54 protein-coding genes and 1 tRNA gene (2 of these 55 only partly in view) are annotated in these 57,671 nt (G+C 40.2%); 32 read left to right on the plus strand and 23 right to left on the minus strand.

Translation table 11 applies throughout. The features are described 5' to 3' along the window. From CLV81_RS07725 to CLV81_RS07835, 23 genes are all read left to right on the plus strand, one after another. Positions 1–217, plus strand: partial view of a heme NO-binding domain-containing protein gene (locus tag CLV81_RS07725; protein ID WP_106144447.1) — the final stretch only. The gene continues 326 nt to the left of window position 1, outside the view; only the last 217 of its 543 coding nucleotides appear in the window; its start codon lies off the left edge, out of view; its stop codon occupies positions 215–217. Next, positions 210–2,594: a PAS domain-containing sensor histidine kinase gene (locus CLV81_RS07730; RefSeq protein WP_106144944.1), complete on the plus strand. Its 2,385-nt coding sequence runs from the start codon at positions 210–212 to the stop codon at positions 2,592–2,594. Before CLV81_RS07725 ends, CLV81_RS07730 begins: the two co-directional genes overlap by 8 nt. Continuing rightward, positions 2,591–3,718, plus strand: coding sequence for an FIST signal transduction protein (locus CLV81_RS07735; protein WP_106144448.1), 1,128 nt, complete (start codon positions 2,591–2,593; stop codon positions 3,716–3,718). Before CLV81_RS07730 ends, CLV81_RS07735 begins: the two co-directional genes overlap by 4 nt. Then, the gene (locus CLV81_RS07740) at positions 3,719–4,786 is read left to right on the plus strand and encodes a sensor histidine kinase (RefSeq protein WP_106144449.1); all 1,068 of its coding nucleotides are present in this window, start codon (positions 3,719–3,721) and stop codon (positions 4,784–4,786) included. Continuing rightward, positions 4,767–5,087, plus strand: coding sequence for an Hpt domain-containing protein (locus tag CLV81_RS07745; protein ID WP_106144450.1), 321 nt, complete (start codon positions 4,767–4,769; stop codon positions 5,085–5,087). Before CLV81_RS07740 ends, CLV81_RS07745 begins: the two co-directional genes overlap by 20 nt. Position 5,088: 1 nt before the next feature. Then, positions 5,089–5,790: a LytR/AlgR family response regulator transcription factor gene (locus tag CLV81_RS07750; protein ID WP_106144451.1), complete on the plus strand. Its 702-nt coding sequence runs from the start codon at positions 5,089–5,091 to the stop codon at positions 5,788–5,790. A gap of 106 nt (positions 5,791–5,896) precedes the next feature. Then, on the plus strand, positions 5,897–6,199 hold the full coding sequence (locus CLV81_RS07755) for an STAS domain-containing protein (protein ID WP_106144452.1): 303 nt from the start codon (positions 5,897–5,899) through the stop codon (positions 6,197–6,199). A 17-nt stretch (positions 6,200–6,216) separates the two neighbouring features. Next, on the plus strand, positions 6,217–7,062 hold the full coding sequence (locus CLV81_RS07760; RefSeq protein WP_106144453.1) for a glycosyltransferase family 2 protein: 846 nt from the start codon (positions 6,217–6,219) through the stop codon (positions 7,060–7,062). A gap of 254 nt (positions 7,063–7,316) precedes the next feature. Then, complete coding sequence (locus CLV81_RS07765; RefSeq protein ID WP_106144454.1) at positions 7,317–7,682, plus strand: response regulator transcription factor; 366 nt, start codon at positions 7,317–7,319, stop codon at positions 7,680–7,682. A 12-nt stretch (positions 7,683–7,694) separates the two neighbouring features. After that, complete coding sequence (locus CLV81_RS20850) at positions 7,695–8,891, plus strand: sugar transferase (protein ID WP_106144455.1); 1,197 nt, start codon at positions 7,695–7,697, stop codon at positions 8,889–8,891. After that, positions 8,891–9,628, plus strand: a complete 738-nt coding sequence (locus tag CLV81_RS07775) for a TolC family protein (protein ID WP_106144456.1) — start codon at positions 8,891–8,893, stop codon at positions 9,626–9,628. Before CLV81_RS20850 ends, CLV81_RS07775 begins: the two co-directional genes overlap by 1 nt. A 2-nt stretch (positions 9,629–9,630) precedes the next feature. Next, on the plus strand, positions 9,631–11,862 hold the full coding sequence (locus tag CLV81_RS07780; protein WP_106144457.1) for a GumC family protein: 2,232 nt from the start codon (positions 9,631–9,633) through the stop codon (positions 11,860–11,862). Beyond that, positions 11,862–13,205, plus strand: a complete 1,344-nt coding sequence (locus CLV81_RS07785; protein ID WP_106144458.1) for an oligosaccharide flippase family protein — start codon at positions 11,862–11,864, stop codon at positions 13,203–13,205. Before CLV81_RS07780 ends, CLV81_RS07785 begins: the two co-directional genes overlap by 1 nt. After that, positions 13,205–14,677: an O-antigen ligase domain-containing protein gene (locus CLV81_RS07790; protein WP_106144459.1), complete on the plus strand. Its 1,473-nt coding sequence runs from the start codon at positions 13,205–13,207 to the stop codon at positions 14,675–14,677. The genes CLV81_RS07785 and CLV81_RS07790 overlap by 1 nt, the downstream gene beginning before the upstream one ends. Before the next feature lie 10 nt (positions 14,678–14,687). Next, positions 14,688–15,575, plus strand: a complete 888-nt coding sequence (locus CLV81_RS07795) for a glycosyltransferase family 2 protein (RefSeq protein WP_106144460.1) — start codon at positions 14,688–14,690, stop codon at positions 15,573–15,575. Between the two features lie 171 nt (positions 15,576–15,746). Continuing rightward, positions 15,747–17,705, plus strand: a complete 1,959-nt coding sequence (locus tag CLV81_RS07800; protein WP_106144461.1) for an LruC domain-containing protein — start codon at positions 15,747–15,749, stop codon at positions 17,703–17,705. A 37-nt stretch (positions 17,706–17,742) separates the two neighbouring features. Beyond that, the gene (locus tag CLV81_RS07805; RefSeq protein ID WP_106144462.1) at positions 17,743–19,095 is read left to right on the plus strand and encodes a UDP-glucose dehydrogenase family protein; all 1,353 of its coding nucleotides are present in this window, start codon (positions 17,743–17,745) and stop codon (positions 19,093–19,095) included. Between the two features lie 9 nt (positions 19,096–19,104). After that, the gene (locus CLV81_RS07810; protein ID WP_106144463.1) at positions 19,105–20,073 is read left to right on the plus strand and encodes a UDP-glucuronic acid decarboxylase family protein; all 969 of its coding nucleotides are present in this window, start codon (positions 19,105–19,107) and stop codon (positions 20,071–20,073) included. 14 nt (positions 20,074–20,087) lie between these two features. After that, a complete protein-coding gene (locus tag CLV81_RS07815; RefSeq protein WP_106144464.1) occupies positions 20,088–21,296 on the plus strand; it encodes a glycosyltransferase family 2 protein in 1,209 nt (402 codons plus the stop codon). 1 nt (position 21,297) lies between these two features. After that, positions 21,298–22,461, plus strand: coding sequence for a glycosyltransferase family 4 protein (locus CLV81_RS07820; RefSeq protein WP_106144945.1), 1,164 nt, complete (start codon positions 21,298–21,300; stop codon positions 22,459–22,461). Then, entirely contained in the window at positions 22,458–23,651 is a 1,194-nt protein-coding gene (locus tag CLV81_RS07825) for a glycosyltransferase (RefSeq protein ID WP_106144465.1), read from the plus strand. Before CLV81_RS07820 ends, CLV81_RS07825 begins: the two co-directional genes overlap by 4 nt. Before the next feature lie 11 nt (positions 23,652–23,662). Continuing rightward, the gene (locus tag CLV81_RS07830; RefSeq protein ID WP_106144466.1) at positions 23,663–24,301 is read left to right on the plus strand and encodes an acyltransferase; all 639 of its coding nucleotides are present in this window, start codon (positions 23,663–23,665) and stop codon (positions 24,299–24,301) included. A gap of 15 nt (positions 24,302–24,316) precedes the next feature. Next, positions 24,317–25,528, plus strand: a complete 1,212-nt coding sequence (locus CLV81_RS07835) for a glycosyltransferase family 2 protein (RefSeq protein WP_106144467.1) — start codon at positions 24,317–24,319, stop codon at positions 25,526–25,528. Here the strand turns inward: CLV81_RS07835 and CLV81_RS07840 are convergent. Further along, positions 25,525–26,664, minus strand: a complete 1,140-nt coding sequence (locus tag CLV81_RS07840) for a hybrid sensor histidine kinase/response regulator (RefSeq protein ID WP_106144468.1) — start codon at positions 26,662–26,664, stop codon at positions 25,525–25,527. The genes CLV81_RS07835 and CLV81_RS07840 overlap by 4 nt on opposite strands. Before the next feature lie 220 nt (positions 26,665–26,884). On the opposite strand from CLV81_RS07840, the gene rfbB reads away from it, so the two are divergent. From rfbB to rfbD, 4 genes are read left to right on the plus strand one after another with little or no spacing between them, the layout of a single operon-like run. Then, complete coding sequence (gene rfbB, locus CLV81_RS07845) at positions 26,885–27,922, plus strand: dTDP-glucose 4,6-dehydratase (RefSeq protein WP_106144469.1); 1,038 nt, start codon at positions 26,885–26,887, stop codon at positions 27,920–27,922. 28 nt (positions 27,923–27,950) lie between these two features. Further along, positions 27,951–28,811 carry a glucose-1-phosphate thymidylyltransferase RfbA gene (gene rfbA, locus CLV81_RS07850; protein ID WP_106144946.1) on the plus strand — a complete coding sequence of 287 codons (861 nt, stop codon included), beginning with the start codon at positions 27,951–27,953 and terminating at the stop codon, positions 28,809–28,811. Between the two features lie 4 nt (positions 28,812–28,815). Further along, the gene (gene rfbC, locus CLV81_RS07855) at positions 28,816–29,364 is read left to right on the plus strand and encodes a dTDP-4-dehydrorhamnose 3,5-epimerase (RefSeq protein ID WP_106144470.1); all 549 of its coding nucleotides are present in this window, start codon (positions 28,816–28,818) and stop codon (positions 29,362–29,364) included. A gap of 17 nt (positions 29,365–29,381) precedes the next feature. Next, the gene (rfbD, locus tag CLV81_RS07860; RefSeq protein ID WP_106144471.1) at positions 29,382–30,251 is read left to right on the plus strand and encodes a dTDP-4-dehydrorhamnose reductase; all 870 of its coding nucleotides are present in this window, start codon (positions 29,382–29,384) and stop codon (positions 30,249–30,251) included. Positions 30,252–30,386: 135 nt separating this feature from the next. Here the strand turns inward: rfbD and CLV81_RS07865 are convergent, their stop codons facing one another. The 5 genes from CLV81_RS07865 to CLV81_RS07885 all read right to left on the minus strand — a co-directional run bounded on the left by CLV81_RS07865 (position 30,387) and on the right by CLV81_RS07885 (position 35,361). Further along, entirely contained in the window at positions 30,387–30,989 is a 603-nt protein-coding gene (locus tag CLV81_RS07865) for an SRPBCC family protein (RefSeq protein WP_106144472.1), read from the minus strand. A gap of 42 nt (positions 30,990–31,031) precedes the next feature. Beyond that, the gene (locus CLV81_RS07870; protein WP_106144473.1) at positions 31,032–31,529 is read right to left on the minus strand and encodes an SRPBCC family protein; all 498 of its coding nucleotides are present in this window, start codon (positions 31,527–31,529) and stop codon (positions 31,032–31,034) included. Between the two features lie 103 nt (positions 31,530–31,632). Next, entirely contained in the window at positions 31,633–32,487 is an 855-nt protein-coding gene (locus CLV81_RS07875) for a helix-turn-helix domain-containing protein (protein WP_106144474.1), read from the minus strand. Positions 32,488–32,782: 295 nt separating this feature from the next. Beyond that, entirely contained in the window at positions 32,783–33,883 is a 1,101-nt protein-coding gene (locus CLV81_RS07880) for a DUF4407 domain-containing protein (protein WP_106144475.1), read from the minus strand. Between the two features lie 89 nt (positions 33,884–33,972). Further along, positions 33,973–35,361 carry a dipeptidase gene (locus CLV81_RS07885; RefSeq protein ID WP_106144476.1) on the minus strand — a complete coding sequence of 463 codons (1,389 nt, stop codon included), beginning with the start codon at positions 35,359–35,361 and terminating at the stop codon, positions 33,973–33,975. Positions 35,362–35,457: 96 nt separating this feature from the next. Here CLV81_RS07885 and CLV81_RS07890 point away from each other — a divergent pair. Beyond that, positions 35,458–35,539: transfer RNA gene (locus CLV81_RS07890), tRNA-Leu, on the plus strand. 158 nt (positions 35,540–35,697) lie between these two features. Here the strand turns inward: CLV81_RS07890 and CLV81_RS07895 are convergent. The 5 genes from CLV81_RS07895 to CLV81_RS07915 form a co-directional block, all read right to left on the minus strand. After that, the gene (locus CLV81_RS07895; protein ID WP_106144477.1) at positions 35,698–36,441 is read right to left on the minus strand and encodes a GDSL-type esterase/lipase family protein; all 744 of its coding nucleotides are present in this window, start codon (positions 36,439–36,441) and stop codon (positions 35,698–35,700) included. 618 nt (positions 36,442–37,059) lie between these two features. Then, positions 37,060–37,827: an SDR family NAD(P)-dependent oxidoreductase gene (locus CLV81_RS07900; protein WP_106144478.1), complete on the minus strand. Its 768-nt coding sequence runs from the start codon at positions 37,825–37,827 to the stop codon at positions 37,060–37,062. An 85-nt stretch (positions 37,828–37,912) separates the two neighbouring features. Next, positions 37,913–38,818: a helix-turn-helix domain-containing protein gene (locus CLV81_RS07905; RefSeq protein WP_106144479.1), complete on the minus strand. Its 906-nt coding sequence runs from the start codon at positions 38,816–38,818 to the stop codon at positions 37,913–37,915. A gap of 101 nt (positions 38,819–38,919) precedes the next feature. After that, positions 38,920–39,177 carry a glutaredoxin family protein gene (locus tag CLV81_RS07910; protein ID WP_106144480.1) on the minus strand — a complete coding sequence of 86 codons (258 nt, stop codon included), beginning with the start codon at positions 39,175–39,177 and terminating at the stop codon, positions 38,920–38,922. After that, on the minus strand, positions 39,170–40,360 hold the full coding sequence (locus tag CLV81_RS07915; RefSeq protein ID WP_106144481.1) for a cation:proton antiporter: 1,191 nt from the start codon (positions 40,358–40,360) through the stop codon (positions 39,170–39,172). The genes CLV81_RS07910 and CLV81_RS07915 overlap by 8 nt, the downstream gene beginning before the upstream one ends. Before the next feature lie 178 nt (positions 40,361–40,538). Here CLV81_RS07915 and CLV81_RS07920 point away from each other — a divergent pair, with 178 nt between their 5' ends. Together CLV81_RS07920 and CLV81_RS07925 are read left to right on the plus strand one after the other, a co-directional pair. Beyond that, positions 40,539–41,945 carry an ATP-binding protein gene (locus CLV81_RS07920; RefSeq protein ID WP_106144482.1) on the plus strand — a complete coding sequence of 469 codons (1,407 nt, stop codon included), beginning with the start codon at positions 40,539–40,541 and terminating at the stop codon, positions 41,943–41,945. Further along, positions 41,945–43,606, plus strand: a complete 1,662-nt coding sequence (locus tag CLV81_RS07925) for an FAD-dependent oxidoreductase (RefSeq protein ID WP_106144483.1) — start codon at positions 41,945–41,947, stop codon at positions 43,604–43,606. The genes CLV81_RS07920 and CLV81_RS07925 overlap by 1 nt, the downstream gene beginning before the upstream one ends. Before the next feature lie 45 nt (positions 43,607–43,651). Here CLV81_RS07925 and CLV81_RS07930 read toward each other — a convergent pair whose 3' ends face one another. From CLV81_RS07930 to CLV81_RS07980, 11 genes are all read right to left on the minus strand, one after another. Beyond that, on the minus strand, positions 43,652–44,128 hold the full coding sequence (locus tag CLV81_RS07930; RefSeq protein WP_106144484.1) for a Dps family protein: 477 nt from the start codon (positions 44,126–44,128) through the stop codon (positions 43,652–43,654). Between the two features lie 69 nt (positions 44,129–44,197). Further along, positions 44,198–45,544 (minus strand): alginate export family protein, encoded by a 1,347-nt coding sequence (locus tag CLV81_RS07935; RefSeq protein WP_106144485.1) that lies wholly within the window; start codon positions 45,542–45,544, stop codon positions 44,198–44,200. Between the two features lie 33 nt (positions 45,545–45,577). Beyond that, the gene (locus CLV81_RS07940; RefSeq protein ID WP_106144486.1) at positions 45,578–46,282 is read right to left on the minus strand and encodes a hypothetical protein; all 705 of its coding nucleotides are present in this window, start codon (positions 46,280–46,282) and stop codon (positions 45,578–45,580) included. A gap of 42 nt (positions 46,283–46,324) precedes the next feature. Continuing rightward, a complete protein-coding gene (locus tag CLV81_RS07945; RefSeq protein WP_106144487.1) occupies positions 46,325–46,774 on the minus strand; it encodes a DMT family transporter in 450 nt (149 codons plus the stop codon). Beyond that, positions 46,774–47,205, minus strand: a complete 432-nt coding sequence (locus tag CLV81_RS07950; protein WP_106144488.1) for a DoxX family protein — start codon at positions 47,203–47,205, stop codon at positions 46,774–46,776. The genes CLV81_RS07945 and CLV81_RS07950 overlap by 1 nt, the downstream gene beginning before the upstream one ends. 1 nt (position 47,206) lies before the next feature. Continuing rightward, positions 47,207–47,836 carry an SCO family protein gene (locus tag CLV81_RS07955; protein WP_106144489.1) on the minus strand — a complete coding sequence of 210 codons (630 nt, stop codon included), beginning with the start codon at positions 47,834–47,836 and terminating at the stop codon, positions 47,207–47,209. Beyond that, positions 47,823–49,220: a tyrosinase family protein gene (locus CLV81_RS07960; protein WP_106144490.1), complete on the minus strand. Its 1,398-nt coding sequence runs from the start codon at positions 49,218–49,220 to the stop codon at positions 47,823–47,825. The genes CLV81_RS07955 and CLV81_RS07960 overlap by 14 nt, the downstream gene beginning before the upstream one ends. Positions 49,221–49,274: 54 nt before the next feature. Further along, positions 49,275–49,799 carry a YceI family protein gene (locus tag CLV81_RS07965; RefSeq protein ID WP_106144491.1) on the minus strand — a complete coding sequence of 175 codons (525 nt, stop codon included), beginning with the start codon at positions 49,797–49,799 and terminating at the stop codon, positions 49,275–49,277. Positions 49,800–49,838: 39 nt separating this feature from the next. Beyond that, positions 49,839–51,674 (minus strand): amidohydrolase family protein, encoded by a 1,836-nt coding sequence (locus CLV81_RS07970; protein ID WP_106144492.1) that lies wholly within the window; start codon positions 51,672–51,674, stop codon positions 49,839–49,841. A 120-nt stretch (positions 51,675–51,794) separates the two neighbouring features. Next, entirely contained in the window at positions 51,795–52,559 is a 765-nt protein-coding gene (locus CLV81_RS07975) for a hydrolase (RefSeq protein WP_106144493.1), read from the minus strand. Positions 52,560–52,659: 100 nt separating this feature from the next. Next, a complete protein-coding gene (locus CLV81_RS07980; protein ID WP_245911973.1) occupies positions 52,660–53,394 on the minus strand; it encodes a pirin family protein in 735 nt (244 codons plus the stop codon). Positions 53,395–53,665: 271 nt separating this feature from the next. Here CLV81_RS07980 and CLV81_RS07985 point away from each other — a divergent pair, with 271 nt between their 5' ends. Both CLV81_RS07985 and CLV81_RS07990 read left to right on the plus strand, forming a co-directional pair. After that, entirely contained in the window at positions 53,666–55,828 is a 2,163-nt protein-coding gene (locus CLV81_RS07985) for a sigma-54 interaction domain-containing protein (RefSeq protein WP_158259098.1), read from the plus strand. Positions 55,829–56,120: 292 nt separating this feature from the next. Further along, positions 56,121–56,966 carry a hypothetical protein gene (locus tag CLV81_RS07990; protein ID WP_146129862.1) on the plus strand — a complete coding sequence of 282 codons (846 nt, stop codon included), beginning with the start codon at positions 56,121–56,123 and terminating at the stop codon, positions 56,964–56,966. Between the two features lie 6 nt (positions 56,967–56,972). Here the strand turns inward: CLV81_RS07990 and CLV81_RS07995 are convergent, their stop codons facing one another. Then, positions 56,973–57,671: the 3' portion of a threonine ammonia-lyase gene (locus CLV81_RS07995; RefSeq protein WP_106144497.1), read on the minus strand. Its footprint extends 237 nt past the window's final position; the window shows 699 of its 936 coding nt (coding positions 238–936); its start codon lies beyond the right edge, outside the window; it ends in the stop codon at positions 56,973–56,975.

Consider the following 57,671-nt stretch of genomic DNA (forward strand, 5'->3'; position numbering starts at 1 on the left):
GCTTTATCCAGATGCTGAACTTCCACAATTCAAGATTCTTTCCAAAACTGACAACACCCTAGAAATGATTTACAGTTCTTCCCGAGGACTTTATGCCCTAGCGCATGGACTCATCGTGAAGACCTTTGAACACTTTGAAAAAATGGTTAAAGTAGAATACAAATTACTCAATGAAAATGGAACTGAGGTCAAATTTGCAATTGTCCAAAATGGATAGAAATGAAACTTCCATGCTTAAAAGGGCCGTTGAACGAGAGAAAAAAGCTCGTAAGGCAGCAGAAAACCTTTTGGAACAAAAAGCAAAGGAACTCTATGATGCATCCCTTCATTTGAGGGAAGCCAATGGTCGTTTGGAAACATTGTTGAATAAACAGCAGGGTAATTCAATTAATAACGATTTTATAAATATCATTGATCCATACGTGGTAATGGGCTTGGACACCAAGGTCATCAACATGAATACTTCGGCCAAGGAATTTCTTGGTTTTGATCATACAGAAAAAGAGGTCTACCTCTCTGGATTGGTACACAAAGACTATGTGGAATATACCGCAGAATCATTTCAAACATTGCTTCAGGTTGGAATCTTGAAGAATTATTCCGCAAGAATCTTTGTGAAAGATGGCAAAGAGAAACATGTGAACATAAATGCCAGCCTTATTTATGACAAAGAAGGAAGACCGATAGCAGCTCAGGGAGTCATTCGGGACATTACCCAGGAAATGGAAATAAAAAAATTGTTGCATCAGCAAAAAAAGCAACAAGATATTATAGTTGAAAACTCTCCTTTGGGGATTCTGCTTATAGTCAAAAACAAAATTGTGAAAGCGAATCGCTCATTTATTGATTTATTGGAATTCTCCGAGGAAGAATTAATCAATAGAACTTTGGATGAAATTTCTTCGTTGGAGGATAGTAATCTGTATGAGAACCTTACCCAAAACAAAAATGGAGACGACCTAAAGAAGTTTGCCGTTATCCGAAAGTTTTTCATGAAAAGTGGAGGGAAATTATTCGGTAAAACTTCAATAAGCTCTATAGTGGATGAAAATGGAGAGGTTACTTATAGTGTGGCCATGATTGAGGACATTACACAGGAAAAAAAATCTGAAGAGAAACTAAGAGCCTCTGAAGAAAGATTGGCAAAGTTGATTAAGAACCTACAAACGGGAATACTGTTGGAGGACCAAGACAGAAAAATTGTCTTGGCCAATCAGAAATTCTGTGATCTCTTTGGAATACCTCTATCACCTGAAAAACTAAAAGGTATAGACAGTAAGAAATCAATTGATAAATACAAGCATCTGTTCTCGGAATCTGAAATGGCGATACGCCGTATTGATTATGTTTTGGACAAGAAAGAAGTGGTCACTTCGGACGAGATGGAGCTTTTGGATGGGAGGACCTTTGAACGTGATTACATCCCCTTGTTCAGCAATGGCGAGTATCAAGGACACCTTTGGAGCTACCAAGATGTTACCCTCAGGAAAAACTATCGAAAGAACCTCGAAGCCCAAAAAGAAAAATATGGGAGCATAATTGCCAACATGAACTTGGGACTTGTTGAGGTAGACGATGAGGATAACATACTAATGGTAAACCAAAGCTTCTGCGACATGGTGGGGTACACCCCAATGGAGCTTATGGGCAAAAACGCGGTTGAAGTGGTCAACATGGTGGAAGAGGACCGTGAAAAACTAGAGATTCACAATAGAAAAAGAAAACAAGGGATATCAGACTCATATGAAGTGGCAGTACTTACCAAAACTGGGGAGAAACGTTTTTGGTTGATAAGCGGAGCGCCAAAGTATGATGATTTTGGCAATGTGGTAGGATCTATTGGAATCCACTTGGATATCACAGAACAGAAAAATCTTGAGCTTCAAAAAGAAAGTCTCTTGGAGGAATTGGAAGCCAGTAATAAAGGCCTTCAAGAGTACGCCCATATTGTTTCGCACGATTTGAAATCCCCATTACGTAGCGTAAGTGCCTTAGCCACTTGGCTCTATGAGGACTATAAGGACAAATTGGACGAGACGGGGAGCTACAACCTAAAGATGATGCAGGAGAAGATCGAGGGTATGGACAAGCTCATTACAGGTATCTTGAAGTATTCAACTGTAAACAGTGATGTATTTGACAGTACCGAGGTGGATGTCAATGAGGTCATCAAGGAAATAGCGGAGATAATCTACATTCCTGAAAATGTTACCATCAATATTGCCCAAAAGCTACCGATAATCAAGGCGGATAAAACCAAAATTCACCAACTGTTCCAAAACTTTTTAAGCAATGCCGCGGTGAATATAGACAAACCTAAGGGCATCATTGAAATTGATTTTAAAGAGACCGAGAGATATTGGGAATTCAGTGTAAAGGATAATGGTGTAGGCATTCCTGAAGAATACCATGAAAAGATATTCCAGATTTTCCAATCTATTGGAAACCAAGAGCGCTCTACCGGAATAGGCCTTTCCATAGTAAAAAAGATAATAGACCGATATGAGGGCAAAGTGTGGCTAGACAGTGAAATCGGAGAGGGAACCACATTCTACTTCACTTTGACTAAAAATCCAAAAAACCAGAAAAAATGAAAATACAACAGGCAATAAAAACCGCCCATTCCGATTGGCGATTTACCCAAAAAGAAGAGGTCGATACTCCTTTGGTGCTAATATTTGGTGACCGTAATATGTTGGAAGACGAAAATATTTATGAAGAGGTGCGCCAAATGTATCCTAATGGAAATTTGGTATTTGGCTCCACTTCTGGAGAAATTCTTTCCACCAATGTGTATGAGAATAGCATAACACTTACAGCCATTGAGTTTGAGAAAACAAGCTTTGAAGTAGTGAACAAAAACGTGTCGGATTATGCAAGCATTCAGGAAATGGGAGAATCCATAACAGAAGAATTTGACAAAGAACGCTTGCAACACGTATTTGTGGTTTCAGATGGAAGTTTTGTGAATGGGAGTGGATTGATTAAAGGATTGGAGAATGCCGAAGACTTTCAGGCATCAATCACTGGAGGTCTCTGTGGGGACGGCGCCCGCTTTGAAAAAACCTTGGCCTCTCATAATGAGAATCCAAAACAGGGGGAGGTCATTGCCGTTGGATTTTACGGTTCTGATTTGGAAGTTTCTTACGCCAATTACGGTGGCTGGACCCCTTTTGGCCCGGAGCGTGTAATCACAAAGTCGGAAGGGAATGTGCTCTATGAAATTGATGGTAAACCTGCACTGGATTTGTACAAGAAGTACCTAGGTGATAAGGCCAAGCAACTTCCACAAGCTGCACTTTTGTATCCTTTGACTGTTCAAGACAAACCCGGTTCAGAACCTTTGGTTAGAACTATACTTACTATAGATGAGGAGAAAAATTCCATGGTTTTGGCTGGGGATGCACCGGTAAACTCTAAAGTTCAGCTCATGATGTCTACTGTTGATGATATAGCGCAAGGTGCGGCAAAAGCTGCATGTATGGCAATGAAGCAAAGAAAAAAGGAGCCTGAACTGGCTCTTTTAGTCAGTTGTGTAGGAAGAAAGCTGGTCATGGACCAAAGAACCGAGGAAGAAATTGAAGAAGTGGCTGAGGTAATTGGGCCAGATGCAACCATAGCAGGTTTTTATTCCTATGGTGAAATGTCTCCATTTACAGATAGCAATCAATGCCAGTTGCACAATCAAACCATGACATTAACATTATTGAGCGAATAAATGCATTCTTTGTTAAAAAGACAAATACGAAAACACCTACCCGAAGATTTAAAACAGAATCCATCTTTGGATGCATTTTTCAATGCCATCAGTGACTCGTATTCCAATTTTGACGAAAAAATTACCATGATTCAACGGGCTACTTCACTGAGTTCACTTGAGCTTTTTGAAGCAAACGAACGATTGAACAAAGAAGCGGAGACCCAAAGGAAGGTCTTAAAATCGCTTAGTAAGGCCGTTGCTGATGTGCAACACCAAAACGGGAGTGCCAATGCCATGAGTTTTGACCCGCTAAAGTTGGTCGAGGATATTGAACAACAGGCACAAAAACTGGTTACTATAACCGCAGAAAAAGATGTGCTGTTGCAAAATCTGGAGCAACAAAATGAATCCTTGAACAACTATGCCCATATGGTATCCCATGATCTAAAATCACCTATCCGTAATGTACATTCATTGGTGAGTTGGGTTTTTGAGGAAGGCAAGGAGCAGTTCGATGCCCAAAGCCAGGCGAATGTGGAACTCATATTTCAAAACCTGACTAAAATGGATAGTCTAATTGATGGAATTCTCAAACACTCCACCATAGATTCACTGCAGGAGCAGCCTATTTTGGTCGATTTATATGAATTGGTAGAAGAAATTGAGGATACCATTTTTGTTCCGGAATACGTGCATATTAAGAAAAGTAGAATGCTTCCCAGACTTTACACCGGGAAGTACCGAATGGAGCAATTGTTCAAAAATGTAATTACAAATGCAGTGGCCGCGGTTGAAGGAAACAAGTCGGGTCTTATTGTAATTGATGTGAAGGAAGAAAAGGGAAAATGGATGTTCAGTGTAACAGACAATGGCAAAGGAATTCCTGAACATTTACAAAACGGAATCTTTGATATGTTCCGAAAGTTGGAAAACAATTCGGATGCCACAGGCATCGGGTTGGCTCTGGTAAAGAAAATCATTAACTATTATAAAGGAGATATATGGTTGTCCTCTGAAGAAGGCAGTGGAACAACATTTTTCTTCACAATTAACAAAGACGTAGACTATGGAACACCCCAATCTTGACTATATCAAAGAAATTTCTGGAGGGAATGAAGAGTTTGAGAAGAAATTCTTGAATATCATACAAACAGAATTCCCTAAGGAAAAAGACGAGTACATGGAAAATTTGGAGTCGCAAAACCTGGATGAATCTGCCAAGATTGTACATAAAATAAAGCACAAATTGGGAATTTTAGGGCTTCAGGAGGGCTATAGATTGGCAATAAAGTATGAAGAAGACCTAAAATATGGAGACACGAAGCTACAAGGCCAATTCCATGAGGTTCTAAAAACAGTGGAACAGTTTGTATTAAAAATTGCGTAAGATGAGAAGCATAATTGTAGATGACGAAGCCAGTGCCAGAGCCATCGTTAAAGAGCTTTGCAAAACCATTCCAGAAATGGAGGTTAGAGCCGAGTTTCCCAACGCTGTGGAGGCATTGAAGTTTCTTAAGGACAATGAAGTGGATTTGATTTTCTTGGATATTCACATGCCAAAACTAACAGGCATTGATTTTATAGAAACCCTTCAAAACCCACCCAAGATTGTCTTGACCACCTCGGATAAAGACTTTGCCATAGAAGCATACGAATACCCATTTATTGTGGATTATTTGGTGAAACCAATAAGTCTTGAGCGGTTTCAGAAATGTGTAATTAGGTTGAATTCTGCGTTCAAAGCAAGTACTTCAAATTTAACCAAAGAAGAAGATAAAGAAGATGATTTGTATATCAACATTGACCGAAGGTTGATAAAGCTGAAATTCAGTGATATTCTTTTGATTGAGGCAAAAGGAGATTATATTGAGATTCAAACCTTGGGAAAGCGATATCGAGTGCATTCCACTTTGAAGAAAATCAAGGATAAACTTCCAGAATCTCGATTTCTTCAAATTCATCGTTCGTTCATCATCAATTTCACTCAAATAATTGATATACAAGATAATAGTGTGTTAATTGAAAAGAGTGTAATTCCCATTAGCAGATCTAATCGCCCCGAGTTGATGCAACGCTTGAATTTATTATAGAAAAGAAAGAAAAATACTACAATATATATAAATATATACGTTAGTATAGTTAGACACTTCATGAAAATGTTAAAACAGGATTAGTAACTATTAATTGTTTTGACATATGCCATTGGAAATAAAGGAAAATCGAGGAGTTTATAAGATTTTAGGAGAAGTTACCGCCCAGCACGTTGGTACTTTGCAAGCTTATTTTGATTCCATTTTGGAAAGTAATGACAGCTTCATGGTAAACCTAGAAGACGTGACCGTATTGGATTCTTCTGCAGCTCATTTTTTTGAAAAACTTTATCGAAGATCCGCAGAATTGAACAAGGTGATAGCCTTGATTGGTAGACAGAACGAAAACGTTCTTGAGATCATGAATACCACAAAAACCAATTATATTTTAAGCCCGGATAGGGTTTAAGCAAATTTTCCTTGGCCATGAAGGTTACCGATTACAAACCCTACTTTGGAATTACACCAAAGCAACTAAGCGATACCGATTTTGAACGATTGACTACGTATTTTCAACTTTTGGATAAAGTTGAAAAACCGGTTGTGAGTTTATTAATTCCGGTCTACAGGGCTAAGGAAACCCTTTTGGGGCACATAATGTCCCTCTCCAATCTAAAGACCATTATTCCTTACGAGGTGATTTTCGTAGAAAACAATGCTGATGAGAATTCGTTGCAAATCTTAAGGGAATTGGGAGCGAAAATAGTAAGTCAGCCACAACAGGGAATAACCCATGCGAGACAAAAAGGATTGGAAGAAGCCCGTGGTCAGATTGTATGCAGCATGGATCCAGATACCATCTATGACGCCTACTATATTGACAAAATGGTATTGCCTTTTTTTCAAGAGAAGGAATTGGTACTATGTTATTCGGTATCCAAAAGCTACGAGAACAATTTTCAGCTTTCCACTCGTATGAAGATTCGTAATCGCCTTAAAGTGGCTTACTTCAGATGGAAGATTTCACGAGGGTTCATTCATAAAATCAAGCATATACGTGCAGTTGGAATGGCAATTAGAAAAGAAGCCCTGGATACTACTGGCTACGATACTGATTTAAGAGCTGTTTCTGGATGTGATGACGGTATGCTCGCCATACACCTTTACAACAAAGGAACATTTAAGTATGTTTCAATAGATATTTATACGGCACTCCCTCCCAAAAGAGAACCAGGAAAACCTTTCCCATTCTGTAACCAAAGGTTTTATGACTTCAACCAACCGATTCGTGAAACATACAAGGAATTGGAAATTGCTGATTCCATAGGTTAGATTACACTCAAAAGTCTTACTTGCTTACCAGTATTTGTTGGGTTTGTGTTTCTTTTAATAAGGTCTTACTTCTGAGACAAAGCTGCTGTTTGCATGCATGTGTTATTGACCGATGAGAGCACAAATAACAATACCTCCGATATATTGCCGCTTACAACATGCTCGCTTGGTTTGACAACATAGAATTATTATAAAGTAATATTTATCCTACTTTCACACGTGTTAAGGACTACATAATTAAAACAGTAGGAATCATGAAAATTTTAGTAGTAGACGATAAGCAATCACTGAGTGAATTGGTATCACAGTTTTTGGGACAATCCTATAATGTAACCACCACAGAAGATGGTTTGGCAGCATTGAGTTGGATGCAAGATGGTAATATTCCTGATTTGATCATCACTGATTTGGAAATGCCTAATATGGATGGGTTTGAACTTATCAGAAAGGTGAAGGAAAGCGGATATTTTTCCAACATTCCCATAATTGTATTAAGCTGTAGGGACAGCAGCTCCGATCGTATCCAGTGTCTAAAATTAGGTGCGGACGACTACTTGGTCAAACCATTCAATCCCGAAGAACTTTTGATAAGGGTAGAGAAGTTGTTGGTAAGAACATAAGAACAGAATACCATGGAAATTGTATCCGATAGAAAAGTCCGGCTCCTTTATGTCGGTAATGATGCCAATATGGCCAATCAATTTTCGGCCTATATCCAAAAAGTGGATTTCAATGTTGTGGATAATGCACTGCATGCGGTAAAATGGCTGGAAGAAAATAAAGGTGTAGATGCTATTCTTTGCGAAAAGCAAATTCCAGGTCAAACAGGAATTGAATTCCACAAAACCTTGAGAAAACGTTTTTCTAAAAATAACAGTATTCCATTCATTCTTGTTGCGAAAGATAGAGGTAAAAAAGACTTATCCGAAGCTGTAAAAAATGGGATAGATGACTTTTATGTGCATCCGGTATCCGTTGACAATATTATTGATAGAGTACAATTTCTAAAAGAACTTAAGGTCAATCTAAAGCAGGAAAAGATTGGAACCTCTAAAGATGACATTAAAGAGTATAAGATAGGATTTTGGAAACGTTCCTTCGATGTTCTAGTGGCTGGTACAGTTTTACTTTTGGCTTCCCCATTTCTCCTATTGGTGATTTTGGCAATTCGATTGGAATCCAAAGGAAAGGTCTACTACATATCAAAGAGGGTAGGTACGGGCTATAAAATATTTGACTTTTACAAACTTCGTTCCATGTATCCGGATGCCGATAAAAGGCTTAAGGAATTTCAACACCTTAATCAATATGTTCATGATGAGGAGGAACATGTGAATGCAGCTCCCGAGCCAATTGAGCAAAGCTCTGTATCCGGAACAATGCTAATTGGAGACGATACCGAGGTTGAAGAGGAACAGCATAATATAAAGAAACGAGAAAACGCTAAAAGCGCTTTTGTGAAGTTTGACAATGATCCGCGAATTACTAAAGTGGGTCATATTATTAGAAAACTGAGCATTGACGAGTTACCTCAGTTGATTAATGTCCTTAAAGGAGACATGTCCATAGTGGGCAATCGACCCTTACCCCTTTATGAAGCGGAGGTGCTTACTACGGACGAATGGACGGATAGGTTCAACGGTCCAGCAGGAATCACCGGACTTTGGCAAGTTGAAGCCAGGGGAAGAAGCTCAAAAATGTCCCCCGAAGAAAGAAAACAACTGGACATAAAATATGTGGAATATGCAAACAGCAAGCGTGCCTTCTTAATTGACATGTGGATAGTACTACGAACGTTTAAGGCTGTTTTTCAAAAAGAAAATGTGTAATGCAAAGGATTTGGGGCGTTTTACTGTGTTTGGTTTTGTTTCAAACAGTGGAAGCACAGGCAATTAATGAATTTATAGAAAAAGGTTTAGAGGAAAACGACATCAGCAAAAAACTCCCTCCTTTGGACACATTAATTGCGATGGCAAGGGATTATTCCCCCTTCATCAAGGTTACAGAATCAGAACAACAATATCGTGATGGTGTGGTATCTGCAGAGCAAAGGGCCTGGCTGGACTATATCAATCTAGAGGCAGGATACAACTACGGAATTTTTGATAACCTCAGCAATTCGCAGATTGCCGGTGACCCCCAGAGTCAAGCCTTATTTTCAACCGAGCAAAGCCGATATAATGTAGGAATCTCTTTGAGATTGCCCCTTTCCGCCATAATCAATAGGCGAGCCAATATTTTAAGTGCCAAGGGTGAAGCCGAAAAGGCTCGTTTTGAAACCCAAGTGGCTGAGGTGGAACTTGAACAGAAGGTAGCGGAATTGTATAACGACCTTATAAAACATCATCGCATGTTCTTTATATCAGGGAACATTGTGGACAATTTTAGAGTTCAATCCATAAGAGCTGAGAAGGATTTTGCCAATGGAGTTATCAATGTTACGGAATACACAAGACTGCAGCAAATGATGAATCAAGCTACGATGAATTTTGAACTCCAACGCTCCGAATTTGTGGGCTCGGTAATGGCCTTGCAAAACATTATTGGAGCAGAATTGAATATTTAAGAATGAAGTTTAACCTGTTATTTTTTGTCCGTTTACTGCTTCGGCATATAGGTCTGCTTATCGCGGTGCCTATACTTTTGGCCTCCATGGTGTTTTACCTTACCAGAGATGAGCCCAAAGTATACAACTCTAAAGCACGGATATATACAGGAATTGCAACAGGCTCTAATATAGAATTGGAGAATACAAAAATAGACTTTAGAGCCACAAACACGGCTTACGATAACCTTTTGAATCTTATAAAGGCCAGGACTACAATAGAAATTGTTGGATTGAAATTGTTCACCCAGCACATGACCTTGGACAGTGCGGATGTAAAAATTATTTCCAGGAAAAAATATCAGGACTTGATGAGTATTGTCCCTGATGAGGTAAAAGAGTTGGTCGTTAAAGGGGATGCCGCCAAGACATATGAGAATTTTTTAGAGCTAAAAGAATCCGATCATACCAACTTTATCTATAAGCTGATCAATCTTGACCATCCTGATTATAGCATAGAAAAAATCTTGGGCCGTATAGGCCTTCGTCGTATATCCAATAGTGATTTTGTAGATATCGATTTTGAATCCGAGGATCCTGCCATTTGCCAAAACACCCTTTTGATTCTTTGCGAGACTTTTGTAAAGCTCAATGCAGATATCAAGGCCAATCAATCGGATGCGGTAGTGCGATATTTTGAAGGGCAACTTAATAACTCGACTTCGAGTCTTAGGGGAGCGGAAGACGAATTACTGGATTTTAATCGCACCCATAATATCATCAACTATTACGAGCAGACGAAGCATATTGCCGCAGAGAAAGAGGAATTTGAAATCAAGTATTTTGAAGTACTTCGAAAATATCATGCATCCAAAGCAGTGCTGGAAACCTTGGAATCCAAATTGGAAACCCATGAGCTTCGAAGATTATCCAGTCAAAGTATTATGAAACTTCGAAAAGAGCTCTCCAATTTAAATTTTGAGGTCTCTATGAAGACTCTCGGATTGGAAAAGGATTCTGTCCAAATGGAGAAAGATGCCAAAGAAGTTTCCCAAAAAATGCTGCGAATCAAAGAATTGGAGCGAAAATTAGCTTCTAATATCGATACGCTTTATAAAACAGATTACGATACAAAAAGCATTGCTACAACAAGTATTCTTTCCGATTGGCTGCAAAACACCATTGACTATGAAGGCTATGATGCTCAACTAAAAGTGATGGAGCAAAAGAGGGAGGAATTTGTAAAACTATATCAGAAATTCTCTCCCTTGGGGGCTACAATGAAGCGACTAGAACGCAAAATCGATATTGCGGAAAGGGAATATTTGAGTTTGCTTCACAGTCTGGGGCTTGCCAAATTGAGACAACAAAATGTAGAATTGAAATCCAATATAAAACTAACCGAAGTTCCTTTCTATCCCATTAGCCCAAAACCCAGCAAACGAATGTTACTAGTCATTGTAGCCGGGTTGGCAGGATTTATTTTGGTAGCTGCAACCATTCTGGTTTTGGAGCTTTTGGATGGGAACATTAACACGGCGAGAAGGGCAGAGGATAAAATTGGTTTGAAAGTGTCCTCCATTTTTCCGGTCATTGGCAAATCAAGTTCAAAAATCAACTACGGATACTTAAAGAATAAGGCGGTCAATGCAATCTCCAGAAACATTATCCTAAATCGATTTAAGAAAGACAAGGAGAGCGAGCCCGTGGTCAATATGCTTTTTTCTACTCAAGAGACCGAAGGAAAAACGTTTATCTGCAAACACTTGTTGGACAAATTATGTGAGCTGGATTATAAAATTCTCCACATAACCTACGATTCCGAAGATTTGGAATTAAAGTCGGAAAATTATCAGAAGCTGGTGTATCCCATCAGTGATAAGTTATATAAGATTTCGATGGTACAGGAGTTTGATGAATCTGGAAGTATACAGGATTTCGGTGTTTTTGATTTTATCCTTCTTGAAATCCCCGGAATTATCAAAAACCCATTTCCGGTGAAATTGGCTTCCACCATGGACTATACCTTTTTGGTTACTCGAGCGAACAGAGCTTGGAGCGAAGCCGATATCAATGCATTGGATTTGTTCAATGAAGCTACAACCGGTCCGGAACCAACCATTATCCTTAATGGGGTAAAAGTATTGGAGATGGAAACCGTGGTAGGGGATTTGCCCAAGAAAAGAACCTTGGTCCGAAGATGGGTCAAAAAAGCAGTACAGTTTAGGTTTTTCACTAAAACCTCGGTTGCCTAATGTTGCAGAAAATTAAACATATAGGTAAGGAGAAGAATCTATCTTCGTTGATGGCCAATGTAAGTGTCGCTTTTTTGGGATTGCTGAGTTTTATGTTGTTAACGCGCCAACTTCCCAAAGAACTTTTTGGAGAGTGGGTATTGTTTATCACTTTGGCCACCTTTGTAGATTTACTGAGATTTGGACTTACCCGGACCTCATCCGTTAGATTACTTTCAGGAGCCGATGGCAACCAAAAGAAAACCATCTTGGGGTCATCCTTTAGGATTAATCTCATATTGCTTATTGCACTTGCATTGCTATGTTGGTTGTTGTACGGATTGGTCATACTAGCAGGACTTCAAATCAACAATGGCTATATCCTGTTTTTAATATACTATCCATTTTTGGCCTTATCCAACTTGAGTTGGAACAACGCCATGTCACTATTCCAAGCAGAGCAGAATTTCAAAAGAATGATGTGGGTACGATTATCGAACGTGGGATTGTTTTGTTTGTTTTTGGTGCTGAACCATTGGTGGTTGGCATGGGGACTGGAAGCTATTATTTGGGTAAATATAGCAGTAAATGCCTTTTCCGGAATTTGGTGCTCCTTAAAAAACTGGGATGGTTTGACCTATTTGGTCAATGCCAAAAGAAAGATTGAAAAAGAGCTTGTAAATTTTGGAAAGTACTCTATGGGTACTTTGATCAGTTCAAGCTTATTAAAAAGCTCGGATACTTTCATTATTGGAATGAGTCCCATATTGGGCTCAGCGGGTATAGCCATGTATGCCATTCCATTAAAATTGACAGATTTATTAGGTATACCTTTACATAGCTTTACCATGACGGCCTATCCAAGGATGGCAAAAAAAGCGGTTGAGGACGATGTGCTGGGAGCAAAAAAAATCTTCTATTCCTATGTGGGCATTGTTACACTTTTGTTCTTTCCGGTAGCCTTGGTTGGTTTTGTTTTCGCAGAACAGATGGTTCTGTTCCTTGGAGGAAAGGAATACTTAGATGCACTACCCTTGCTGACGCTGGTTTTCAGGGTATTTACGGTTTACATTATGCTACTGCCCATAGATCGATTTACTGGCGTGTTGTTGGACAGTATCAATAAACCCAAACTGAACCTATACAAAGTGCTGGTGATGACTTTTTCCAATATCATACTGAATGTATTGGCCGTTTTTGTATTTGAAAGTCTGGTAGCGGTGGCAGTCGGGACTGTGCTTTTCACAATTATGGGTATGATTATGGGCTTCTACTATTTGAAAAAAGAAATACAGGTTGAAAGCCGTCAAATTTTTTCTGAGAGCTTGGTGTTTTTGAAGAACCTTAAAACACATTTGGGCTAATGAATCCTTTTGAAAAGACACATGGTTCCGATTACCTGAGAAAACCTCTACCCATTCTATTGATTTTGTCCATTGCCATTACAGCAGGGCATCTAACCGCGACAAAGGGTTTGGTTGCTGGATTGGCAATTATAGTATTGCCATTTGCAGCTTTTTACATGGGAGCCCTTTTTGTAAATCCCCGCATCGGAATCATCACCATTCTAATTTTCAACTTTTTTGTGCTGGGAATCGGGCGGTATATTCCTATGACCTGGGGCCTTTTGATGGATGGACTCATGGTATTGATGTACCTAGCTTTGTTCTTTAAGGCATTTCGAATAAAAGTACCCTGGGAAAAAGCAAATTCACAACTGACACTGTTGGTTACGATTTGGTTTGGCTACGCGGTTCTTCAAATTGTGAATCCCGAGGCAGTAAGTATTGCAGCCTGGTTTTACGCTATGCGAGGTTTGGCATTGTACCAATGGTTATTTGTTCCGTTGGTGTTTATCCTTTTCAATAAGGAAAAAGACTTGCACCTTTTCTTTGTTATATGGGGAGTTCTATCTGTTTTGGCAACCATGAAGGGGATGCAACAACTGATTTTTGGAGTAGACTCATACGAACAAGCGTGGTTGGATGCGGGAGGTGACGTTACTCATATTCTCTTCGGAAAGCTCCGTATTTTTTCATTTTATTCCGATGCAGGTCAATTTGGTGCCTCCCAAGGACATACCGGTGTGGTTTTCGGGGTCTTGGCCCTATTTGCTAAAAACCGAAAATTTCAAATTTTTTGTGGGGTTGTGGCTATGGCCGGTTTATTGGGAATGATGATTTCTGGAACCCGAGGGGCAATAGCCGTTCCTGCTATGGGTGGGGTTATGTTCATTTTGGTAAGAAAGCACATCCCAAGTATAGTATTGGGTGTAATTGCAGGAATAGGTGTTTTCGTCTTTTTCAAATACACTACCATCGGTAACGATAATGACCAAATCCGTAGAATGCGAACTGCTTTTGATCCCAACGATGCCTCATTAGAGATGCGGCGAATCAATCAGGCAAAGCTCAAAGGGTATTTAGCTACAAGACCTTTAGGGGGAGGCATTGGTTCCACCGGAAACTGGGGAAAGCGCTTTTCTCCAAATACATTTTTGGCCAATACCGCTACAGACAGTTGGTTTGTTGCCGTTTGGGCAGATACAGGAATCGTGGGTCTTTATTTACATCTTTTCATTCTTTTCTTTATTCTGATAACTGGAGCATACAATTGTATGTTCAAAATACGGGATGATTGGTTGAAAGGAAGAATCACGGCACTTGTCTGTGGTATGGCCGGCATCATGTTGGCTTCTTACGGAAATGGAGTCTTCGGACAATTCCCCACCTGTATTCTAATGTACACAGGAATGGTGTTCATTTTCATTTCACCAAAATTGGATAGGAAAATCAGGGAAGAGAAAGAAGCCCAATTGGAATTACAGGCGGCGTAAAACTTAAATTATGGAACCACTAGTATCAATCATTACCATAAATTACAATGAATCTGATGTAACCTTGGATTTATTAAAATCGGCAAGAAATCTGACGTATCCCAACTACGAAATAATCGTGGTTGATAATGCATCTCCCAATGATAATCCTGATATTATTAAGGAAATGTACCCTGAAATTAGGCTTATAAAAAGCCCAGAAAATCTTGGCTTTGCAGGAGGTAACAATTTAGGGGTTAAGGAGGCTAAAGGAGAGTATTTGTTGTTTATTAATAATGATACTATTGTACCTCCGGACTTCATTCAGCCTTTGGTGGAAACCCTTCAAAGTGACGAAAAGATTGGAATGGTGAGTCCAAAAATAAAGTTCCATTGGGACCCCACCTTGATTCAATATGCTGGGTATACCCCAATGAACAAGTGGACTATCCGAAACAATAGTATTGGATACCATGAAAAAGATAATGGGGATTTTGATGAACCGAAAGAAACCCAATCCATTCACGGAGCGGCTATGATGGTTCCAAAAAAAGTTGTGGACGAAGTAGGGATGATGACAGAAATTTACTTTTTATACTATGAGGAACATGATTGGGCCGAAATGATAAAAAGAGCTGGATATAAAATCTACTACCAGCCAAAAACCCATATTCTACACAAGGAATCTGTATCCACGGGAAAATTCAGTCCATTGAAGACCTATTACATTTCCCGAAATCGAATTCTTTTTGCTAGACGAAACTTTAAACCCTTGTCTTTGGGGGTAAGTCTACTTTTCCAATGTCTTGTCTCTATTCCCAAAAACACGCTTCAGTTTTTGGTCAAACGTGAGTTTGCTCATTTAAGGGCTTTTTGGAGGGCTATTACCTGGAATTTAAGGAATAAAGCTTGGGTTTGAAGTCCAATTGAATGACTTCCTTTTCCCGATAAAATGTATCTTTATTTGAATGAATATCCAATTTGCCTGTTGCTAAGTGGCTTTTTTACAACAGCATATATAAACTTTACAACAATTAATTTTCTTATAAATAATGTAGGATAATATTTACAAAAATATTAAACCTACAGAATGTTTCAACCCTTTAGAATAGCAATTGTTTTTGTTCTGGTGCTTGTATTTTTTAGCTGTGTCAGCGAAAACGACCTAGACCCTCCTGTAGATGATCCGGTAACTGTAGACCCAAGTGGACCATTAGCTGGATTAAATGTTTCAGCAAGTTTTGACTACACCACTAGTGATGAGGTAAATGTCTCACTTGATGTTCCTACTTTTTTAAGTAAGGCAGTATTCACACTTTACAGTAAAACAGGTTCACAAGATAGTATCCCTTTTGGTCGTGCTACTTTTGATTCTGAAGGACATTTTGAACAAGATTTTGTATTGACCGCTCAAGCGGATAGTGTTATCCTAGTTTCTGATTATATAGGATTGACCAAGGATATTCACTTGGCCATTCAGAACAATGCGGTTTCTTTTGATTATAGACCCTTATACGACAGGAGCGGGACAGCAAGCAAAGTGGCACATACAACCTTCGCTACAAGCAAAGGAAAACGTAGCCTGACTTCCAAGGTTGACTATACGTATTTAAGTAGCTACAATAGCTTGGGAGTTCCAGATGATATGGAGCTACCCGATGTGATTCAGCAAAACCTATTGGATGATGTGAATGCCTCATTGCCGGAACGAAGTAGGGTCCCTATTGCCAATCCACAATTTTTGGCCAATGAAAGTGAGACTAGTATGGTATTGACAGATTTGGCCGATGTTTGGGTAACCTTCGTTTCTGAGGGAGCTGGGTTTAGAAATGCCATAGGTTACTATTCATATCCTATTGGTCAAAAACCCGATACGGTAGATGATATTACCGCCCATAATATAATTTTCCCCAATGTATCCATGGTGGGTTCATCAGGAGGGTTGGTTCCAGGAGATAGAGTATATCTTGGAAGATTTCCCCCGAATACTGTGGTCTCTTGGTTTATTGTAGCCAATGGATGGAATGGTTCAGATGTTGGTGATGGACGAAATATCTTTTACTCGGACCCTACATTTAATCCTGAAAATGGGAGCCTGAGCAACCACATGGTACAACTGTATGATAGTGCTCGCGAAATTAATTTTTTGGCTTTTGAAGACTTAAGACGTGATCAAGGTTCCGACGATGACTTTAATGATGCCGTATTCTATGCTCGTGCTAACCCAGTTGAATCTATTGAGTTGACCAATGTAGTGGCCTTGATTCCAGCAAACGATTCAGATGGAGATGGCGTTAACGATGAATTGGACGATTTCCCGTTTGATGTCAACCAAGCCTTCAATAACTTTTCGCCAAGTGAAAACTTAGCTGGAGTTTTGGCCTATGAAGATTTGTGGCCAAGTCAAGGCGATTATGACTTTAATGATTTGGTGGTTTCCTACTCCTATAATTTGATTACCAATTCTTCAAACGAAATAACCCGAATTGAAGGAACCTATACAGTTGACAATATTGGTGGAGCACAACCAAACGGTTTTGCGTTATTCCTTCCCGTTGACCCCAGTTTGGTAAACGATGTGCAAGGTCAGGTAATCAATGCGGATTTCATCAACTTAAATGCCAACGGAACAGAGTCTGGCACTACTGCGGATGAGACAGTCATTTTCATAGCGGGAAACACAATTGAGATGCAAGGAAGTACCATCAATATTGGTATTGATTTTAAAACGCCCGTAGGCTATACAGACTTGGGCTTGGTTCCTTTCAATCCATTTTTAATCTCTAATGGTGATAGGTCTAGGGAAATTCATTTGCCTGATTTTCCACCCACCAGCAAAGCTGCTTTGTTGAGCAGTTCGGACGATGATAGCGATCCTAGCAGTGAACGATATTATAAAACCGCGACCAATTTACCTTGGGCACTGAACATCTTTGATGAATTTGTAGCTCCAGCTGAATCAATTCCCATAACCATTGAATATCCAAGATTTGTGAATTGGGCAAATTCTGGAGGCACCCAAGATTTGGATTGGTACTCAAGACAATAAAATAATCAACTATTAAACACAAAATTAAATCTATATCATGAACATTACAGTAGTAGGAACAGGCTATGTTGGATTGGTAACAGGAACTTGTTTCGCCGAGACCGGAATCAATGTCACTTGTGTGGATATTGACAAAAAGAAAATTGAAAAGTTGAGAAAGGGCGAAGTCCCAATTTATGAACCTGGTCTGGATGTTCTTTTGGAACGAAACATTGACAAGGGAAGAATTTCCTTTACTACTAGTCTACAAAAAGGTATTCAAGAATGTGATGCTGTTTTTATTGCTGTGGGTACACCTCCGGATGAAGATGGAAGCGCCGACTTAAAGTATGTATTGGGCGTGGCCAGAGAAATTGGTCAGCACATGGAGGACTACAAAGTGGTAATCACCAAAAGTACGGTTCCAGTGGGTACTTCTTTTAAGGTAAAAGCCGCAGTAGAGGAAGAATTACAGGCGAGAAATGTACGCATTCCCTTTGATGTAGCCTCCAACCCTGAGTTCTTGAAAGAGGGCAGTGCGGTGGATGATTTTCTAAAACCGGATAGAATTGTTGTGGGAGTAGAGAGCAAAAGGGCCGAAAAAGTTATGAAACGCCTATACAAGCCATTCTTGATGAATGGTCATCCGCTTTTGTTTATGGACATTTTCTCTTCGGAGATGACAAAGTATGCCGCAAACTCCATGCTGGCGACCAAAATCAGTTTTATGAACGATATCGCCAATTTATGCGAATTGGTGGGTGCCAATGTGGATTTGGTTCGAAAGGGAATCGGTTCTGACACCAGAATTGGAAATAAATTCATTTATCCAGGCACGGGATACGGTGGGAGTTGTTTTCCAAAAGATGTCCAAGCCTTGGTGCGAACCGCCGATGAATATGGGCACTCTCTAGAAGTGTTGAAGGCGGTTGAAGCAGTGAATTACAGACAAAAAACCACCTTGGTGGAAAAGATAAAACGTCACTTTGATAATGACCTCAAGGGGAAGCAATTTGGAATGTGGGGACTCTCCTTTAAACCAAAAACGGATGATATGCGTGAAGCTCCATCTCTGGTCATCATTGAAGAATTAAAGGCTTTAGGTGCAACCATACGAGCTTATGACCCAGTTGCGATGGAAGAAGCAGAAAGAATTCTGGGAGATAAGATTGAATATGCCAAAGATGAGTACGATGCCATTATTGATGCAGATGCCTTGATTTTGGTAACCGAGTGGTCGGAGTTCCGTATGCCCAACTTCAGGATTTTAGAAAAACTGATGAATCAAAAAGTCATTTTTGATGGAAGAAATGTTTATGACCCTGAAGAAATGGAAGAATTAGAATTTACATACTATAGTATTGGAAGGGAACCAGTACAAAGCAATGAAAAACAAACCGTTGACCTTTAAATCATAAAAATGAAAAGAATATTAGTTACCGGGGGTGCCGGTTTTGTAGGATCTCATCTATGCGAGCGTTTGCTTAATGAAGGAAATGAAGTTGTAAGCATGGACAATTACTTTACCGGAAGGAAAAGTAAAATAGTTCACTTATTGGACAATCCTTATTTTGAAATTATCAGACATGATGTTACCCTTCCTTACTTTTTGGAAGTGGATGAGATATACAATCTGGCCTGTCCAGCTTCACCAGTGCACTATCAACACAATCCCATAAAAACGATTAAAACCTCCGTTTTGGGAGCGATCAATATGTTGGGATTGGCCAAAAGGATAAAAGCCAAAGTGCTTCAGGCTTCTACAAGTGAAGTATATGGAGATCCAGAAATACATCCGCAACCGGAAGACTATTGGGGGCATGTGAATCCCATTGGGATACGCTCCTGTTATGACGAAGGGAAACGATGTGCGGAATCCTTGTTCGTAAACTACCACACATCCAATGACGTGCTGGTAAAAATTGTTCGAATTTTCAATACCTACGGACCAAGAATGGAACCTGATGATGGACGGGTAGTATCCAATTTCATCATGCAAGCACTTCAGGGCAAGGATATCACTGTTTTCGGTGATGGAACCCAGACCCGAAGTTTTCAATATGTGGATGACCTTGTGGATGGTATGATTAAAATGATGGGCACCGAAGATGATTTCATTGGTCCGGTGAACATAGGAAACCCTGGTGAATTCACCATGTTGGAATTGGCACAGAATATCATTGACCTGACGGGTTCAAAATCCAGGATTATCCATTTGCCTTTGCCTTCGGACGATCCGATGCAGCGTAAGCCGGATATCTCATTGGCACAGGAAAAATTGGAAGGTTGGGAACCAAGTGTGGATTTGCGCACTGGGCTCACCAAAACCATAGCATATTTTGACAATCTGCTTCAGGAAAAATCCATTAAGGAATTAATTCAAGGCTAAGCTTTAAAAAGTAAATGGAAGTAATAAGACTTATCGTTAATGGAATTGAAATCCTGCTGATTGGGTATTTTGGTTTTGCTTCCATTTATGTTTTTGTCTTTGGCTTTGCAGGACTTTTTAAGGCTAAGGAAAAAGAGGCTATTTTTCAGAAACAACGAAAATTTGCGGTGCTCATTCCCGGATATAAGGAAGACGCTGTCATCGTTGATGTCGCGGAACAAGCCCTAAAACAAACCTACCCGACTGACTTGTATGAAGTCATCATTATAGCTGATTCTTTTCAAGAATCCACTTTGTCAGAACTTAGGAAATTGCCTTTACTGGTTGTTGAGGTTTCCTTTGAAAAGAGTACCAAATCCAAGGCTTTGAACAAGGCCATGGAGGTTATTGGCGATGATTACGATGTAGCTTTGATTTTGGATGCAGACAACATCATGGAACGAGAGTTTCTTGTAAAGATCAATGAATCCTTTAATCAGGGGTACAAAGTAGTTCAAGGACATCGTGTAGCAAAAAATACCAATACCTCATTCGCCATTTTGGATGCAATAAGTGAAGAGGTCAACAACCATATTTTTAGAAAGGGACATCGAGTCTTGGGCTTTTCTTCAGCACTTATTGGTTCAGGAATGGCCTTTGACTATTTTTTCTTCAAAAAAATGATGGCCCAAATCAAAGCAGTTGGCGGTTTTGATAAGGAATTGGAGCTTGAACTGTTGAAAAAGCGAATCAAAATTGAATATCTGCATGAGGCTTTGGTGTTAGATGAAAAAGTTCAGAAATCAGAGGTCTTTGCCAACCAAAGAAAACGATGGCTTTCGGCACAATTCGTCTATTTCCGAAGATATGTATGGGATGGTCTTAAAGAGCTTTTCGCCAAGGGCAATCTGGATTTCTTGGATAAAGTATATCAGATGGTGTCACCACCAAGGGTGTTATTGCTCGGGTTAGTGGTTGTTTTTTCACTGCTGTATTTACTTCATAGTTTATGGCCTGATGTTTCTGTTTTGATGATTTCCCCCATTTTGTGGTATGCAAGCCTTTTGTTCACCGTTTTGGCCTTTGTCTTTTCAGTTCCAAAGAAATATTATAACAGAAAGACCCTTCACGCAATTTTGACATTGCCGAAGGCATTTTTTCTAATGTTCCTTTCCTTGTTCAAATTGAAAGGAGCCAATAAAAAATTCATCCATACAGAACATGGAACCATCAACACCCCATAAAATGAAAATTGGTATTGAAGGACAGCGATTATATCGCAAGAAAAAACACGGGATGGACATGGTGGCTTTGGAGCTTATCAAAAGTCTTCAAAGGATAGATACGCATAATGACTATGTCATTTTCGTTCGCCCTGATTTTGATAACACCTGTATTCCAAAAGCTCCCAATTTTAAAATCGTGGAGTTGGATTCTAAGTTTGGCTATCCCGGATGGGAACAAATTGCTTTACCCAAAGCTGCCAACGCAGAAGGGTGTGACGTTCTACATTGCACTAGTAATACGGGCCCTCTTTTTTCAAAAGTTCCTTTGATAACCACTTTGCATGACATTATTTATTTGGAAAGTATAAGTCTTTTTAAGAAAGAAGGGACGTGGTACCAAAAACTAGGGAACATGTACAGAAGGTATTGTGTGCCTCCAGTGATAAAAAGAAGTAAGAAGGTCATTACAGTATCCAATTATGAAAAGGAACGGATAAACAATCATTTTGGATTTACCGATGATAGATTGACTGCTATATATAATGGTGTTGGAAATCATTTTAAAAAAGTGACGGATGTATCCAGATTAAACACCATCAAAGAAAAATATCTGTTACCAGAAAAGTTCTTTTTCTTTTTAGGAAATACAGACCCAAAAAAGAACACCAAAGGGGTTTTAAAAGCCTTTGCCGATTTCAATAAGCAATACCCCAATAAATATAAGTTGGTGATGTTGGATTATGATAAAGTAGAGTTTGATAGATTATTGAACGCCTTGGACATACGGGAAATAAAGGATTTGGTTCATTTGACAGGATATGTTCAGAATATTGACCTGCCTGCAATTATTAGTCAATCCACTGCGTTTTTGTACCCTTCGCTCCGTGAGAGTTTCGGCATACCAATTTTAGAAGGAATGGCATGTGGTGTCCCCGTAATCACATCAAACACATCCTCAATGCCTGAAGTTGCTGGAAAGGATGCGGCATTGATTGTAGACCCTTTTGATTCAAATGAAATAACCGAAGCCCTTATCACCTTGGTGGAGGATAATACCTTGGCTCATCTTTTGGCTGAAAAAGGAATTGCCCGTGCCAAAAACTTCTCTTGGGAAGCAATGGCCAAAAACGTACTGGAACTCTACAGGGATGTCCACAAAGAACTTAAACATGAACCAGTATGATTAAGGACAGAGACATTGTTGTAGTTGGAATACAGGCCTGGGATATTGAGATTGGCAGTAATTGTAAGAACATTGCATTGGAGTTTGCAAAGCACAATCGCGTGTTGTATGTAAATCCGCCTTTGGATAGGGCTACTCTTAAAAGAGAAAGGGAATTAGAAAAAATCCAAAAAAGACTTCGTATAAAAAATGGAGAGGAAAAGGGTTTGGTTGAGATTCAGGACAACCTTTGGAACTTATATCCAAAATCCATAACGGAATCTATCAATTGGATACCATTTCATGGATTGTTTAAAATACTGAACCGAAGAAATTCAAGAATTTTTGCCAGGGATATAAAGGATGCCATACAAGAACTTGAGTTCAAGGATATTCTCATATTTAACGACAGCTCCATGTTTTTGGGATTACATCTTCAGGAGTTTTTGAACCCGGAAAGCTATACCTATTACATGAGGGACTATCTCATAAAAGTGCCCTATTGGCAGAAGCATGGTGAGCGCATTGAACCTCAAATCATAAAAAAGGCAGATACCGTCGTTAACAATTCTACTCTTTATACCGAGTATGGGTTAGAACATAACAGGAATAGCTATATGGTAGGGCAAGGTTGTGATGTTTCCTTGTTCAATGATGAAGAAAATGATATTGAAATCCCAAAGGAATTTGAAGGAATTCCGCGACCTATTTTAGGGTACGTAGGATACTTGACCAGTATGAGATTGGATTTGGACCTGCTGGAATACTTGGCCAATTCCAAAAATGAATGGAGCATAGTGTTGGTCGGCCCAGAGGATGATGACTTTAGAAATTCCAAGCTCCATGAATTGGACAATGTCTACTTTTTAGGGAGAAAGGATGCTTCTCAATTACCCTCTTATGTAAAGGGATTTGATATTGCGATGAACCCTCAAGTGGTCAATGACTGGACTATCGGGAATTACCCCAGAAAGATTGACGAATACTTGGCTATGGGGAAGCCAACTTTGGCCACTGGAACCAAGGCTATGGAGATGTTTCAAGAACATGTTTATTTGGCAAATACCAAGGAAGACTATTTGGGATTGGCCCAAAGGGCGCTGGATGAAAATTCTAAGGAACGAATTCAAGCGCGGATCACTTTCGCGAAGAGCCATACTTGGGAGAATAATGTGAAGGCCATTTATGAGGCCATTAAGAAATCAGCCTAAAACCAAAACAAATGGGATTGGTCAATAAAATTAAGGAGAATCAAAAGATTAAGTCATTTACGTATTGGCTTATTGTACCGAAAAATCAAGCAAGACCCCGAAGATGGGTCAAGTGGTTTCTAAATCCTTTTTATCACAAAAAGGGAAGAGGCGCTACCATTTGTCGCCAAACCCGAATGGATGTTTTGCCCTGGAGCACCTTTGAACTTGGAGCCGATTCGACCATAGAGGACTTTACCACTGTAAACAATGGTGTAGGAGCCGTAAAAATTGGGGATAGAACCAGAATAGGATTGGGAAATACATTGATTGGTCCTGTTACCATAGGTGATGATGTGCGTTTGGCGCAAAATATTGTTCTGTCAGGGTTGAACCACAATTATGAAGATGTATCCAAACCCATTCATGCCCAAGGGGTATCTACGGCACCTATTGTTGTAGAGGATGAAACTTGGATTGGTGCCAACACCGTGGTGGTAGCAGGAGTAACTATTGGCAAACACAGCATTGTTGCAGGAGGAAGTGTGGTAACCAAGGATGTGCCACCGTATTCCGTTGTGGTCGGAAATCCGGCACGCGTGGTAAAAACCTATAATCCAAATTCTGGGGAATGGGAAAGAGTGATTAAAAAGAACTTAGTGGCCGTGTAGCCGAACAATAGTAGCATGGAGTTTTTAGCATACTTTTTTTGGATAGCCTTGTTTATCATTTTCTATTCCTATTTGGGATATGGAATTTTACTTTTTGGGATTATAAAATTGAGAAGGTTATTAGGTTTAGGAAAACCTTTCCAAGGGAATGAAGATTATCAACCTAAAGTTACCCTTTTTGTAAGTGCCTATAACGAGAAGGATTTTTTGGACCGAAAGGTTAAAAATTCCAGAAGTCTGGATTACCCAGAAGAAAAAGTAACTCAAATATGGGTGACGGATGGTTCAGATGACGGGACTCCAGATTTATTGAGAAAATATGCTGGCGTACAGGTATATCATTCTGATGAACGAGCCGGGAAAATTGCCGCGATGAATAGAGGGATGACGTTTGTGAACACGCCGATTGTCATTTTCTCCGATGCGAATACCGATTTAGGTAAAAATTCTATCCAGGAAATCGTTAAGCTGTTCAGAAACCCAATGGTAGGATGTGTTTCGGGGGAGAAACGCATTTATTCCAAAGATGCAGACAGTGCTGCTGGAGCGGGCGAGGGATTATACTGGAAATATGAATCTCAACTTAAAAAATGGGATGCCGAACTATATTCCGTAGTTGGGGCCGCGGGTGAACTTTTTGCCATACGAACTGAACTTTGGCAAGAAGTCGAACGAGACACGTTATTGGATGATTTTATGATTTCACTTAGAGTGGCCATGAAAGGACATACCATTCAATACAACCCGGAAGCCTACGCTATTGAATCTGCTTCGGCAGATGTCAAAGAAGAATTGAAACGAAAAATTCGGATTTCTGCAGGTGGAATCCAATCGGTAGTAAGATTAAGGTCCCTGTTGAACTTCTTTAAATACGGCACGCTGTCATTTCAGTATATTTCCCATCGCGTGTTGCGATGGACATTGACACCTCTACTTCTTTTATTGATAATTCCTGCCAATTTTGTTTTGGCAAAAAATGAAGGACTTTTTGATTTTGGAATCTACAGTTTTTTGTTTTGGTGCCAAGTGGCTTTCTATATTGCTGCCTTGGTGGGCTGGTTTTTGGAAAATAGACAGATTCGGTTGAAGGTATTGTTTATTCCCTACTACTTTTTCATTATGAACCTATCCGTGTACTTGGGTTTTGGAAGATACATGAAAGGAAACCAATCCGTAAATTGGGAAAGAGCCAAAAGGGGAGGGATAAACCCACAAACTGCACCCTAAGCCATTTCGGTTTCTGTATAGAGGGGAAGGTTAAAGTAGAAAGTACTGCCCTTGCCCACATCACTTTTGATTTTTAAATCCCCTCCATTTTTGTGAACAAAGCTCTGGCATAGTACCAACCCCAAACCTGTACCGGGTTCTTTTTCAGTGCCTAATTTGCTGAAGTGCTCGTTGGGATTTAGGATTTTTTGAATGTCCTCTTTTGAAATGCCATTCCCGTTATCCCGCACTTCTAAAACCACGCTATCCTCTTCAAGTCTCGAGTTAATGCTAATAGCTCCTTCAACAGGAGTGAATTTTATGGCATTGGATAACAGATTGCGTAGTACTGTTTTTATCATGTTATTATCAGCAAAAGCAAAAGTGCCTTCCTGGACGTTATTGGAGAGTTCAATTTTTTTGTGTTCACCGCCCAGTTTTAAAAGCCGGAGTGTTTGTTCCACCAAATCATGAACGTCAAGTTTCTCTGGAATCATTTGGATTTGGTCACTTTCTGATTTGGCCCAGCCCAATAAATTTTGAAGAAGATTGAGGGCTTCGTCCATGGTTTTTAAAAGCCCAAAAACGGTTTCATCCAAAAAAGCATCGCCTTTTGGGTCAATGATACCTCGCATTATGAAATCCATCTTGAGCTTTGCTGCACTTAACGGAGAGCGCAGGTCATGTCCGATAATTGAGAACATTCGGTCCTTCAAATCATTCGATTGCTGAAGATTTTGTGCCTGTTCTTCAATCTTTTTTCTAGCACGCATTAATTCAATATGCGTACGAATACGGGCTATGAGCTCCTGTTCGTTGAAGGGTTTGGTTACATAATCCACACCCCCAACTTCAAAACCCTTTACTTTATCTTTTACGTTAACCTTACCTGTAAGGAAAATAATGGGAATGTCCCGATACTCCTTAAACTCCTTGATTTTTTCACATAGCTCAAAACCTTCAATACGCGGCATAATAACATCCAATAAAATCAGATCGGGCTTACGTTCTTTTAAGAGCTCGAAAAAAAAGTCATCATCGCTGGTGCCTACAAACTCATATTGGTTTCGTTCAAGTATGAATCGAAGCAATTCTAAATTGAGTTGTTCGTCATCAACAGCAAGAATATAAGGTTTCTCAGGATTTTTGGATTCCATAAAAGTTAAAAATCATAAAACTAAAGTAGGAAAAAGTTTTCTTTTGCATAGGAATTAACTCTTATCATACAACTGGAAAGGTTAATAAAGTTGGCGGGTTTACGCATTAAACCTATCTTCAAGGTGTTCTACCAACAAAAAACACTCTTTCACAACAATAATTGAGTGACCGTAAAAAGTAGGATTATATTTACAAAGTAAGTAATATAAAGTCCAAAACATGGCAAACATTTTAGTAACTGGAGGCGCAGGTTTTATAGGGTCCAACTTTGTACCCTATTATTTGGAGACCAGACCTGAGGATCACATCGTGAACATTGATGCACTTACTTATGCAGGGAACCTAGAAAACTTAAAGGAAGTTGAGAAACATCCCCGCTACACTTTTATTAAAGGTGATATTTGTGATAGAAAGTTGGTGGAAAAGCTATTTGAACGGTACGATATTCAGTCTGTTATTCACTTTGCCGCGGAGTCCCATGTGGATAATTCCATAACTCATCCAGATGCGTTTATGCAAACCAACATCATAGGTACATTTAACTTAATTGATGTTGCCAAAAAACATTGGATGGTTGGTCCGGGGGTTTACAAAGAAGCTTACAAGAATTCGAGATTTCATCATGTTTCCACGGATGAGGTGTATGGAACTTTGGGTAAAGAAGGTTTGTTCCATGAGACTACACCTTATGCGCCAAACAGTCCATACAGTGCTTCAAAAGCATCTTCAGACTTTATTGTACGAAGCTACCATCATACCTACGGAATGAACGTGGTGACCACCAATTGTTCTAACAATTATGGCCCAAAACAGCATGACGAAAAACTGATTCCGACCATTATCCGAAAGGCTTTGGCAGAAGAATCCATTCCTATTTATGGAGATGGTTCCAATATTCGCGATTGGCTTTACGTTCTAGACCATTGCAAAGGCATTGCATTGGCTTATGAGAATGGTGTTTCTGGAGAGACCTATAACATTGGGGGGCGTAATGAGAGAAACAACGTGTACATTGCCCAAACCGTTTGTGAGATTTTGGACAAAAAACACCCAAGACCCAACAATTCGTCTTATAAGGATTTGATATCTTTTGTAGAAGATAGGGCTGGGCACGATTTCAGATATGCTATTGATGCTTCAAAAATTGAAAATGAGTTAGGCTGGGAAGCGGACGAGAATTTTGAAACTGGAATAGAGAAGACCATTGATTGGTACTTGGAAAGGTTCATCAAAAAAGACGCAAAGAGTCTGGCATAAATGCCATAGCAAAGAAATAAGTAATAAAATGAAAGGAATAATATTGGCAGGAGGCTCAGGAACTAGACTGCACCCCATTACCTTGGCGGTGAGCAAGCAGTTGGTCCCTGTGTATGACAAGCCCATGATTTACTATCCATTGTCCACATTGATAGAATCAGGGATATGGGAAATATTGATTATATCTACTCCACACGACTTACCTCTTTTTGAACGATTGTTGGGCGACGGAAGAAAATACGGATGCCGATTTGAATATGCCGTTCAAGAAGAACCCAATGGATTAGCAGAAGCCTTTCTCATTGGAGAAGAATTTATAGGTGATGATAAAGTTGCCTTGATTCTCGGAGATAATATTTTTTATGGAACAGGTTTGGAAACTCTATTACAGTCCAACAATGATCCAGACGGAGGAATTATTTATGCCTATCACGTAAATGACCCCGAACGGTATGGTGTGGTAGATTTTGACGATGAGGGGAATGTTATTTCCATTGAAGAAAAACCAGAGCAACCCAAATCGAATTATGCGGTCCCTGGAATCTATTTTTATGATAATGATGTGGTAGAAATCGCCAAGAATATCGAACCCAGTACACGAGGGGAATTGGAGATTACGGATGTTAACCGGGAATACCTTAAACGAGGTAAACTTAAGGTGAGTATTATGGACCGTGGTACTGCGTGGTTGGACACGGGTACTTTCCAATCCTTAATGCAGGCATCCCAATTTGTCCAGGTAATTGAAGAAAGACAAGGACTCAAGATTGGAGCTATAGAATCTTCAGCCTATAAAATGGGATTCATCACCAAAAACCAGTTTAAAGCGTTAACGGAACCTTTCCTTAAAAGCGGATACAGTACCCGCCTTTTGGAAGTTTTGACTTAATAATATGCAAGTACAGCAGACAGAAATAGCGGGATGCTATATCATAGAACCAAAAGTATTTGAGGACAAAAGGGGTTACTTTTTTGAAAGCTTCAGCCAAAGCAAGTTTGAGCAACTTACAGGAATAACTTCGCAATTTGTTCAGGATAATGAGTCCTTTTCAACCAAAGGGGTATTGCGTGGATTGCACTTTCAAAAAGGAGAACATGCCCAAGCGAAGTTGGTGCGCGTGGTGGAAGGCGAAGTTTTGGATGTAGCTGTGGATATTCGCCCAGAATCAAAAACCTTTGGTAAGGTAGTTACGACTTTGCTTTCTTCAAAAAATAAAAAACAGATGTACGTTCCCAGGGGTTGTGCCCACGGATTTGTAACTTTGAGCGATACAGCTACTTTTTTCTATAAGTGTGACAATTACTATAATGCAGCGTCCGAAGGAGGCATCTTGTATAACGATCCAAGCTTTAATATCGATTGGATTTTGAATGAAGAAGATTTGATTATTTCAGAAAAAGACAAGCTTTTGCCTGTTTTTAAAGAAGCAGTTCCCCATTAACAAGATTTAGAAAACCTATGAAAATATTGGTCACCGGAGCTTCCGGGCAGTTAGGTAGTACATTGAAGGCCATGGCCTCAACAAAACAAACTGAAGGTCTGAACTTCATGTTCAAGTCTTCCTCTGAATTGGATATTACCGATTTTGAAGCAGTTCGTGAGGAAATGCTTTCTTCAAATTATGCATACTGTATCAATTGTGCAGCCTATACCAATGTGGACAAGGCGGAATCCGAAAAAAACTTAGCGTATCAAATCAACGTAAGTGGGGCTAGAACCTTAGCTTTGAATTGCAATGAAAGCAAGACCGTTCTCATCCATATTTCTACGGATTTTGTCTTTGATGGTTTTTTGAATACACCTTATGTAGAAGAAGATATTGCTCGCCCGATTGGATTTTATGGAGATACCAAGTACAAAGGGGAACGGGCTATTATCAACAATTTAGATGAGTATTTCATTATAAGAACCTCATGGCTATATTCTGAGTTTGGCCATAATTTTATGAAGACTATGTTGCGTTTGGGCAACGAGAAAAAAGAACTTTCTGTAGTATATGACCAAATAGGAACACCTACCTATGCCCATGATTTAGCTGAGGTTTTGTTGCATATTATTAAAGCACATAGTATCGATTACGGCGTGTATCACTATAGCAATGAAGGGGTGGCGAGCTGGTACGATTTTGCCAAAGCTATTTTTGATATCAATAAGATATCCATTCAACTAAGTCCTATTCGTTCTGAAGAATATCCTACGCCAGCCGAACGCCCCAAGTTCAGCGTAATGGACAAGGATAAAATCAAGAAAACCTTCAATCTAGATATTCCTTATTGGAAGGACAGTCTGGAGGTAGCCCTTAAGGCGCATGCTAAAATTGATATTTAATTATTTGTGTGTCAGTTCTGTTTTGTTCGGGGTTGCCTAGTTTGATACTTTCCGAAAGATTTAATTGTACCCATCAATATAGTTTGTAGTGGATTACCAGTTTTTATTACACAATGTTGTGATAGTTTTTAAAAATCAAGGATTACTCTTGGAACTTCTTTTGTACTCTTTTTTGATAGCTCTGAAATTATCCTTTGTTACCTTTTCACCGGTATTAACATTATGTTCAATAGCAATAGCATAATCCGCGATTAATTTTTTAAAACTTCCTTTTGCTATCGAACCCATAAAGGCAGGTTTCGTTCTAAAGGTCATATCAAAAACAAATCTAGAAGTGTCGTCGTCAATTTTTTCAATCTTATAAATTGCGTACGTGTAATCTGGATTGACTGGAAATTTCCCCGCTTGATATAATACATTTTTAAATGTATAATTTTCGGGGTCATAGTTTATCATTTTCTCCTTAAGGAATTTTGTTCCTTTTTCATTGAAATTGCAAACTCTTTCAGCACCTTCACCTCCCTTTAACGAGCCATTTACATAATTTGAGCTCACAATTTTAGGGTGCGAATATGCAACCGCTCCGTAATCTTCCCCAACTACTTTCCACACCTTATCGATAGGTGCTTTTATAATATGGGAAACCACAAAGTGCTGGGTTTTCTTTGGCTTTTCTTGAGCAAAAATCCCTTGAAAAAATAGAACTACTATAACTAAACCTAACATTTCTTTTTTCATCACTCTATATGTTTTAAATAATTGAAAACTTAAATAAGGGTATCAAGCAGCATACTTTTTAGCTGCCATAACTTTCCTTGGATGCGGTTGATTATTTTCTACGTAATACTTGAAATCTTCAACCAAGATTTTAGCCATTTTATTGAATTGTAATTTTATCATTGGCTTCATCAAATTCCCTATGAATCCCTTGGGTTCAAGATGTGCCTTCATTATAATCTCTGTTTGATTGGCATATTTTGATACTAATCTCCAGCTGTTTTTGCCTGATTTCATTATGCTCGGCAAACCGGTTATGATTTCATATGACAAAAAATAGTTGTCCGAATCGAACTCCAATAGTCTTTCCGAAATATCACCCATTCCATCTACATTGCAACCTCTAATATTACAGGAAGCACCATTTATACCCAAGGCGTCATCACCTTCAGAATGATTTACGGGAGAAGCCCATTTATAAATTTGAGTGTATTGATTCCCTAAAACCTCCCAGCATTCTGCTATGGTTTTGTTGATTAACATTTTGCGTTGTATTACCATTGTATCAAGTTTTATTACTACAAAGGTCAGATAACGTAAAAGGAATGAATTGGGAATACCGTTCAGAAAATGGTGAATTCTGTTCTAAATAAACTATTGAAAATCAATTTGTTTGTTTTCTGAATTTATTGGGTGTGGTGTTAAAGTGAGAAGCAAAAGCTTTAGTGAAATTTGAAGTATCCGAAAAACCAACATCATAACAAATTGAAGCGATAGATTCGTTGGTGTTTTTTAGTAAGTGGGCAGCCTTTTTCATTCTCTTCTCACGAATGTAGCTGGCGGGTGTTCTTCCATAATTTTCTAAAAACCTTCTCTTAAATGTTGAAATACTCATGTTGCAGAGAAAGGCCAATTGCTTAATGGTGATTGGGTTGTAGCAATGTGAATTGATAATTTCTTTAAAAGACACCTGACTGGGGTTAAAGATGTCAGACAAGATTTCTTTAATTTTCTCGGCCTCTTCAGAATTCGTATTAAGCAAGATGAGTATGATTTCCTTCACTTTATGGACTATCAACTCATCAGTAACTAATGCGGGGTTTTCAAATAGAAGTAATAGCCCATCTATGTAATTATTAAGAATAGTGTCTACAACTATTCGGCTTACTATACATTGCGTTTTGCTGATATTGTTTTCTTGTAAAAATTTTGGTAAGCCTTCATTAAAAGCCAGTTTAATCAGGTCAGGATAAAAATGAATTGCCACAACTTCGGATGATTCTTTGTAATTGGATTTGGGGGCTGAAGTAAAATATTGCCCACATTTCATAATCATACATTCCCTGTCCTTTATAGTTTCTTTGTTCAGCTGACTGAATATATCGAAGTTTCCTTTTACGTTGTAGAGTAGACAGGCCTCATCTTGCATAACTCGGTTAACTGTCATCGGCGTGCTATATTTTACGCGTTCTAAGACGATTTTTCCGTTTAGGTCAAAATGTTGGTGATTTAGAATCATGCTTTATCAAAGGTAGAAAAGCTACCTAATGAATAATGGTGAATTTGGTTCAGAATAGATGTTGATTTGGTTCGAGTTGGAATGTAAGGGAACAATCGGGAGATAGCTCCGTTTTAATAAGCTATATGGTCCGATAAGTGAAGTTCGGGAAAGTCCAGTTAAAAGTGCTAAGCCAAATCAACGGCTACTTGCTATGGATTTACAGTTAAGCTACGGTTATTCTAATCCGTGTTTAGAGCAACACAAAAACTAGTTTGTGCTAATTCGTGAAATTCGTGTCCAAGAATGAACTGCACTATAGCCCCTTAATCTGAATATTTTGAAATGAGTCTGCTTGTAGCCTAAGAAGCTCTTCGGCTTTCTCTTTTTTGTATCGGTAAAGTTCTTCCTCATCTTTAATGTCAGCATAAACCTTTTCGTTCAATGCACCATCAGTGGCAAGTAACAGTTTGCGTTGTTCCACTTTTTGGGTTACCCAAGTGGCTACAACGCTCTCTTGCTCCTCAAACTTATAATCGTATTCACCTCGTGGAGCCAATAGCTTTGCCAAAATTGGAGCAGTCTCTATGGCCAGGAACAGCAAAAAGATAAAGAATGAGGGAAACCAGGGTAGTTTACCCAAGGCGTTGATACGAGCCATCAAACCGTCAAACCCATCAATAATAGGTTGTGAGTTTTCAACCGCAGAATTATAATCCACACCAAGTGCAGCAATTTGTGCTTCTATGTTTTCAATCTTCGCCCCATTGGTTTCTTTCAATTGATTTAACTCAGCCAAATAGGCGTCATGCTTTTCCCGCTTCTCCTTGTAAACAGGTCCTTTTCCCAAAAGTCCGGTACCCGCTGTACCTTCAGCCTCAGAGATGTACGTGTCGTACAAGGCGTTGGTCTCCGCTTCTTTAGAGGCAATCTCGGCTTTTAGATTTGTTATTTCCTGATTGAGGCCTTCAATGGTAGGCGTGTATTGGAGTGCTAACTGTTCTTTATTGGACAGAGTCATTGCATTTTTTTCTTCCAACAACACCTGATTGATTTCCTTCTCGAAGATTTTCATTTCCAAGGGTTTTGAAATCACTACGGCGATTATAATAGCCAGAAGGATTCTAGGAGCTGCTTGGAGCAATTCGCTTTTAATATTGTCCCTTTTTTTGATGGTAGATACGATGTATCGGTCCAGATTGAAAATCAAAAGGCCCCAAATCAATCCGAAGAAAATAGCGGTGTATACATTGTCAAAAACGGTATGAAGCGCATAACCGCTGGCAATAAAGGCCATGACTGCGGTAAAGAAAACGGTAGCGCCAATTCCAGCATATTTATTGCGTTCCCCATTGGAACAAGTTTCTAAAATTTGGGTGTCGGCTCCTGAGCAGAAAATGAAAAATCGTTGCAACATGATAGTGTTCGTTTGGTTCTGATAGATTATTAGAACGCAATTTTCATTGAATTGTTACAGTAAAGATTCCTAAATCAGGTCTTTAACGTTTATTTGGCAAGCTCCGTATAATATTTATAGAAATACGGAATGGTCTCAATGCCCTTAAGGAAGTTCCATACCCCAAAATGCTCGTTAGGTGAGTGAATGGCATCGCTGTCCAACCCGAATCCCATAAGAATGGTTTTGCTTTTCAAGACTTCTTCAAATAGAGCTACAATAGGAATACTGCCTCCCGTTCGTTCTGGTACAGGTTTTTTTCCAAAAGTGGTCTCGTAGGCTTTTGCGGCGGCTTGATACCCAACGCTGTTCGTTTTGGTTACATAAGGTAATCCTCCATGGTGAGGGGTTACCTTTACTTTCACACCTTTAGGTGCAATGGATTCAAAGTGTTTCGTAAACAGTTCAGTAATTTCATCTGGATCTTGATTGGGCACCAATCGCATGGAGATTTTGGCAAAGGCCTTGCTCGCAATAACGGTTTTGGCACCTTCACCGGTATACCCTCCCCAAATACCATTGACATCCAAGGTAGGTCTAATGGAATAGCGTTCTGGAGTTCTGTATCCTTTTTCTCCGTAAACATCGTCAATGTCCAAAGCCTTTTTATACGCTTCTAAATCAAAAGGAGCTTCTGCCATTTCTGCTCTTTCGGCATCGGAGAGTTCCTCGACTTTATCATAGAACTTAGGAATTGTGATATGCCCGTTTTCATCATGCAATGAAGCAATCATTTTGCTTAATATGTTGATGGGATTGGGAACCGCTCCGCCGTAGATACCCGAGTGTAAATCCCGGTTGGGTCCTGTAACCTCAATTTCAACATAACTCAGCCCTCGAAGCCCTGTAGTGATGGAGGGAATATCATTGGCAATCATACCTGTATCGGAAATCAAAATAATGTCGTTGGCCAATTTATCTTTATGGTCTTCCAAAAAATCTGCAAGGCTGTCACTGCCCACTTCTTCCTCGCCTTCTATCATGAATTTTACATTGCAGGGAAGTTGATTGTTTTTGATCATAAACTCGACGGCCTTTACATGCATAAACATCTGTCCCTTGTCGTCACAGGCACCGCGAGCAAAGATGGCACCCTCAGGATGTAGTTCTGTCTCCTTGATGACGGGTTCAAAAGGAGGGGATTCCCATAGTTCCATAGGGTCGGGGGGTTGCACATCATAGTGTCCATAGACCAAAACCGTGGGTAAGTTGGGGTCAATGATTTTTTCGGCATAGACCACAGGGTAACCTTTGGTTTCGCATATCTCAGTTTTATCACAACCTGCCTCAATCAATGATTTTTCAACGGCCTTTGCAGTCTCGAGGACATCTTGTGAAAAAGCAGTATCAGCGCTGATTGAAGGGATTTTTAAAAGGTCAATAAGTTCGTTTACGAATCGGTCTTTGTGGGTGTTGATGTAGTCGTTGATTTGTTCCATGAAATAGTTAAAAAGGATACTAAATGTACAAAAAACAAGTTTTTAAAGACAGCCGATATGCAAATCGGAAAATTGAATTATATTTGCACTCCTTCCGCGGATGTGGTGGAATTGGTAGACACGCTAGACTTAGGATCTAGTGCCGCGAGGCGTGGGGGTTCGACTCCCTTCATCCGCACTTAGAAATAAAAAAAGGTCAGCTTTGAACAGCTGGCCTTTTTCATGACCAGGATTATCACAACCTCTAAAACACTAAAACACCAAAACGCAACTCAAAATTATGGGTTTGTGCTTAGCGCCACTACTCAAATGGGTTTAACTCTCAAGCAATTTTAATCACTCCGATAAAATAGTCTGCAATATCTCGAAATAACGGTTGGCAATAAATTGTGCGCCTGCCTCATTGTAATGTACATCGTCAGCGAGCATGGCATCTGTAAACCCTGTGGCCATATCTACTGTTAATACTTTTGATGTTGATGTACTTTGACTTTCGGCAATAGTAACCACATCCTCGATAATCTGATTGTATATGGCCAAAAATTCAGGTGTTTGTTCACTTGTCATTGGAGGTGCCGCTTGTTCTATAATGATTGTTGCGTTTGGATTTATAGCCTGTATGGCATCTACTATGGCATTGATATTCTCCAATACGCCTTCATAGGTAATTGAAGTTAAATCATCATTGCCTCCAGGCGAACTAAAGAGCACAATGTCAGGAGTTCCAGATTCCCTCAGCCATTCATCAATCCCTAAACGTATTTCGGAAGAATTGATACCACCCCTCCCTTCATGATCTCTGTCAAACGATAGGCTATTAAAATCAGGATAGTTAGCGTTGTCATTTTCAGTGCCTATAAAGTCAAATTCGGCACCGCTACCTACCAAAAGCTTCCAAAGTTCGTAACGGTAGCTTTCATATTGAGGTCTTGCCCCAGCCACCCGAGAAGCACCTAACGGCATAATCTTGTTCTCGGAGTTGTTTGGGAGCGGTGTTTCTGAAACATTCTCGGGGTCACTGCTACAGGAAAAAAGTAGGAACACAAAGCCAAGAATAAAAGTATTGTGATAATTCATCATGATTTCCGTTTTGTTAGAGAACAGGTAAATGGGTGTTTACCCTACCCTTTTGTTAAAAATTTAATCGCAACAGAAAATTAGGGGTAAATCCTAAAGATAGTTGCTCCAACTGGTCAATTTCCTGTAATCCGATTTGGGGATTAGCATCCACACGATAAAATACTGAGAGTGATACTTGACGAGTATAGATATTTTGAACGGATATTCCTAATGTGCCTTGGTGGTTTTCGTTGTAAGATAATTTAAATCGATATTTCGCAGATGCGTCCAAACGATGGTAATCTGGCAAGCGTTGGCTGTTAATTGGGCCAAATTCAATGTCGCCCTCAACAAAATCGAATCCTACTACTAGTCTAAACAGAGCACCTGTTCTAAAATCCCAGCCTAAGGAAAACCTCTACTTATCTATTTATAACCTTTTATTCACGGGTACTGTGTATAATCGTTTTAGGGAAACCAATACTATTAATTTAGCATCGCGCTCTTTTAGAGGGTATACAAATCAATATGCTGGAATTGGATTGCTATGGAGAATACAGGAATCAAAATCAAAGTCAATCAAAAACCGACCGAAGTACCTTGACTACGGTCGGTTTAACTAAAGAGGGTAATTCAGTTTTAGATGCTCTGCCCACCAGATACTTCAATGCGCTGTGCATTGACCCAATTGGCGTCGTCGCTACATAAGAAGGCAACAACACCTCCTATGTCTGTGGCCTGGCCTACTCGTCCTAGAGCTGTGTTTGAACTTATAAAGTTATTTACTTGTTCATTATCCCGTACCACACCACCACCAAAGTCGGTTGCAATGGCACCAGGTGCTATTACATTGGCATTGATACCGCGGCTACCCAGTTCCTTGGCAAGATACGTGGTAAACACTTCTATGCCACCTTTCATGGAAGCATAGGCGCTGTACCCAGGTAATGCAAATCTGGCAAGGCCTGTAGATACATTTATGATACCCCCATTATCGGCAATTAAGGGCAATAAGCTCTGCGTTAAAAAGTAGGGGCCTTTTAGGTGGATGTTGAACAATTGGTCAAACTGTGCACTTGTGGTCTCCGCTATTGGGGCGTGCATCCCAATACCTGCATTGTTCACAAGATAGTCAAAGGACGTTCTATCAAATTGTTTTTTTAATGCGTCGGTAACATCATTTTTAAAGTTTTCAAATGATGCGCTGTCCTCCACTGCCAACTGAAGTGCAATGGCCTTTTGACCTCTTGATTCAATTTCAGAGATGACCGCTTCAGCAGCATCCTTATTTGAATGATACGTTATAATGACATCGTTACCACGTTCTGCAATACGAAGTGCCATATCTTTTCCCAATCCTCGGCTTCCACCGGTTACTAATGCGATTTTGTTTTTTGAAGTTTCCATAGTTCTATTTGTTTTTGTTTGATACAAAGGTGCATACAGAAACAGCCTCACAAAAGGTGCGGTTTTAAGGAAAAGTGGCGGTTTTTTAAGAATGTTGATTTTTGTATTGTCTTGGAGTCATCTGGGTTGCTTTTTTGAAGAATTTGGTAAAGTGTGTGGGTTCACTGTAGCCCATTTGGTAGGCAATACTTTTTATGGGTTGGGATGTATTTTTTAGCAATGCCTTGGATTCTTCTATCATTTTTTTATTGATCCAATGACTTGCGGAATACCCGGTTTTGGCTTTTATGACCGTTGAGAAATAAGCTGGGTGCAAGGATTGGGCTTTTGCAAAAGCCGAAACCTTCAAATCATCTTGACCTATGGAACCTGACCTTAACACCCTTTCGATATCCTTCTTAAACTGTTGTGCTATCTCACTATCTCGATCTAGCTCAATGACAAACTTTTCATTGGCCATCAAAATTTCTTTTATGTTAAGGAGGTACACTACAAAAAGGGAACTCAGTATCTTCTTCTGAAGTTGTGAATTACTATTATAGGCAGTCTCTATCTGCTCGCAAAAATTCAAAAGCCGTCCCGTTTGCTCTGTGCTAAGTTTTGTTGGTGGAACTATTTCGGAAAGCAAAAACTGAAATTCACCGAACACGTCATTGTTTAGGTTCTCCTTTAAAAACCGTTCCGTGGTAGTAATGATATAGCCATGTACTACTTCCTCAATACCAAAAGATTTTAAATGGCCAGGATTTGTAAAATATAAGGTTTGTGGACCGACCTCAAACTTATGACTGTCTATGGTGTAGTAACTTTTACCGCTTTTTACTAGGATAAACGAAAAGTAATTGGCCCTGAATACTGGAGATTGTACAGGCTTGGCGTGTACATCCTGCATTCTATGAATTGTAAAATCAATTTCTTGCTGAATATCTTTCGCAACTTCATTATCACTGTAAAGCGCAGATAAAGAATCGTAAGATTTGATTTTGGCCATGCTCTAAGTTAGCCAAAATAACAGACTTTGATTTGTAACCATATCTAATTAAAACAAGGTATAGATATGGTTTTCAATTTGAGGTGGTTTTTTTACCCATGCTATTCCTTTAACCCATGCTTATCTAGAAAAGCATCTATTTCAGGGATGGTCGGATTCTTTAAAAAATCCTCCCCGTAGGTAACCGTTGGAAACTTTAATTGCCCATCGTAGAGCGAGCGCACAGCTTCATCCGCTTCAGGTTGGGTTTCTACATTATAATCTTCAAACTCAACCCAGATGGATTGCAGATAATTACGAAGGTTGGCGGACTTGGTGCACCAATTGGTACCGTATAATTTTAACTTCTTCTCATCCATGGGCTTTTACTCTCAATAGTTTGGCAAAGGTAGGCTGTATTCTTTCTGCTTGGGTCACAATAAATGGGGTTACCGACATTAACAGGATGGATACGGCCAAAAAGATTTGGTAATTGTTTTTACTGATGAGTTCATATTCCAGGCCACTCTGGGCCAATACGAAGGAGAATTCCCCAATTTGCGCAACGGAGAACCCAACAGCCAAAGCGGTTTTCCAGTCAAGCTTCATGACCTTAACCGCCAAAATTCCGGCTATGGCCTTTACCACTAGAGTGAAAAAGAACCAAAATACAATCCAGCCAAAATCTGTTACGAAAATCTTCCAGTCGAGCAACATCCCCATGGAGATAAAAAAGAAACTCATAAACACATAACGGAATGGAAGAAAACAGGAAATGGCCATTCGGTGGTATTCGGTTTCTGCAATTATTAGCCCTGCAATAAATGCTCCCAATGCCAGGGAAAGGCCCAGTTCCTCGGTCAACAGTGCAATTCCGGTGACTATAAAAACCAATGCGATTAGAAATACTTCCTGACTTTGCACCTTCATAACTGTCTTCAAGAAAAAGGGAATTACGAAACGGGCCAACAAGTAAGAGATGCCACCCATCAAGACCAACTTTCCCAATAGCCAAAGCAACGCTTCCAATGGACTGCTATCCCCAGCACCTGCAAGAATGGGTGTAAACAACATTAAAGGCACAATCATTATATCTTGAAATAAGAGTACGGCCAAAATGAACTTCCCGTGAGGGGTTGTTATCTTATTGGTGTCCTGAAGCACTTTAACCACGATGGCGGTACTGCTCAATGCATATAAAAAGCCCCAAAAAATACTTTCCTCGACCGAAGGCCGCATTAGCAACCATATCAAGCCAGCGGTGAGCACAATGGTAAGAAATACCTGTGAAGCTCCCCCAATCAATACATAATTCTTGATACGCTTCAAATTACTGAATGAAAATTCGAGTCCTACGGTGAATAATAAAAGAATAATTCCAATCTCGGCATATACATCCACCTCCTCCATATCCGCAAAATATCGGCTCGTATTTGGGCTCAGCAAAACCCCGGTAATTAGATAGCCAATTATGTATCGAATCTTAAGGAATTTACAAATGATAATAACTGCCGTTGCCACACCAAAAATGGCGAACAGGTTAAGAAGTACATGGTGCTGCATGGATGGGTTTTTAGGTGATGTTAATTTACAAATATTCGTCGGCTTGAAAAACCGAATTACACTGTTGGATTAAAAAAAATCACAATGGAATACTTCATAAAACCACAGGTGTTTTTTAACACGAACTTCATTATCTTTCAGAAAGGAAAACAAGACCTTTCCATTTCAAAAAAATGATATGAAGACGACCTACGAACTGACAGATTTTCCACAGCTTGAAAAAGTTCCAAAGGAACAATTGGACTGGTTGATGGAACACTTAGAGATTGAAGAGATTCCCATAGGCGGTTATCTTTTTGAAAAAGGAAGCCCCATTGATAACCTTACGCTCATTTTTGAGGGTGATTTTGAGCTTTACTTGTTGCAGAACAATAGTAGAAAGGCTTTTGGTCGAATCAAAAAACATGATATTTCTGGGTTATTGCCCTATTCAAGGGCTAAAAACGCAGGGGGATATGCCATAGCCATAAAACCCGGTGTGGTTGGTAAATTGCATAGGGAGAAGTTGCAGTTGCTAATAGGGAAGTTTTATGAACTTACCGAGGTCTTGGTTCATGAAATGAACAATCGTATTCGGAATATCACTCAAATTGAAGTACAAAATGAAAAGTTAATTGCTTTGGGAAAGCTATCAGCTGGTTTGGCACATGAACTCAATAATCCTGCTTCGGCCATGGTGCGAAGTGCATCTTTGCTACAACAGCATTTAATGGGACTGCCCGAAGATTTTAAGAAGGTCATTAAAATTCGGGCTGATGACAAAGCTATTGACAGTGTCAATGACTTTATGTACAAAAAACTCCAAGAAAAACCTGAAGAGCTCTCTATGATGGAAAAGGCAGATCTCGAGGATGATTTGTACGATTGGTTTTCCAGCTGTAGTTTGACAGACCAATATGATTTGGTTCCCTTATTGGTCGAATATCAGTTCAATACCGACGATTTGCTATTTGTAAAATCATTGTTGAGGGAAGAAGATGTAAATCCGGTGCTGAAATGGATTGTCCAAAACATGACCACCCACAAAACGGTAGGTGATATCAAAGAGGCGTCTTCACGAATTGAAACTTTGGTGACATCCGTAAAGACCTACTCTTATATGGACCAAAGCTTGGATTTTCAGATGGTGGACGTCCATACGGGGATACAGAGTACTCTGAATGTCTTAAACCATAAGATTACCAAGGTAGGACACAAGGTGGTAACAGAATTTGACGAGAATGTACCCAAAATTCATGGTCTACCAGGGGAATTGAACCAAGTTTGGACCAATCTGATAGATAATGCCATAGATGCACTTCCTTCCCAAGGAGGAGAAATCAAGGTAAAGACCAAAGCTTCGGGTAGTTTCGTGTATGTGTTTGTGGAGGATAACGGTCATGGAATAGCTGAAGAACACCTTAATCGTATTTTTGAACCCTTTTTTACCACCAAGGAAATAGGAAAGGGTACAGGTCTGGGATTGGATGTGGCCTTGAAAATCATCAAACAACACAACGGACAACTCAAGGCAAAGTCCAAACCTGGTGAGACCATTTTTGAAGTCTGCTTGCCCATTAATCATAACACAGAAGAAGATAACTAGTGAAAAAACCTATCATTATTGCTGTTGACGATGACCCACAAGTCTTGTCGGCTATACGCGGGGATTTGCGTTCCCGATATAGAAACGATTATCGAATCATGGCTTCTAACTCGGCCAAGGAGGCTCTTGAAGCGGTAACTGAGTTGAAGAACAAAGGAGAGGAAGTAGCACTGTTCTTGTCAGACCAACGTATGCCGGAAATGCTCGGGGTGGATTTCTTGGAGAAGGCATTGATTTCCTTTCCCCAGGCGAAAAGAGTCCTCTTGACGGCCTATTCCGATACGGATGCTGCCATCAAAGCAATCAATGATGTTCAATTGGATTACTATTTATTAAAGCCCTGGAATCCACCGGAGGAAAAACTGTTTCCGGTTATTGATGATGTGCTCCAAGACTGGTTGGCCAATTATTCCCCTCCCTTTTCAGGACTGCGTATTGTGGGGTATCCCTTTTCTCCAAATACCCATAACATCAAAGATTTTTTGGCTGGAAATATGTTCCCCTATCAATTTTTAAATGTGGAAAACGAGGATGCGGCCAAGGAATTGGTAGAAATCAATACCCTAGGTTCCAAAGACCTTCCCACTGTTTTCTTTGAGGATGGAAACCTGCTAAAGAATCCAAGCCTATCTCAGATTGCCGAAAAATTGGGGTTGAATGTAAGGGCAAAAGAGGATTTGTATGACGTCATTATCATTGGGGCAGGTCCGGCTGGACTAGCAGCTGCGGTTTATGGGGGAAGCGAAGGTTTGAAAACTTTACTTATTGACCGAAAAGCTCCAGGTGGACAAGCAGGAACCAGCTCAAGAATCGAAAACTATTTGGGATTCCCTAAAGGGTTAAGTGGGTCAGACCTCGCCAGAAGAGCAATTACACAAGCAACCCGATTCGGAATTGAATTTCTTTCCCCGGTTGAGGTAACCAAAATTGAGGTACAGGACTCTTACAAGATTATCACCCTGTCGGATGGCATCGAATTAAAAACTAAGGCCGTGGTAATCGCTACTGGAGTGGATTACCGAAAACTTCCAAATCAAGGGATGGATAGTTTGACCGGAGCAGGGGTTTACTATGGAGCGGCGACGACTGAAGCCCATACTTGTAAGGATGGCAATGTGTACATTATTGGAGGAGGAAACAGTGCTGGACAAGGTGCCATGTATTTATCAAAATATGCCAAAAAGGTGAACATCGTAATTCGTAGGGATTCCTTGGAAAGCACTATGAGTTCCTATTTGATAGACCAGATAGATAATACGGAAAACATAGAGGTCATCCCAAATTCGGAAATCATTGAAGCCATTGGGGACTCTAAGCTGGAGCAAGTAGTGCTTCGCAATAATGCGTCAAACTCCGAGGAAACCCATGAAGCCAGGGCGATTTTCATTTTTATTGGTGCCCGACCTTATACCGATTGGACAGGAGACAATTTTCTAAAGGACGGGAAAGGTTTTCTGGTCACTGGAAGGAATGTACTCGATCATGAGTCAGGCGCAATTCAATGGAAACAGAGTAAACCACCGTATTTGCTGGAAACCAGTGTGCCTGGGGTGTTTGCAGCTGGTGACGTACGGAGTGGTGCGATGAACAGAGTTGCCTCTGCGGTGGGAGAAGGTTCCATGTCCATCAGTATGGTGCACAAATATTTGAATGAAAACTAGCCCCGGTCCTTGCACAACCGGGTTGTCGAGTTTTGCTTACGGAGTTTATTCGTTTAGAAAGGAACTATACATCCAAATAAGTTTTTCTTGTTCCCTGATGTAATCGCTCATTAAGGCGTTTGTGCCCTCATCGCCTGCTTCATCCGATAAGTCCAGTAATTCACGTTGCAATACGATTACGGTTTGTAGGGAAGTCAATATGTCGCCAACGGCAACACGACCGTCACTTATTTCACTGCTCTCTTGGATTTTGGAATTACTGGTATACTCAGAATAATTATGATTTGGAGTTCCGCCCAGGGTCAGAATTCTTTCTGCGACTTCATCGATTTTCAGTAACAAATCATCATATAGCTCTTCGAATTTCAGATGAAGCTCAAAAAACTTATCTCCCCGTATATTCCAATGATAGCCTCGTGTGTTTTGATAAAAAATCGAATAATTCGCCAATAATGCGTTCAATTTTTCAGAAAGGTCTTTGGCCTTGTCAGTATCTAGGCCAATCGCATTTAGTTTTGCCATTTTTGTGCTTTTATAGGTTCCTATTTTCGTAAAAGTATTCCAGTATTTTGAATTGGACTTGAAGTTAACTTAAAATTTAAATTCTGCTGTAAACACAGCATGAAATAAGGTGTCATCCAAACCACTTTCTTTTAAAAACCCGCCTGGAAAAATTAGATTGGTTTCAAATTCAAGGGTAATGAATTTATTCAATTCAAAAGCGGTAATTGTCCCGATTTGATGACCAATGAATCGCTCTTCGTTGATTGAGGGATATTGCAAATTGAGTGGTGGTCCATAGACCCCATCCTGTCTTGAGAATCGCCAGAAGGCTACATAGTCCAGTTCAAAATTGAATCGCCCGACAGAAGTGTCAAAATAGGGGTGAATGTCAAACAAATTGGAAGGCCCTATTCGTGCCACCCTTCCAAAATAGGCGCCACGGGGATAGAGTCCGTCGAAGGTATTGAGCGTACCGTCGGTACCACTGGTGTCACCACTAATTGCCTCCGTTTTGAGTCCGATAGCACTGTTCGTCCCTAAAATAGAAATAGGATGCTCAATATTGAAAGAAGCCGTCCATGCTCGGATATTTTGGTCGCCAAAGCTCCCGGTTTGAAACACAAACTCGTTGTTATAGGTCAATTTCTTCCACCGCCCAAAATGCCTTAATCCCAAACTGAGTCGATTGTCATCTGCCGTTCCAGAATCCCAAGTTTTTGCTTCTTCTTCCTTGTAAATAACATGGATATCCGTGCTGGAATTCGGCTTCCAATGCTGGGTCCAATACAACGCAGCAACCGATTCCTGAAAATCTAGGGCATCGTTGTCAAAAACACCTTGCCCAACGATTACCGGTACAGCATAAAAAGTGGTAATCTCGGTTTTTTCATTTTGATATTGCAATTGGGCCATATCAAAAGACAGACGGACGTTGGGACCTTCGCGAATATCAATTAAACGTCCACTGCCTAAGCGCATATTTTGGCGACCCACGAGCACATTCCAATTCTCATCAAAATGGTAACGGGCAAAAAGTTGATTAAAACTCAATTCATCTCTATCTACGGGGGCCAAGTTGGCCTTGCTGGTAATCAAGCTTGAATTGAGTTCGGCGAAAAACTCAAATGTATCAGCGATTCTTAAGTGGGAATGAAATTGAAATCGGTTCAGGAACCAAATATCGTCTTGGTCCACTTCCGATGAGAATTCCTCATTAATAAACGCTTCTGATTGAAAACGATAGCTTCCACCCAAGCTAAGTCTGTTGTTTTCCCCTAAGGGAATCCATTTCAATTTTTCATACGGATTCTTCTCCTCTTTGTCCTTAAGAGTGGAAAGTTGGTCCTCTTGACGAAGTAAACGAAATTGAATGTCACTCTCCTGAGCGATGGAAGCAAAGCTCCAAAATAATAAAATGTATACCCACTTTTTCATTTTGAAAACAGCATGTTCACTTTGTCCGTGATATCAAAAAAGATGATTGATAAAAATGCCAAAGTTTTCCTCGCGCCTCCTGTCTTGGCCATAAAAGTCAAGATTGAACCCGAATCCAAAACTTGTCTTCTTCTTGGTAAGGCCCAATCGAAGATATAAGAGACTTCTATCGTGCAGGCCACTTTCTAGGTTTTGATTATAAATCCCTTGAAACCTCGTGTACAGCCCCAGATTTTCAGATAGCCTTGGTTTGTACTCAACAATGCCAACAGCTTCGACATTGGTATCGGGAGCAAACTGAAGATTTGGATTCAATAGAAACAACCAAGTTGGACTGGCCGAAAAAAATTGGATGCCCGCAGTAGGGACAACACCTTTTGAATAATGGAACTGAGCTCCTCTTGTGGCATAAAACTTACCCGAAAAATTATAGGTAAGCACGTTCGACAGTACAAATTCGTTATTGGCACGTTCATTTTCATAAGGAACCAGAACGGAGGATACCCCAAAATAACCAAACTTGCTTTTACCGAATGTAAAATTCATGATGGCCAAATAATTAATTTTTTCATGACCAAATAGTATCTCCATGGGTATAGGATTCCTTTCTTTTTTAACCTCCTGCGCCTCCATTTGGGATGTGCCGAACATCAAAATAACAAACATCCATCTCAACATCCCTTTGAGTAAAATTTTCCACAGCCAACCTGCAATTTTGTTTTTATGAATTGCCCCCATCTTGTTCCTCTTAAAAATTCCCTATTCCCTTTATTTTACATTTTAAAATCGCCGTATCAGTAGCACCCCTGCCACCAAAAACGCCACGCCCAATAAACGCTGCCAATTAATCTGCTTAACAGGTAATCCCAATAAGCCATAATGGTCCAATACCAAGGAAACCGCCATTTGTCCTGCCACGACCAGAACAAAGGTCAAAGCCACACCTAGGCGTGGAGCAAGAATAATGACCGCGGCCACATAAAAGGCGCCGAGAATTCCAGCTAACCAGACCACTGGCGAAACTGTTTTGGTTTGTTCCATGGTGGAAAAGTCGAATTTCAAAAACAACAGGTAAACCAACAGGCCTAAAGTGCCTATCAAAAACGAGGCGAAAGCCGCAAAAATGGGTTGATGCACCGATTTGCCCAGTTGAACGTTCAAACCTGCCTGCAATGGAAGTACAGCCCCAGCTACTATAGCAAGGGCTATGAAAGCTAATTGTGTCTTCATTATCCTTTCGTTTTAAATAGTTGATGATCCAATGAAAACTTTCCAGCTCCTAGATATGCTATAATTCCAAATACAATGGAGTATATTAAGGGTACATCCTGCACCTTGGCTGGGTCAGAAATATGTACTATCAGCAGTCCACTTAAAGTAATGGACAGTACAGCCAAGGCAGCGAATCTGGTAAATAGTCCCAATATGACCAATACGGCACAAATAACATTGGCGAATACGGCATAGTAGGCCGAGAATGTGGACCCAAGACCCATAGGGTCGGGGATATGCTGCAACGTTCCTTGAAAGTCCAGTAATTTAGGAAGCCCGTGGGTACGAAGTAAAGCAAAAGCGGAAAGGACCCTAAAAGTCAAAAGCCCAAGTCCTACTTGGTTCGCATTAATTTGGGTTTCCGTTACTCTCGATAATATACTTTTCATTTTACATAGTTTTTAATAGCAATTCCATATCACTGATCATCCGTTGGGTATCTTCCAGTTCCAGACCATTATAATACCCCCGTATTCTTCGTTTGTCATCCAATAGCACAAAGGTACCATCGTGGACCAGATTGCGTTGTCCCATAAAATCGTCATCATAAGCCATGACTTTGTAGCCTTTGGAGAGTTCAAATACTTCTCCTGGTTCACCAGTCAACAGCTTCCATTGATTTCCGTCCACCTCATAGGAATTCGAATATGCGTTTAGAACCTCTGGGGTGTCATTCATCCCATCAATGCTATAGGAAAGAATCTGTATTCGGTGATCGTTCTTGAAATGGTTTTGAACTTCTTGAAGATGCCTTGTCATTTTCGGACAGATTGAAGGGCAACTTGTGAAAAAGAAATCCACTACATGAATCTTCCCTTCAAGTTCATCTGATGAATACAGATTTGCATATTGACTTGTCAATGTGAATTCAGGGGCTTGATAATAAATCGTTTCTCCTGTGACGGGATGAACCGAGGTTTCACCAAGAATGGGAAGCATCCCTATTTCCTTGGATTCATAATTCTGACAACCCGCCAAAACCAGAAAGAGAAACAGCAGTATTGGCTTAAGCGTCTTCATAGTTAAGTTTGAGAGAGATATTCTCCAGTTTCAATATTTCATCTGGAATGTTCCTGTTGGGAAGCGGTACAGGTTGGAAGATGACCTCAATATTCTTTTCTTGCTCAATTGCCTCGGCAATCTCCTTTTCAATTTCAATCTGAAGGTGAACGCCATTCTGCAATAGAACACTATCCAAATCAAGAATGGGTAAAATGGTAAAGGTTCCCGTGTATTTGCTCTGTCTCTCACCCTCCTTGTCATATTCAAAAAATACCCGTGCGCAATACGGTTGATAGGGTAGCTGGGCCCTTTCAAAATGCAGAATCACATGGGTACGCTCTTTATTGATAAATTCCTTGTAGATGGCATCCGTTTGCGATGTTTCCAGATTTAGTGGTGCGACACAATCTTGCGCCGAAGCATTCCTTTCCGGTTTGTCCGCTTCTTCATAGGGATTGCAATAGGTGGGATTTAAATCGAGGTCATTGAATCTATATCCTAAATCCTCGGTATTCAATAAATCTTTGATTTTGAAATCCACCGGTGTTCCATTGCCATCGGTGGCAAAAAGTCTTTTTTCCAACCATTCTTCATCCTCTGGAAGCGTATTTTTTGGACTATAGGCTCTCCATGCGTCCCAAATTCGGTCGCAATTGCCGTGATGCGCGTAAAAAATAGGGTCAAATCCGGATTCAGTGAAGGTGGCCATTTGTCCTCCTATCCAATTATGGATGTTATTGTGGAAGGACTGTTCAGCCAAACCATCCAATTGGGCTTCGCCTCGTTTTTTAATGGCGGGATAGCCTCCAAAAGTTTTGTAATGCTCAGCTCGGAAACCTGCACCCACATTGATGAAGTCCTTTGGAAGTTCATTTTCAGGCCCAACCATTCGTGTCACATTGAACAAAGGGTTGCTTTCATTACCCCAATAATGGTCTGGGATATTGGGAGCTTTGGTCCAATCCCAATAGTGCAAGGCCAAAGTGGGCTCATTTACTGCCTTTTGGAGCTTTTGCTCCATGGACCAGAGGTATAGTCGGTGCCAAGGCCATACGTACCAATTGTAGTGAACTTGGTTGGCATAGATGCTTGTGGCACAAAAAGTGGCATGCAACATACCATGGGCCTGCCAACCAGATGGGTCCAATGGGGAAACCTCCGAACGTTTCTTTAGAATGTTGAGTGCATCTTTAAACAACTTGATTTCGGGGTCATCAGGTGCAAAGTCTGCAATGTTTTTTCTTACCGCCAGACTGTTGCTGTTTTTAGTCTGCGCTTTCTCCGTAGGTTTCGTCTGACAGGAACTGATGGATGAGGTCGCCAAAGGTAAAGTGGAAAGTCCTATGGTGGACCAACCCATCGTTTTGAGGAAATCCCGTCGAGGGGATTTATTGGTTTTCATGATTCTCGGATTTTATTGGGCGGATAATGTTAGATTACCCGCCCTAGTTTTGATTTACTCTTGAATGAACTGCAAGTCCACTACCAATTTTACCTGCTCGGCAACCACAACACTGCCAGCTTCGGTCACGGCACTCCAGACAAGGCCAAAGTCCTTTCGGTTGATGGTTCCTGTTATTTCAAAACCTGCTTTCGTTTGACCATAAGGGTCAACGGCAATACCGTTAAAATCAACATCCAATTCGATTTTTTTGGTGATATCACGAATGGTCAAATCCCCAATCATTTTTTCACCATCAAAAGAGGTTGACTTGAAAGTCATTTCGGGGTAGGCTTCCGCATTGAAGAAATCATTTGACTTTAGGTGGTTGTCACGGTCTGTATTCTTCGTATTAATGCTCCCGATAGAAGCTACAAAATCAAAATTTGCATTTTTAAAATCATCTGATTCTGTAGCAACGGTTGCATTGAAATCTTCAAAGTGACCTGTTACGGTTGAAATCATCATGTGTTTTACCTTAAACCCTATTTCTGAATGGGCGGTATCCAAGTTCCATTTTGTTTTTACTGCTGTTTCCATAGTATTTAATTTTATCAATTGTTGTTATAAAGAATATATTTAGCTCAAATACAGTTTTCTAAAGTCACCAGTACGATATAGAGGAGACCAGTCAGGAGCTACGTTAGGTAGTGGTGCTGGTGCGTACCTTTCAAAAGCATCATAAGCATGCACTACATTGCCATCAACTGCGGTAAGCTTGGCGTGCGTGCGAGGTATCAAGGCGTCTGGCACCTCCATAACATCTTGGTTGAGGATGGTGAAATCAGCCAATTGACCTTCTTTGATGGCACCTTTGCGACCTTCGTCCCCTGTAAACCAGGCAGAACCTGTGGTCCATAGTTTGATGGCTTCCTCTCTGGTTAAAATGTTGTCCTCTCCATACATCTGTCTTCCTCCCCTGGATTGACCTGTTGCCAACCAGTGAATGGAATACCAAGGGTTGTACGAACTCACACGCGTAGCATCAGTTCCACCACCAACGGGAATACCCATTCGCAACATTTTCTTGATGGGTGGTGTCTGTGCCAATTTTGCCGCTCCATATCTTTTTACGAAGTCTTCGGCTTGGTACGCAATCCTGTTTTGAATTGCCACTCCCATATTAAGTTTAGCTATACGCTCTAAAGTTTTTTCAGAAAAAGTCTCGCCGTGATCTATAAAGGTTCCCTTAGGAAGCTTACCATCACCTGCAGCGGCTACTTCTTCATAAATATCCAGAAGTATCTCCGCTGATTCGTTATAGGTAATATGTTGTCTCCAAGGCCAATTGTTCTCTGCCAAGAGCTTGTAAATAGGCGTTGCCACTTCTTTGACATTGGATTCTAGGTTCGGACGTTCTTGAGCAAAAATTTCATAGTCATAAGCTGCCCATGCAATGTTCTCGCCTCCACCAATGAATTTGTACATATCATCACCATCACCTGGCTTTATCATGCTTATCCACTTCTTGTAGTCATCATATTCACGTCCACCAACCTGTGGAAATGTGTGAACACCTACTCTTACCGTGGATAAACCTTGTTTATGGACAGCACCTATCACATCATAGGCATCCGGATACTGCATACCGCCGCCACCAGCATCTGAAATGGAAGTAAGTCCAAGAACATTCATTTCATTCATGAAATGACGGGTGCCCAGTATTTGCTGTTCCTTCGATTTTGCAGGTAGTTTGGTCAGCGTTTTATACATAATCAAGCCAGAAGGAGCCGCTGTGATTATACCCGTGGCCCGACCATGTCTATCTTTTTCAATTCTTCCTTTGTAGTAAAGGTCGATGGGTTCGTTGTCATAGTTCAATACTTCTATTGCCTTTTTGTTCAGCATGCCATAGGCATAGAGATAAAAAATGTAAACAGGATGGTTAGGGGCCACCTTGTTTATTTCTTCTAAAGTCGGCATGCGCTTCTCTTTGAATTGCTCCCAAGAAAAGCCACCAACAACTCTTATCCATTGTCCTTTTGGAGTATGCTTTACCTCCTCAGCAAGCATGGCCAAGGCTTCCTCCACAGAAGTCACCCAATCCCATCTTAATTCTAAACCATAATGCAAACCTTCACGGACACCATGCGTGTGGGAATCATTTAAACCTGGAATTACCCTATGGTTTTTTGCATCAATGACTTTGGTATTTTTCCCTATTAATTCAGAGACTGCGCTATTCGAACCAACTCTATAATAGAGACCATCTTTAACAGCAAATGCTTCTGCTGAAGGTATGTTGGGGTCAATGGTGGTTACTTTGGCATTTCTTACCACTAAATCGGCGGACCCTTTAATCTGAGAAAATCCATTTCCAAATAAAGAGGGCATAACTAGGGTAGAGGCTCCGGCAGCAAGCGATCCTTTCAGAAAGTTTCTGCGATCCATATTGTTCTTATTATTTTTTTCCATGATGTGCTTTGATGATTATTATGCTTAATAAAGTGTTCGTTAGAATGATACTCGCGGGGATGATATCACGTGAATTAAATTCACCCGCCGTCGACAAGACTTTCGACAGCGGGATATGATTTAGTTTTTCTTTCCTGATCCTGCCTCACTAGCTTCTACACCGGTAAGCCATTTGCTCATGGTCTTTATGTAGTCAATTCCTAAACCGTAGGCACCTCCATATTTCTTAGAGATTTTTACTACTTCATTGTACTTATCACTTCTAGCCCAGTCTCTGTGAATTTCAAGTAGATATTGAAGAGAGGTAATTGGCTTTACCCCAGCTTGAATCATGCGGGTTACGGCCATATCGTGTGCTTCTTGGGAAGTTCCGCCACTGGCATCTACCACGACATAAACATCATATCCATCTTCCAAAGCAGAAAGAGCGGCTGAAAGCGTACATACTTCTGTCCAAAGTCCAGCAATTACTAACTTAGGTCTATTAAAGTCATTAACTGCTTTTACCACTCGTTTATCCTCCCAAGAGTTCATTGTGGAGCGATCGATATAGTCTTCGCCGAAATATTCACGTATTTCAGGAAAAACAGGCCCGCTGAATGACTTTTCAGCTACCGTGGTCACTACTGTGGGTACTTCATACAGTTTAGCCGAAGCAGATAATAAGCCCAAGTTGTTACGAAGTTCTTCTATAGGTTGGGACTCTACTGCAAAGGCCATTTGGCTTTGGTGGTCAATTAACAATAAACTGTGATTGGTTGGATTCAGCAACTCTTTTGAAGCGTTCGCAGGATCGTTATTGGGATTGGGATTGTATTGGTCCCATTGTCCAAAAGTCACTGCGGACATTAATAAAGCTGCTACGGTCAATTTTAAGGTTTTCATTTTCTCAATTTTTAATATTGCCCTTTTGGGCGATTACACTTTTGTTTTGATTACTATTTAAAGAAGCGACCGGTTTTATCCGGTCGCTGTTATTTCAAGATTAGTGGGTAAGGTCCATGGGTACTTCCATCAACAATACTTCGGCGTTGCTATCGGCTTTGATATCGAAGCTTTCTATATCCCAAAGACCAAACCCGTCTCTTTTTTCCAATTTTTGTCCATTAATGGTTACATCACCTTCAATGATAAAGGCATACACTCCATTTCCTGCTTTTTTGATATCGTAGGTAACTGCGGTATCCTTGTCTAGCCTTCCTAGGTGGAACCAAGCATCTTGGTGTATCCATACGCCTTCATCGTCGGCATTGGGTGAAAGAACTTGTTGCAGTTTGTTGTCACGCGCTCCTTCTTCAAGAGTGATTTGTTGATATCTGGGAGTTACACCTCTTTCGTTGGGCATTACCCATATTTGAAGAAACTTGACTTCCTTATCCTTATTAGCGTTCATCTCGCTATGCTGAATGCCCGTGCCAGCACTCATTACCTGAACATCACCTTGTTTTATGATTTCACTTCTGCCAGTGCTATCCATATGTTTCAGGTCACCTTCCAAGGGAATGGATATAATTTCCATATCGCTATGCGGATGTTTCCCGAAGCCCATTCCAGCGGCTACTTTGTCATCATTAAGTACACGAAGTACTCCAAAGCTCATTCGCTCTGGATTGTAGTAGTTCGCAAAGCTGAAAGTATGTTTTGAATGAAGCCATCCGTGGTTCGCATCTCCACGGGTGTCGGCCTTGTGTAATACGGTGGTATTTGTTTTTGTTTCCATGTTATTAATGTGATTAAATCCTACTTGTTTGAAATTCGTTTTTTGAACTGAGGAAGAATTCGACGCTGCTTTGAGATAGTTGCCCACTCCAAGCGTGGCTAAAAGTCCTCCCCAAGACATGTTTTGAATAAACTCTTTTCGTTTCATAATGATTTCGAATATGGCATTCTATAGTCCATTCCCGTGCCAAAACATAAACCCCTTTGTTTACTGGGTCTAACAGGGAATTCGACAAAAAATGTTCTTCTCTTTTTATCGAATTTTCTCATATATGAGAAATATTAACGTATTTTTGGGAAGCCAATCTTTTACGATTATGAACGACTCCATCCCTTTTGATACTGTCAACCAATGGTTGGTTGAAGAACTCCCATACGAGGTTATATGGTTCAATGAAAATGGTAAGATTGTCTACGCCAACAATCTGTTTTTTAAAAAGTTAGGATACAGGAAATCCGAGTTGGACCAGCTGAGTATTTTCGATTTAAATTCCACTGTGACTGAAGAGGAATGGCAAGAACACTGGAATAGTGTTCAGGAGAACAGAATTGTAAATTTTAAGGATACGCATCGAAGGAAGGATGGTAAACTGTACGAGGTAGAGGTTTTTGCCCAATTTTTCTCAAATAATGGAAAAAGTTATATCTCGGCAATCATCAATGAGATTACTGAGTCCAGTTTTTATCGAAACCTACTTAACCATGCTGAAAGACTTACAAGAGTAGGAGGATGGAAACTTAATTTACAGGATGGCTCACTTATCGTTACTGAGGAAGCTCTTAAAATAATCAAGGTTGACGATAAAGAAGAATTACTGCCAGGAAACATTATCCATAGATTTAAGAATGGTTCGGAGTACCAAGGGTTGCTAAAAGGGTTAATGCGAAGTGCCCAGGCTTATGATGTAGTTCTTGAGACCAATGAAAAACCATCGAGATATATTAGGAGTGCCGGCCAGGCCATCTTGAAAGGGAAGAAAATATTTAAGATTATTGGGGCCTATCAGGACGTAACCGAACTACAGGAAAGACAAAATGCCTTAAGACTTTACAAGGATATTTTGGACAATGCGGAAGATTTAGTGTATGTATATAACAGGCAAGGAAAACTAATTCATTATAGCAATTCGGTGGCTAAGGTGCTTGGTTTTACCAGAAAGGAGCTTGATAACTTTAGCATCTACGATTTAGATTCATCGATTACCCCCGAATGGTGGTCCGAACATATGGATGATATCGCGAAGAATAAGGTCCTGCGTTTTGAATGGGTCGTGGGAAGGAAGGACGGGACAAAATTCCAAGCGGATATTACTGCAAACCATATAAGTTTTGAGGGAGAAGATTTGAATTGTGCAGTGATTCGGGATATTACAGGGAGGAAACAAAGAGAATCAGACCTATTCAATGCTTTCGAGGAAATAAGATCATTAAAAAAACAACTTGAGCAGGAGAATGAATACCTCCAGACCGAAATCAAAAGAAACATCAATTTCGATAACATCATCTGTACCAGCGAAAGTTACGCTAAAGTCCTCAAGGAGGTTGAAAAAGTGGCCAAAACGGATACGACGGTTCTGATTACCGGTGAATCAGGTACAGGAAAAGAACTTTTGGCAAATGGTATTCACCAAAATAGCCAACGCAACCAAAGACCGTTAATCAAAGTGAATATGGCCACACTTCCCAACGAGTTGATTGAGAGCGAGCTTTTTGGACATAAAAAAGGAGCCTTTACGGGTGCCACGGCCGAAAAAATTGGAAAGTTTTCTTTAGCCGATGAAGGCACTATTTTTTTGGATGAAATCGGAGAAATGCCCTTGGAATTGCAGTCCAAACTATTACGTGTACTTCAGGAGGGAGAGTTTGATCCGCTAGGAAGCAATAAAACCAAAAAAGTAGACGTACGTGTGATAGCAGCAACTAATAGAAATCTTGACGAAATGGTGGAAAAAGGACAATTCAGGGAAGATCTCTATTATCGATTGAACGTATTCCCCATTCATAACATACCCTTGAGGGAGCGGAAGGAAGACATCCCATTGTTGGCCCAGTTTTTTTTGGAAAAATACTCGACCAAGGCGGGCAAGGCCTTTAGAAAGATTTCGAAGAAGACCATTGATAAGTTTATGGAATATCCCTTTCCTGGGAACATTCGTGAGCTTGAAAATCTAATTGAAAGAGCAGTAATTTTGGAAGAGGGAACTACACTTTTTCCGGGAAGCTGGCTTCCTGCCAATAACGGTAATGGCAATGCAGATACAACACTAAAAACCTTTGAACAGGTACAAAAGGACCATATCGTCAGAGTACTTAAACATACCAAAGGGAGAGTGAGTGGCCCCAACGGTGCGGCTAGCATTTTGGGCATGAAGGATAAAACCTTGTTTGCTAAAATGAAGCGGTTGGGCATTGAACGTCAGACGGTTTACAAATAGATATGAATGGGGATATTGTTAAAAGGGGTTCTCTCTATCTATAGATTTACTACCATAAGCATGTAATACAAGAATTAAGGTTACTTGTTATTTTGCTCAATTGGGCTAGATGAAATTCAAAAAAGGCCCCTTTTTTTTGGAACTTCTTTTAAGATTCTTTTTTGCCAACTCTGAAATTCCGGTAACGAAATCTTTATTCTTTACTATTCGATGTAATGCAATGTCTTTTCGGGCCAAGCCAATACTAAGTACCCTGTCAAATTCGTTTCAATAGTACCCAAAAAGCACTGTTATGTACCTACTTAAGAACATTTGCGTTTTTAGTTTCAGAGAATTCTTGGTTTTTTCCTTTGCACTTCTACTATTTTCCTGTTCTACAGATTCGGACGCTTTTGTGGATGAGGTATTACAGAATAATACCGCTGAAGAAGAAACGGTGAACCAAAATGATGATTCTTCAGTTGAAGGGGAAAATGATGGGAACTCCGGGACAGTTTCAAACACTTGTCCGGAAAATGGAGATATTTTCTTTTCAGAAGAAAATGGTCTTGTTTCTGTAGAATTTGAAAATTCCAATTTTGATGGGGATTGGGAACTAAGAAATGATGCAGATGACGTCTCAGGTCAGGGTTATATGGTCTGGACTGGACAGCAAAGGCTCAATCAGCCAGGGGAAGGTATGGCTACCTTTCTTATCCAAGTTAACACTCCGGGTACGTATCAGTTTTTATGGAAATCCTCCTTCAGAATGGGCGATAATGGAACCGAGCACAACGATTCTTGGCTCCGTTTTCCAAATGCCACTGATTTTTTTGGTGAAAAGAGCAACGGTAGCATAGTTTACCCTAGAGGTTCCGGTAAGGAACCAAACCCCGAGGGTTCATCTTCGGATGGGTGGTTCAAAATCTACCGTAGCGGAGATGATAACTCTTTTCTATGGCAAGCAAGGACTTCTGATAATGATGCACATGACATCTTTGTGACTTTTTCAGAAGAAGGAATCTATACCATGGAAGTTTCGGCCCGTTCCTCATTTCATGGAATAGACCGTTTTTTACTTTTCCAAAAAGACTCATTTACCAGACAACAGGCCATTGAGATGGCCGATAGTTTCAGTGAACAGGGTAGTTGTAATTAAAAAAGCCTAAAAAGGTAGATTCCCTAAATCTACATTGCCTCCTGAAATAATAATCCCAACTTTTTGGTTGGTAAACTTTTCTTTTTCCTTAATCACCGCTGCAAAGGCTACTGCGCAGGAAGGCTCGCAGACTATTTTTAATCGTTCCCAAAGCAGGCGCATGGCTTCTACGATTTCATCTTCGGTAACACGAATAATTCGCTTCACATGTTTTTGAATGATAGGAAAGTTTTTGTCGCCAAGCTGGGTCTTTAATCCATCAGCAATGGTGTTCGTAGTAGTATTGGTTTCAATTTGGCCACTTTGAAGAGAACGATAGGCGTCGTCTACTTCGAAAGGTTCACCTCCAAATACCTCGCAATTGGTTCCGAAATAGTATGCTGATAGAGCTGTTCCCGCAATGAGTCCTCCGCCTCCAACCGGAGCAAAAACTGCATCCAAATCAGGATAGTCTTCCAAAAGTTCCTTGCAGGCAGTACCTTGACCCAAAATCACTTCATTATCGTTGGAAGGATGTAAAAAAATAGCGCCTTTTTCTTGCTGAATTTTTTCCGATTCCTGCTCTCGTGCCTCCAAAGTGGGTTCACATTCTATGACCTCCCCGCCGTATCCTCTCACCGCTTCCTTTTTTACATTCGGTGCACTTGAAGGCATCACAATGTAAGCCGGGACCCCTAAACTCTTTGCGGCTAAAGAGAGTGCTTG

It is taken from the genome of Flagellimonas meridianipacifica, assembly GCF_003001695.1.
Lineage (GTDB): Bacteria > Bacteroidota > Bacteroidia > Flavobacteriales > Flavobacteriaceae > Flagellimonas > Flagellimonas meridianipacifica.

Coding starts and splice junctions, on each gene's coding strand:
- CLV81_RS07730 (WP_106144944.1), top strand. CDS start 210: ATGGATAGAAATGAAACTTCCATGCTTAAAAGGGCCGTTGAACGAGAG.
- CLV81_RS07735 (WP_106144448.1), top strand. CDS start 2,591: ATGAAAATACAACAGGCAATAAAAACCGCCCATTCCGATTGGCGATTT.
- CLV81_RS07740 (WP_106144449.1), top strand. CDS start 3,719: ATGCATTCTTTGTTAAAAAGACAAATACGAAAACACCTACCCGAAGAT.
- CLV81_RS07745 (WP_106144450.1), top strand. CDS start 4,767: ATGGAACACCCCAATCTTGACTATATCAAAGAAATTTCTGGAGGGAAT.
- CLV81_RS07750 (WP_106144451.1), top strand. CDS start 5,089: ATGAGAAGCATAATTGTAGATGACGAAGCCAGTGCCAGAGCCATCGTT.
- CLV81_RS07755 (WP_106144452.1), top strand. CDS start 5,897: ATGCCATTGGAAATAAAGGAAAATCGAGGAGTTTATAAGATTTTAGGA.
- CLV81_RS07760 (WP_106144453.1), top strand. CDS start 6,217: ATGAAGGTTACCGATTACAAACCCTACTTTGGAATTACACCAAAGCAA.
- CLV81_RS07765 (WP_106144454.1), top strand. CDS start 7,317: ATGAAAATTTTAGTAGTAGACGATAAGCAATCACTGAGTGAATTGGTA.
- CLV81_RS20850 (WP_106144455.1), top strand. CDS start 7,695: ATGGAAATTGTATCCGATAGAAAAGTCCGGCTCCTTTATGTCGGTAAT.
- CLV81_RS07775 (WP_106144456.1), top strand. CDS start 8,891: ATGCAAAGGATTTGGGGCGTTTTACTGTGTTTGGTTTTGTTTCAAACA.
- CLV81_RS07780 (WP_106144457.1), top strand. CDS start 9,631: ATGAAGTTTAACCTGTTATTTTTTGTCCGTTTACTGCTTCGGCATATA.
- CLV81_RS07785 (WP_106144458.1), top strand. CDS start 11,862: ATGTTGCAGAAAATTAAACATATAGGTAAGGAGAAGAATCTATCTTCG.
- CLV81_RS07790 (WP_106144459.1), top strand. CDS start 13,205: ATGAATCCTTTTGAAAAGACACATGGTTCCGATTACCTGAGAAAACCT.
- CLV81_RS07795 (WP_106144460.1), top strand. CDS start 14,688: ATGGAACCACTAGTATCAATCATTACCATAAATTACAATGAATCTGAT.
- CLV81_RS07800 (WP_106144461.1), top strand. CDS start 15,747: ATGTTTCAACCCTTTAGAATAGCAATTGTTTTTGTTCTGGTGCTTGTA.
- CLV81_RS07805 (WP_106144462.1), top strand. CDS start 17,743: ATGAACATTACAGTAGTAGGAACAGGCTATGTTGGATTGGTAACAGGA.
- CLV81_RS07810 (WP_106144463.1), top strand. CDS start 19,105: ATGAAAAGAATATTAGTTACCGGGGGTGCCGGTTTTGTAGGATCTCAT.
- CLV81_RS07815 (WP_106144464.1), top strand. CDS start 20,088: ATGGAAGTAATAAGACTTATCGTTAATGGAATTGAAATCCTGCTGATT.
- CLV81_RS07820 (WP_106144945.1), top strand. CDS start 21,298: ATGAAAATTGGTATTGAAGGACAGCGATTATATCGCAAGAAAAAACAC.
- CLV81_RS07825 (WP_106144465.1), top strand. CDS start 22,458: ATGATTAAGGACAGAGACATTGTTGTAGTTGGAATACAGGCCTGGGAT.
- CLV81_RS07830 (WP_106144466.1), top strand. CDS start 23,663: ATGGGATTGGTCAATAAAATTAAGGAGAATCAAAAGATTAAGTCATTT.
- CLV81_RS07835 (WP_106144467.1), top strand. CDS start 24,317: ATGGAGTTTTTAGCATACTTTTTTTGGATAGCCTTGTTTATCATTTTC.
- CLV81_RS07840 (WP_106144468.1), bottom strand. CDS start 26,664: ATGGAATCCAAAAATCCTGAGAAACCTTATATTCTTGCTGTTGATGAC.
- rfbB (WP_106144469.1), top strand. CDS start 26,885: ATGGCAAACATTTTAGTAACTGGAGGCGCAGGTTTTATAGGGTCCAAC.
- rfbA (WP_106144946.1), top strand. CDS start 27,951: ATGAAAGGAATAATATTGGCAGGAGGCTCAGGAACTAGACTGCACCCC.
- rfbC (WP_106144470.1), top strand. CDS start 28,816: ATGCAAGTACAGCAGACAGAAATAGCGGGATGCTATATCATAGAACCA.
- rfbD (WP_106144471.1), top strand. CDS start 29,382: ATGAAAATATTGGTCACCGGAGCTTCCGGGCAGTTAGGTAGTACATTG.
- CLV81_RS07865 (WP_106144472.1), bottom strand. CDS start 30,989: ATGAAAAAAGAAATGTTAGGTTTAGTTATAGTAGTTCTATTTTTTCAA.
- CLV81_RS07870 (WP_106144473.1), bottom strand. CDS start 31,529: ATGGTAATACAACGCAAAATGTTAATCAACAAAACCATAGCAGAATGC.
- CLV81_RS07875 (WP_106144474.1), bottom strand. CDS start 32,487: ATGATTCTAAATCACCAACATTTTGACCTAAACGGAAAAATCGTCTTA.
- CLV81_RS07880 (WP_106144475.1), bottom strand. CDS start 33,883: ATGTTGCAACGATTTTTCATTTTCTGCTCAGGAGCCGACACCCAAATT.
- CLV81_RS07885 (WP_106144476.1), bottom strand. CDS start 35,361: ATGGAACAAATCAACGACTACATCAACACCCACAAAGACCGATTCGTA.
- CLV81_RS07895 (WP_106144477.1), bottom strand. CDS start 36,441: ATGATGAATTATCACAATACTTTTATTCTTGGCTTTGTGTTCCTACTT.
- CLV81_RS07900 (WP_106144478.1), bottom strand. CDS start 37,827: ATGGAAACTTCAAAAAACAAAATCGCATTAGTAACCGGTGGAAGCCGA.
- CLV81_RS07905 (WP_106144479.1), bottom strand. CDS start 38,818: ATGGCCAAAATCAAATCTTACGATTCTTTATCTGCGCTTTACAGTGAT.
- CLV81_RS07910 (WP_106144480.1), bottom strand. CDS start 39,177: ATGGATGAGAAGAAGTTAAAATTATACGGTACCAATTGGTGCACCAAG.
- CLV81_RS07915 (WP_106144481.1), bottom strand. CDS start 40,360: ATGCAGCACCATGTACTTCTTAACCTGTTCGCCATTTTTGGTGTGGCA.
- CLV81_RS07920 (WP_106144482.1), top strand. CDS start 40,539: ATGAAGACGACCTACGAACTGACAGATTTTCCACAGCTTGAAAAAGTT.
- CLV81_RS07930 (WP_106144484.1), bottom strand. CDS start 44,128: ATGGCAAAACTAAATGCGATTGGCCTAGATACTGACAAGGCCAAAGAC.
- CLV81_RS07935 (WP_106144485.1), bottom strand. CDS start 45,544: ATGAAAAAGTGGGTATACATTTTATTATTTTGGAGCTTTGCTTCCATC.
- CLV81_RS07940 (WP_106144486.1), bottom strand. CDS start 46,282: ATGGGGGCAATTCATAAAAACAAAATTGCAGGTTGGCTGTGGAAAATT.
- CLV81_RS07945 (WP_106144487.1), bottom strand. CDS start 46,774: ATGAAGACACAATTAGCTTTCATAGCCCTTGCTATAGTAGCTGGGGCT.
- CLV81_RS07950 (WP_106144488.1), bottom strand. CDS start 47,205: ATGAAAAGTATATTATCGAGAGTAACGGAAACCCAAATTAATGCGAAC.
- CLV81_RS07955 (WP_106144489.1), bottom strand. CDS start 47,836: ATGAAGACGCTTAAGCCAATACTGCTGTTTCTCTTTCTGGTTTTGGCG.
- CLV81_RS07960 (WP_106144490.1), bottom strand. CDS start 49,220: ATGAAAACCAATAAATCCCCTCGACGGGATTTCCTCAAAACGATGGGT.
- CLV81_RS07965 (WP_106144491.1), bottom strand. CDS start 49,799: ATGGAAACAGCAGTAAAAACAAAATGGAACTTGGATACCGCCCATTCA.
- CLV81_RS07970 (WP_106144492.1), bottom strand. CDS start 51,674: ATGGAAAAAAATAATAAGAACAATATGGATCGCAGAAACTTTCTGAAA.
- CLV81_RS07975 (WP_106144493.1), bottom strand. CDS start 52,559: ATGAAAACCTTAAAATTGACCGTAGCAGCTTTATTAATGTCCGCAGTG.
- CLV81_RS07980 (WP_245911973.1), bottom strand. CDS start 53,394: ATGGAAACAAAAACAAATACCACCGTATTACACAAGGCCGACACCCGT.
- CLV81_RS07985 (WP_158259098.1), top strand. CDS start 53,666: ATGAGAAATATTAACGTATTTTTGGGAAGCCAATCTTTTACGATTATG.
- CLV81_RS07990 (WP_146129862.1), top strand. CDS start 56,121: ATGTACCTACTTAAGAACATTTGCGTTTTTAGTTTCAGAGAATTCTTG.